The sequence below is a fragment of the Inhella sp. genome (genome assembly GCF_041912635.1).
Lineage (GTDB): Bacteria > Pseudomonadota > Gammaproteobacteria > Burkholderiales > Burkholderiaceae_C > Inhella.
Genome location: NZ_JAYRMO010000034.1, coordinates 1 through 55213 on the forward strand (window position 1 = coordinate 1; position 55213 = coordinate 55213).

Genomic DNA, 55213 nt, shown 5'->3' on the forward strand with positions numbered 1-55213 from the left:
GCGCACCTGCGGGTGCTTTTGCTGGCCTTGTTCGGCGTCGTGACACTGGCCGAGTGCCTGCTCAGCTCGCGATTAGCGCCCGACCCAATGGTGCCAGTCGGCGCGAACTGAGTTGTTCAGGGCCGACTACTTAGCAGGCCTGCACCGCCTCCCGGGGCATCAGCGCGGCTCGTGAGCAGGCCACAGCGCCAGGCCACCGGCCACGCTCCAGGCCTGACCGAAGCCCAGTCGGCGCAGCGCGCGGGCGGCCAGGGCGCTGCGGTTGCCGCTGCGGCAGATGAAGTACAGCGGCGTGTGGCGCGGCAGCTGGGCCAGCCAGTCGGGCAGCTCGGCCGCCAGTTCGGACCAGGGCAGCGCGCGCATCGGCACGCCGGCCGGGGCGGGGGCGGTGCCCAGGCGCTGTTCATAGGGTTCGCGCACATCCACCAGCAGGCCGCCGGGCTGGAGCGCGGCGGCGGCCAGCTCCACGGGCTCGCTGCCCTGCGCGCAGTCCACGCGGGCGCCGCAGGCCAGGGTCTGGTACTCGGTGGGTCCGAGGTGCTGCTCCAGCTGGGCCTTGGCGCGGGCAAAGCCGGCGTCGTCCAGCTGGCCGCTCAGCACGCCTTCCAGCAGGGGCTGGGCGGCGCATTCCACCGCCAGGGTGCAGGCCAGGCGGTGTTCGTAGTCGTGCCCGGGCAGCAGCAGGGTGTGCGGGCCCACGGCCTGCAGCAGGGTGCGCAGCGAGCCGCCGTAGGCCGCAGGGGCGGACTGGGCGAAATCGGTGCGGCCCAGCGCGCCGGGCAGCACGGTGTCGCCCACGCAGGCCAGGCGCAGGCCCTGGGGGTTGTGCAGCAGGTAGGCGGTGGAATCTTGTGTGTGGCCAGGCAGGGGCAGGCGGGTGAGCCAGCAGCCGCCCAGCTCCAGCGCCTGCAGGCCCTGCGGCCAGCCCAGGGCATCGGCCGGCTGCAGCAGGTCGGCCGGCAGGGCCTGGCGCAGGTCGGTGGCGGAAGAGGCGTGATCGCCATGGCTGTGGGTGTCCAGCACGGCGAGCAGGCGCGCCTGATGGGCGCGCAGCCAGGTCGGCAGGCGCGGCGTGAGCTCGGGCAGGGGGTCGACGACGACGCAGCGGCGGCTGTCGGCATCGGCCAGCACGTAGCAGCAGGCGCCGTCCACCACGAAGCGGGTGAGCGCAGGCAGGCGGCCGGGCGTGGCGGCGCCGGGTAGTTCGCCGCTGGCCTGCAGGGCCTGGGCGCAGGCGGCCAGGCGGGTGCAGGCGGCGTCGATCAGCGCGGCGTCATCGGCCGCGCCGAAGGACAGGCGCACCGCCGCGGCGGTCTGCCAGGCCGGCAGGCCCATGGCTTGCAGCACGTAGCTGGGTTGGGCGCGCGCGGCACCGCAGGCCGAGCCGCCGCTCAGGCGCAGGCCGGCGGCGTCGAACAGATCGAGCAGTTGGCGGGCGCTGAAGCCGGGTACGGAGAAGTTCAGCGTGGTGGGCAGGCTGAGTGCCAGCGGGGCGTTGAGCACCAGGCCCGGAAAGGCGGCGCGCAGGGCTTCGCTGAGGCGCTCGCGCCGGGCCTGCAGCTCGGTGGCGTCGGCAAACACGCCACCCTGCTCCAGCGCTGCCAGCACCGCGCCCAGCGCGGCGATGCCCGCCATGTTCTCGGTGCCCGAGCGCAGCGCGCCTTCCTGGCCGCCACCGGCCATCAGCGGCGTGAAGGGCGCGCCTTCACGCACGTAAAGCAGGCCCACGCCCTTGGGGGCGTAAAGCTTGTGGCCGGAAAAGGGCGCGTAGTCGATGCCGCGTTCCAGCAGCTTCAGCGGCAGCTTGCCCAGGGCCTGCACGCCGTCCACCAGCCAGAGCGCGCCGCTGCCGGCCAGCGCCGCGGCGATACCGTCCAAATCGCTGATGACCCCGGTCTCGTTGTTCGCCGCCATGGTGCAGACCAGGCCGGCTTGGGGCGCGTGGGCGCGCAACCAGGCCAGGTCGTGGCGGCCGTCGGGGCCGACCGGGATGGCCTGGATCTCCAGCCTCAGGCCGAGCAGCGCGTTCCAGTGGCGCAGCGCCTCGGGCACGGCCTTGTGCTCGGTGGCGCCGTAGAGCAGCACGGTGGGGATGGCCTGGCCGGCGGCCCGGCGCTCGCGCAGCGCGTTCAGGGCGGAGAGCACGGCGGTCTGGATGCCCTCGGTGGCGCCGCTGGTGAAGAGCAGCTGGCCACTGGGCGCCTGCAGCACGCGCCGGGCCGTGGCGCGCACGCCATCCAGCAGCGCGCGCGCCTTCAGGCCGGCGCCGTGGATGCTGCTGGGGTTGCCAAACGCCTCCGCCATGACGGCGAGCGCCGCGGCGCGCGCCTGGGGCAGGACGGGGGTGGTGGCGTTGGCGTCGAGGTAGATCTCCATGAGGCGGGAATTCTGTTCACCCAACCGGAGAAGCCGAGTGCAAACTATCGCTCGATTCCGATCATCAATGGAATTTGATTCCCATCAAGATGCCAAACACGAAATTGGATTCCATCGACCGCAAGATCTTGGCGCTGCTGCAGGAAAACGCCGAGATCCCGGTGGCCGAACTGGCCGAGCAGGTCGGGCTGTCGCAAACGCCCTGCTGGCGGCGCGTGCAGCGCCTGAAGGAGCGCGGCGTGATCCGCCGCAGCGTGATGCTGGTGGACCCGCAGCAGGTCAATGTGGGAGTGACGGTGTTCGTCTCGATTCGCACCAGCACCCATTCGGAGGCCTGGTTCCAGCAGTTCAAGACCGCGGTGGAGCTGATCCCCGAGGTCGTCGAGTTCTACCGGATGAGCGGCGAGGTGGACTACCTGCTGCGCGTGGTGGTGCCGGACATCGCCGCCTACGACAAGGTCTACAAGCGCCTGATCGCCGGCACGCAGTTGTTCGACGTCAGTTCGAGCTTCGCGATGGAGGAAATCAAGTTCACCACCGCGCTGCCGCTCAGCTACGCCGGCTGATCAACGCAGTGTGAAATCGGTCGTCGTCAGCCCCGGGCGCAGGGCTTCGAGCAGGGGCAGCAGGGGTTTGAGCTCGCGGTAGCGCGCCGCTGTCTTGGTGGCATAGGCCAGGAAGCGCGGCAGGTCCTGCGCATAGGCAGGCTTGCCGTCGCGGATCTTCAGGCGGCAGAACAGGCCCAGGATCTTCAGATGGCGTTGCAGCGCGCACCACTCGATGGCGCGCCAGCACTCGCCGAAGTCGGCGTCCCAAGCAATGCCAGCCTTGCGCGCCTGCTCCCAGTAGCGCACCGCCCAATCGAGTTCGCGCTCCTCGTCCCAACTGATGAAGGCGTCGCGCAGCAGGGAGGCGATGTCGTAGCCGGCCGGGCCTTGAAGGGCATCCTGGAAGTCCAGCAGGCCGGGGGCGCCGCCGCTCTGCGCAGGTTGCATCAGGTTGCGCACCATGTAATCGCGGTAGACGAAACCCTGCGGCTGCTGCGCAAAGGCGCCCACCAGGGCCTGACAGACCATCTCCCAGTACTTCTGCTGCGTGGCGTCCCAGCTCTGGCCGAACTCCTGGCGCACGCACCATTCGGGAAAGAGTTCGAGTTCGCGACGGATCAGTGCTTCGTCGTAGGGCGGCAGGCCCTGCGGGTCGACCTTCGCCTGCAACTGCACCAGGGTGCTGATGGCGGCACGCATCAGGGCCTCGGCCTCCGCGTCGGTGGCGCGCTGCAGCAGCGGCAGATAGGTCTCTCGCCCCAGGTCTTCCAGGAGCAGAAAGCCCTGCTCCAGGTCCTGCGCATGGCAGGCCGGGGCGTGGCCGCCTGCGGCGCGCAGGCGCTGCTCCACATCCAGAAAGGGCTGCAGGCGGTTGTGGGCGGGCGGCGCGTCCATGACGATGAAGCTGCGCTCGGGGCCCTGGACGCGCCAATAGCGGCGCGCGCTGGCGTCGGCGGCGGCGGGCTCCAGGGTGTCGGGGCGCAGGCCCAGGGGCAGGGTGGCCAGCCAGGCGCGGCATTGGGCCTCGCGCTGGGGCGCGAACCAGGAAGAGGAGGACATGGGGAGCAGCGGAGGCAGGGCGCCCGGCGGGCGCTGGTGATAATGAATTCTAGAAAACCCCATCCGAGTCAAAGCGGCACCGCCCGCGTCTGCGCCGTGCCGCGTTCCTCCGCCCTGCCCCCCTCGCTGCTCACCCCCCTGCTGCTGGCCCTGCTGGCCGGTCCGCTGCACGCCCAAACCACGGCGCCCGAGCTGCGCACCATCAAGACCCTCAGCGCCCGCGACGGCAACCGTGGCGCCATGGTGCTGCGCGCCCAGCGCATTGATGCCCTGCTCGGCCAGCGCCTGTTGGCGCAAGGCGAGGTGGAGTTGCGCCACACCGACACCCTCCTGCGCGCGCCCAGCCTGGTCTACGAAGAAGCCAAGGACGAGGTCAGCAGCCCCGGCCCGGTGGAGCTGGAGCACCTGGGCAACCAGGCGCGCGGCCACCACCTGCGCCTGCAGCTCGAAGCCTTCATCGGCGAGTTGCTGGAGCCGCAGTACCGCATCGCCCAGACCGGCGGTAGCGGCAAGGCCAGCCGGCTCGACTTCCTGGGCGACAAGCAGCTGCGCGCCGCCGACGCCAGCTACTCCAGTTGCCCGCGCGAAGAGAACGTCGAACCCGACTGGGAACTGCAGACCCAGCGCCTGGAACTGAACCTGAAGGACAACGTGGGCGAGGCGCGCGGCGCCGTGCTGCGCTTCCTGGGCGTGCCCATCCTGGCCGCGCCGGGCTTCTCCTTCCCGCTGGGTGATGAACGCAAGTCCGGCTGGCTGCCCCCGCATGTGGGCGCGGACAACCGCAGCGGCATCGAGCTGGCCGTGCCCTACTACTTCAACCTCGCGCCGAACTACGACGCCACGCTCACGCCCTTCGCGATGACGCGGCGTGGGTTTGGCGCCGACGGCGAGCTGCGTTGGTTGGGCGAGGACTTGAGCGCCGAACTCTCCGGCAGCCTGCTGCCGCACGACCGCGCGCTGGGGCAGGACCGCTGGTCAGCCCAGCTGCGCGCGCGCGGCGAGTTGCTGCCCGGGCTGCGCACCCGGGTGGCGATGGAGACGGTCAGCGACGACGACTACTGGAAAGACCTGCGCCGCCGCATCAGCAGCCCGACGCCGCGCCTGCTGGCGCGCGAATGGCTGGCCGAGCGCAGCGGCCACTGGGGCACGGCCACCGCCGGCGCGAACTGGCAGGCTTATGCGCGCATGCAGGCCTGGCAGGTGCTGCAGACCGTCGAGACCGCCACCCGCATCACCGCCCCCTACCAGCGCGAGCCGCAGCTGGGCCTGCGCCTGCGCAGCGGCAGCGAGTTCGACCTCGGCTTCCTGCCGGCCCGCCAGCGCACGCGCCTGGAGGGCTCGCTGGAGCTGGAATACAACCGCTTCACGCTGCCGCGCACCGCGCAGGCCGGCCAGCTGGCCGGTGGTGAGCGCGTGCACCTGCTGGGTGACCTGAGCCTGCCGCTGGGCGACACCGCCTGGTGGTTCACGCCGCGGCTGCGCGTGAACAGCGCCGAGTACCGCGTCAGCCAGGCCCTGGCCGACGGCCGCCGCCGCGCCAGCCGCACGATTCCGAGCTTCTCCATCGACACCGGCTTGGCCTTCGAGCGCGACAGCAAGCTCCTCGGTCGCGCCGTGGTGCAGAGTCTGGAGCCGCGCCTGCTCTATGTGCAGACGCCTTATCGGGCGCAGGATCAGCTGCCCAATTTCGATTCGGCGCCGCGCGACTTCAACGTCGACTCGATCTACAGCGTCAACGAATTCACCGGCATCGACCGCGTGGCCGACGCGCGCCAGCTCGCCTTCGGGGCGGTGAGCCGCTGGGTCGACGCGAACGACGGCGACGAGCGCCTGCGCCTGGGCCTGGTGCAGCGCTACCAGTTCCGCCCGCAGCAGATCACGGCCGAGGCCGACGGCGTGAACCGCCGCTTCTCCGACCTGCTGCTGGCCGGCGCCGCCCACCTCAGCAGCCCGTGGTGGGCGGATGCCGCCGTGCAGTACGACCCCGACGGCAAGCGCAGCGTGCGCACCGTGCTGGCCGCGCGCTACCAGCCCGGGCCCTTCCGCACCGTCAGCCTGACCTACCGCCTGACGCGGGGCCAGAACGAGCAGATGGATCTGGCCTGGCAATGGCCGCTGTGGGGCCGCAGCCTGAAGAGCAACGGCAGCTGCCAGGGCGCCTGGTACAGCGCCGGCCGCGTGCAGTACAGCCTGAAAGACAGCCGCGTCACCGATTCCCTGCTCGGCGTGGAGTACGACGCCGGCTGCTGGGTGCTGCGCATGGGCGTGGAGCGGCTCTCCACCGGCCTGGCTGAATCCAGCACGCGTTTCCTGCTGCAGCTGGAGCTCGTCGGCCTGTCCCGCTTCGGCTCCAATGCACTGAAGGTCCTGAGGGACAATGTGCCTGGTTACCGCCCCCTGGCCAGCGACAAGGCCCCCTGAATTCACCCATGAATCCGTTTAGCTTGCGCGCCCTCGTGCTCGCGCTGTCGCTGGCCTTTGCCGCCAGCGCCCAGGCCCAACCCGCCAATGCCAAGCCGCCGCTGGACACCCGGGCTGGCCCGACCCAAGCCGCTGCCGCCGCCGAAGACGCCGCCGCGCGCGCGCGCCGCCAGCCGGGCGACCACATCGCCGTGGTGGTGAACCAGGACGTCGTGACGGCGGGCGAGATCGCCCAGCGCACGCAGCGCGCCCGCGAAGAGGCGCGCATGCGCGGCGAGCCCGTCCCCGATGCCGAGACCGCGCGCGAACAGGCGCTGGAGGCGCTGATCGAAGACCGCGTGCTCGTCACCTATGCCCGCGAATCGGGTGCCCGGGTCGACGAAGCCGAGCTGGACCGCGTGGTCGGCAATGTGGCGGCGCAGAACCGCCTCAACCTAGAGCAGCTCAAAGAGCGCCTGAAGGCCGACGGCGTGGACTTCAAGCGCTTCCGCGAGAACCTGCGCGACCAGATGCTGACCGAGCGCGTGCGTGAGCGCGAAGTCGTGGGCCGCATCCGCGTCACCGACGGCGAAATCGACAAGCAACTCGCCGAACGTGAAGCCGCCGCCGCCGCCAAGGCGCCGATCAATGTGGCGCAGATCCTGATTCCGGTGCCCAGCACCGCCAACGAGACCGAGCGCAGCGCCCTGCGCCAGCGCGCCGAGCGGGCCCTGGCCCGTGTCAGGGGCGGCGAGGACTTCGCCGCGGTGGCCCGCGAGCTCAGTGAGGACGGCAACCGCGCCAAAGGGGGCGAGATCGGCCTGCGCCCGGCCGACCGCCTGCCCGATCTGTTCAGCCAGGCCGCCGCCAGCCTGAGCCCGGGCCAGATCACGCCGAACCTGCTGGTCTCGGAAGCCGGCTATCACGTGCTCAAGCTGCTCGAGCGCCAGGCTGGCGCCGCCGCCAACCAGGTCACGGAAACGCACGCCCGCCACATCCTGATCCGCGCCTCCGAAAAAGTGCCGCCGGAAATGGCCGTGACGCGCCTGCGCGAGATGAAGCGCCTGATCGAAGCCGGCCAGGTCAAGTTCGAGGAGCTGGCGCGCCAGTACTCCGAGGACGGCAGCGCCCCGCAGGGCGGCGACCTCGGCTGGGCCGCACCGGGCATGTTCGTGCCCGAGTTCGAGGAGGTGATGAACCGCCTGGACCTGAACGGCCTGTCCGAGCCGCTGCAGTCGCGCTTCGGTTTCCACCTGATCCAGGTGCTGGAACGCCGCACCAAGGAAATCGAGCCGCGCCAGCTGCGCGACCAGGCCCGCGCCCAGCTGCGTGAACGCAAGTTCGAGGAAGCCTACAAGGAGTGGGTCAAGGACCTGCGCGCCCGCGCCTTCATCGAGATGCGCGACGCCAGCGGCAGCTGAGCCCCCGCCGCATGCAACACCAGGCCCGCAAACGCTTCGGCCAGCATTTCCTGACCGACAGCGGCGTCATCGACGCCATCGTGCGCGCCATCGCGCCGCGGCCCGGCGACGCCATGGTCGAGATCGGCCCCGGTCTGGCGGCCATGACCCAACCCCTGGTGGAGCGCCTGGGCCGGCTCACCGTCATCGAGCTGGACCGCGACCTGGCCGCACGCCTGCGCCAGCACCCACAGCTCGACGTGATCGAGAGCGATGTGCTCAAGGTCGACTTCGCGCAGCTGCCCGAGCGCCTGCGCGTGGTCGGCAACCTGCCCTACAACATCAGCTCGCCCATCCTGTTCCACCTGCTGCCCTTTGCCGGCCGTGTGCTGGACCAGCACTTCATGCTGCAAAAGGAAGTGGTGGACCGCATGGCCGCCAGCCCGGGCCACAAGGACTACGGGCGCCTGTCGGTGATGCTGCAGTGGCGCTACGACATCGAGGCCCTGTTCGACGTGCCGCCCGAGGCCTTCGACCCGCCGCCGCGCGTGATGTCCGCCATCGTGCGCATGACCCCCTGGCCGCAGCCGGCCGCACTCGACCCGGCGCTGCTGGAGGAACTGGTGGCGGTGGCCTTCTCGCAGCGCCGCAAGCTGCTGCGCCACAGCCTGGGGCGCTGGCTGGAAGCGCGCGGCTTTGCCGGCGCCTTCGATCTGCAACGCCGCGCCGAAGAGGTGCCGGTGGCCGAGTTCGTCACGCTGGCACAAAGCCTGCAATGAGAAAGGCGCCCCGCGGGGCGCCTTGTTTCCTCTGGCGGAAGCCGACTTATGCGGCGCTGAGCCAGGCGGTGGTGTCGAAGGCCGAGCTCATCAGAGGCATGTTCAGGCCGAAGTTCGGGTTGCCACCAGCCTTGTTGGCCGCGCTCTTGGGCAGGGGCTTTTCCAGCGGCGCCGTGGTTTCCAGCGTGCGCGATTCCCAGATGCCCGCTTCCTGCGCCGGGTACTGGCAGGAATAGAAGCAGCGGAACTGCACGCGGCGGTCGCTCCAATAGTCGGCGGCCTCGCGGAACACGTCCAACAGCTGCTCGCGCGACTCGCGGTCGAACTTGGCGTTGTCGGGCAGGTGCTCCAGCACCACCACGAAGCCCGGCTGCGGACCCGACTTGTGCACCAGGTCGGTCATGCAGTCATACAGGGCGTCCAGGTTCTTGCCGAAGTGCTCGGGAAACAGGAAGGCGGCGGCGATGCGCTCGATCACCTCCTGCTTGGACGCTGCATCGGCCAGATGCGCATACAGGAAGTGCTGGCCGGTTTCGGCCGCAGCCTGCTGCAAGTCCTCCACGCGGTAGGCGCGGATGGCCTGCACCACATTGGGGCGGATGCTCTGCAACAACATGCTCATGTCCTCGACAAATCAACAAAGAACGGGGTGGGATCGCTGCCAGTGGCGGCCGTTTCAGTGAACGATACGGCGGAAGCTGCTGTAGTGATCCTCGGTGTAATAGCAAACTTCAGGCTTTTCCGGGGGTATACCGCCACACACCAGACGCCGCGCACCTCGGTGGCGCACACCGGGCGTCTTGACGGTGTATTCGCGGTAATGCCCGCGCGGCTTTTTGGGCAGCTGGCGCTCGCGGTTGCCGAACACGGTGCCGTCCTTGGCGTAGGGGAAGGGCCCCCCGGCCAGCACCAGTTCATGCGTCTTCTGCGCCTGCTTGGGCAGATCAGCCAGGGCCACCACCGCCATGTCGGGCGCGCTGCTGTCGCGCGCCTGCACCGGCTGGGCAGCTAGCCAAGCTCCCATCAGCAACGCACCAGCGACCTTCACGCCTTTGCGCCACTGCAGAGCGGCCACCGCCTTCTCTACCATCAAAGCCACGGGTTTACCCTGAAATCGAGGCCGAAATGGTAGCGAAATTGGCCCGAAAGCTCAAGCCATCCGTTCCCCGGGAAAGTGGGCATAGAGCGCTAGTTAGCGTGCGCCCACATCCAAAACTATCTTTGCAAATCAACAGCTTGCAACAATAACCGGGGCGCGGAGCGAGCTACAAAGAATTTGAGTGCGCGCCCCGCTTTCTCTCCGGATAAACCCCCTTGGCATGGCTTTCGCATAGGCGGCAGCACTGCAAATTTGCTGCAGCGCGACAAACAGCCGCGCTGCGGGTTCAACGGCCCGCGTTGGCGTCGGCCACCGTCAGCGCAGTCAAATTGACGATGCGACGCACCGTGGCCGAGGGCGTCAGGATGTGCACCGGCTTGGCCGCACCCAGCAGCACCGGACCCACCGCAATGCCACCGCCGGCTGCCGTTTTGAGCAGGTTGTAGGCAATATTGGCAGCGTCGATGTTCGGCAGAACGAGCAGATTGGCCTCGCCGCTGAGCGTGCTGCGCGGCATCAGCTTGGCGCGGTAGACGGCATCCAGCGCGGTGTCGCCGTGCATCTCGCCATCCACCTCCAGCCAGGGCGCGCGCTCCTGGATCAGGCCCAGGGCTTCGCGCATCTTCAGCGCCGAGGGCTGGTTGCTGGAGCCGAAGTTCGAGTGGCTGAGCAGCGCCGCCTTGGGGCGCAGGCCGAAACGGCGCATTTCCTCGGCGGCCAGCAGGGTGATCTCGGCGATCTGCTCGGCCGTGGGGTCGTAATTGACGTGCGTGTCCACCAGCATGATCTGGCGGTTCGGCAGGATCAGCCCGTTCATGCAGGCGTAAGTCTTGACGCCCGGGCGCTTGCCGATGATCTGGTCGATGTAGTTGAGGTGCGTGGTCGTCGTGCCCCAGGTGCCGCAGAGCATGCCGTCGGCATGGCCCTTGTGCAGCAGCATGCTGCTGACCAGCGTGAGGCGGCGGCGCATCTCGATCTTGGCCAGCTGCTCCGTCACGCCCTTGCGCTCGCCCAGCTGGTGGTAGGTCTGCCAGAAGTCGCGGTAGCGCGGGTCGTCCTCGATATTGCAGACCTCGAAGTCCTTGCCCGGGCGCACGCGCAGGCCGAAGCGCTCGCAGCGGCGCGCGATCACGGCCGGCCGGCCGACCAGAATGGGGTGGGCCAGGCCTTCGTCCACCACCACCTGCACCGCCCGCATCACGCGCTCGTCCTCGCCTTCGGCAAAGACCACGCGCTTGTTCTTGGCCCGCTTGGCGACGTTGAAGATCGGCTTCATCGTCGTGCCGCTGGCGTAGACGAAGCTCTGCAGCTTCTCGCGGTAGGCGTCGAAATCGGCGATCGGCCGCTGCGCGACGCCGCTGTCCATCGCCGCCTGCGCCACTGCCGGGGCGATGCGCTCCATCAGGCGCGGGTCGAAGGGCTTGGGGATCAGGTACTCGGGGCCGAAGCTCAGCGTGGCGCCGGCATAGGCCGCGGCCACCACCTCGCTCTGCTCGGCCTGGGCCAGCTCGGCAATCGCGTGCACCGCCGCCACTTCCATCTCGTCGGTGATGGTGGTGGCGCCGCAATCCAGCGCGCCGCGGAAGATGTAGGGGAAGCAGAGGACGTTGTTGACCTGGTTCGGGTAGTCGCTGCGGCCGGTGGCCATGATGGCGTCGTCGCGCACGGCCGCCACCTCTTCCGGGGTGATCTCCGGCGTCGGGTTGGCCAGGGCCAGGATCAGCGGCCGCGCCGCCATGGTCTTGACCATCTCGGGCTTGAGCACCCCGCCGGCGGAAAGCCCCAGGAACACATCAGCGCCGCCGATCACCTCGGCCAGCTTGCGCGCCTCGGTCTTCTGGGCGAACTGGATCTTGTCCGGATCCATCAGCTCGGTGCGGCCCTCGTAGACCACACCGGCCAGGTCGGTGACCCAGATGTTCTTGCGCGGCACGCCCAGCTTCACCAGCAGGTTCAAACAGGCCAGCGCCGCGGCGCCGGCGCCGCTGGTGACGAGCTTGATCTCGTCCAGCTTCTTGCCCAGCACCTTCAGGCCGTTCAGCAGCGCCGCGCCCACCACGATGGCGGTGCCGTGCTGGTCGTCGTGGAAGACCGGGATCTTCATGCGCTCGCGCAGCAGGCGCTCGACTTCAAAGCAGTCCGGCGCCTTGATGTCTTCGAGATTGATGCCGCCAAAGGTGGGTTCGAGCGCGGCAATGATCTCGACCAGCTTCTTCGGGTCGCGTTCGCGCAGCTCAAGGTCGAACACGTCGATGCCGGCGAACTTCTTGAACAGCACCGCCTTGCCTTCCATCACCGGCTTGGCGGCCTCGGGGCCGATGTCGCCCAGGCCCAAGACGGCGGTGCCGTTGGTGACGACGGCGACCAGATTGCCGCGCGCGGTGTAGCGAAAGATCGAGCTCGGGTCTTCGACGATGGCCTCGCAGGCCGCCGCCACGCCGGGCGAGTAGGCCAGGGCCAGATCGCGCTGGTTCACCAAACCCTTGGTGGCCATGATGGCCAGCTTGCCGGGGGTCGGGAACTCGTGGTACTCCAGGGCGGCCTGGCGGAGTTGGGCGCGTTGTTCTTCGGAAGTCGGCATGGCGCGGCGGGACAGCTGAGGGGGGTTGGGGAGTGTGCCGCAGCGCCTACGATCCCGCACCCCGGCGGCCCCCGCCCGTCATGCCGAGCCTGCATGTCCCTTGGTGAGTTTGATCTGATCCGGCGCTTCTTCCAGCGCCCCGGCGCCCAGCCCGGCGTGGCCGTGGGCATTGGCGACGACTGCGCGGTGCTGACCCCCACGCCCGGCCAGCAGTGGCTGGTCTCCAGCGACATGCTGGTGGAGGGCCGGCATTTCCTTTCCACCGTGAACCCGGCGCACCTGGGCCACAAGGCGCTGGCGGTGAACCTCAGCGACCTGGCCGCCTGCGGCGCCACGCCACGCGCCTTTTTTCTGGCCCTGGCCCTGCCGCGCGCCGACGCTGCCTGGTGCGAGGCCTTCGCCCATGGGCTGTTCGAATTGGCGGACCGGCATGGCATCGCGCTGGCGGGGGGCGACACCACGGCCGGCCCCCTGAACCTTTGCATCACCGTGATGGGCGAGGCACCCGCCGGCCAGGCCCTGCTGCGCTCGGGTGCCCGGGTGGGCGACGAGATCTGGGTCAGCGGGCAGCTGGGTGACGCGCGCCTGGCGCTGGAGGCTTTCCGCGGCACGCTCAGCCTGCCCGGCGAGGGCTTCGCGCAGGCCCGCCAGGCGATGGAATGCCCGCAGCCGCGCGTGGCCCTGGGCCAGGCGCTGCGCGGCCTGGCCACGGCGGCCATCGATGTGTCGGACGGCTTGTTGGGCGACCTCGGCCATGTGCTGGCGGCCTCGGGCGTGGGCGCCACGCTGCAGGCCGAGGCCCTGCCGCGCAGCACCCTGCTGGCCGCGCAGCCGCTGGCCCTGCAGCGCCTGTGCACGCTGGCGGGGGGCGACGACTACGAGCTCGTCTTCACCGCCCCAGCCGCGCGCCATGCCGAGGTGCGGGCGGCGGGGCTGCAAGCCGATGTGGCCGTCACGCCGGTGGGCCGCATCGAAGCCGCAGCGGGCCTGCGCGTGCTGGATGCCGCCGGGCAGGCCTTCGAACCCGGCCTGCAGTCCTTCGACCATTTCCAATGAGACCGACCTTCCGCTTCATGGCCGCCCACCCGGCACGCTGGATCGCGCTGGGCTTTGGCTCCGGTCTGGCGCCCAAGGCGCCGGGCACGGTGGGCACGCTGTGGGCCTGGGCGATGTTCGTGGCCGTCGAGCGCTTGTTCGGCCCACAGCCCTGGGGCTGGATCGTGCTGGTGGGCACGGGGGTCGGCGTGTGGGCCTGCACGCGCTGCGCCCAGCACATGGCGGTGGCGGACCCTGGCGCCATCGTCTGGGACGAGGTGCTGGCCTTCTGGCTGGTGCTCTGGCTGGTGTGGCCGGCCACGCTGTGGCAGCAGGCGCTGCTGTTCGGCCTGTTCCGCTTCTTTGACGCCGCCAAGCCCGGCCCGGTGGCCTGGGCGGATGGCCTGTTCAAGGCACGCCGTGAGGAAGCGATCGGCTGGCGCCAGGGCTTGGGGATCCTGCTGGATGACTTCGTCGCCGCCGGCTGTACCCTGCTGCTGTGGGCCCTGGGGGTGCGGGCCGTTCAATTGCTGGGGGTGTAGCCATGTTTGCCGACGAAACCGAACTGATCCAACGCATTGCCGTGGCGCTGATCCGCCGCAAGGAGTGCATGGGCGTGGCCGAGAGCTGCACCGGCGGCCTGATCGGCGCGGCCTGCACCTCGCTGTCGGGCAGCTCGCAGTGGTTCGAGCGCGGCGTGGTGAGCTACAGCGACCAGAGCAAGACCGAGCTGCTGGGCGTGCCGCCGGCCCTGATCAGCCTGCATGGCTCGGTCAGCGAGGCGGTGGCCGGCCACATGGCGCGCGGCCTGCTGGCCCATGCGCCGCTGGATTGGGCACTGGCCGTTACCGGCATCGCCGGCCCCACCGGCGGCAGCGAGGGCAAGCCGGTCGGCACCGTGTGGCTGGCGCTGGCGCACAACGGCAAGCTGCTGCGGGTGTGGCGCGAGCAGTTCCAGGGCAACCGCCACGCGGTGCGCCTGGCCACCGTGCACGCCGGCCTGGCCGCGCTGTGCGAGGCGGTGGAAGAACGCGAAAGCTGAGAGCCTGTGAACAAATCCTGCACGCCCCCTCGTGCGCCCCAGCAGGCGCCGACCGTCGTTGCAAATGCTCGCCATAGCCCGAGCTATGGCTGCGCTTTGCGCCTAGTCCGACACCTTCTGGAACGCCCGCTCGGGCGCGCCGGATTCATTCACAGGCTCTGATCCGTGCTGCACCCCGCTTCCTGGCTGGTGGCCGCCAGCGCGCTGATCGTCGGCGCGCTGGGCGCGGCCCACCTGTTCTTCACCTTCCACGGCCCGGCTTTTCACCCGCGTGACCGCCAGCTGCTGCAGCGCCTGCAGCAGGTCGCGCCCGTCATCAGCAAGCAGACCACGATGTGGCGCGCCGGCTTGGGCTTTCATGCCAGCCACAGCCTGGGCGTGCTGCTGTTCGCCGCCTGCTTCGCCTACCTGGCGCTGGCCTGGCCGGGCGTGTTCTTCGGTTCGATGTACCTGATGGGCCTGGGCCTGCTGGCGCTGACGGCTTACTTTCTGCTCGCGCGCGCCTACTGGTTTCGCGTGCCGCAGCTCGGCATCGCGCTGGCCTTGGCGCTGTATGGCGCGGCGCTGAGCTGGAGGGCGCTGGGATGAGCTACGCCGTCAAGGAATGCTTCTACACGCTGCAGGGTGAGGGCGCGCAGGCCGGCCGGCCGGCGGTGTTCCTGCGCTTTGCCGGCTGCAATCTGTGGAGCGGCCGCGAGCAGGACCGCGCGCAGGCGGTCTGCAATTTCTGCGACACCGATTTCGTCGGCACCGATGGCGAGGGCGGCGGCAAATTTGCCACCGCCGAGGCGCTGGCGGAATGGGTGGCCTCGCGCTGGCCCGGGGGCGGCAAGCCCTACGTGGTGTGCACGGGCGGTGAGCCCTTGCTGCAGCTGGATGAACCTGCCATCGGGGCCCTGCACGCGCATGGCTTCGAGGTGGCGGTGGAAACCAATGGCACCCAACCGGCGCCGGACGGGCTGGACTGGATCTGCGTCAGCCCCAAGGCCGATGCGCCGGTGGTGCTGACCAAGGGCCATGAGCTCAAACTCGTCTACCCCCAGCCGCTGGCCCCGCCCGAGCGCTTCGCCGGCCTGAACTTCGAACACTTCTTCCTGCAGCCGCTCGATGGCTTGCAAAAGAACAAGCACACGCGTGCGGCGATCGACTACTGCCTGGCCCACCCGCAGTGGCGCCTGAGCCTGCAGACCCATAAATTGCTCGGCATTCCCTGAACGGAGGCACGCCATGGCTGGTTTTCGCATTCCCGGTCCCAGTGGCGCCGGCCCGCTGCTGGCGCAAGCTGCCGGCACGTGGGCGGGCGCGATCTCCCTGCCCATCCCCGACCCGCTGGAGGCCGCGCGCAGCTGGGTGCGGCGCGAGTTGCGCCAGGGCCTGAGCAACCAGCTCGAGCGCGTGGGCGCACTGGCCGTACAGGCGGCGGTGGAGGAGATCCGGGCGCTGGGGGACGACATCGGCCAGAAGCTGGCCTGGATCGCCGCCCTGCCCGACGGCATTCGCAACCAGGTGGCGTACGAGGTGTTCGCCGCCGGCTTCAGCCACTACCTGCCCAAGAAGCTGCTGCGCCAGTACATCTGGGGACGCGGCGCGGGCCTCACGCTGAGCCTGCAGGAGATGATGGACTGCAACCCGCTCATCAACCTGCAGCGCTCGCGCGCCTTCATGGCGCTGCTGGAGGGCGGGCAGACGAAGCTGGCCGACGACGACCGCCTGCCCCAGCACCAGCAGGACTTTGAGCTGCGCGTGCCGGCCGGCGCGCTCACCAACGGCACATTGGGTCAGTTCAGCGTGCGGGCCAAGGGCCAGCTGCTGCTGCGCCGCAATGGCGAGTGGACGGCCCAGGGCAAGATGAGCTTCTTCGACACCTGGGACTTCGACCCCAAGGACTTCACCACCGGCGGGCGCAGCCTGCAGGGCGAGCTCAAGACTCGCTTCGCCCACTACACGCTGCCCGGTCAGGCCTTCGACATCGACAGCGAGCAGACCGCCTTCAGCCAGACCCAGCTGGACCGCACGATCCAGTGGCAAGGCGGCGAGCCGAAGTCGACGCCAGACCGCATCGCCGCCCTGGACGTGGCCTTGAAGGAGGCCGACTGAAACCCGCGCGCCGCCGCGCCGCCTGGGCGGGCCTGGGCCTGCTGGTGGCCGGCGTGCTGGGCTGGAAGCCTATGAGCCAACTCTGGGAAAAACACCGCCTGCGCGCCCTGCTGGGCGAACCCGGGACCGCGCTGCTGGAAGGTGCCGAGCTGCGCATCTGGCAGCCCGACCCCGACCATGCGCCCCAGGCCTACTACCTGCGCCGCCGCCTGGGCCCGGAGGGCCTGGCTGGTCTGGCCGCGCAAATTGGCTTGCAACAGGGCCTGAAGCCGGGCCCGGCGCCCGCGGGGCCGCAGGGCCTGTGGCAGTTGCCGGCCGGGCTGAGCTGGCCGGACTGGCAAGCCACGGCCGGCGCAGGCGCGCAGCAGGCGCAAGGACAGCTGGGCACACTGGGCGTGTGGCTGCGCGCGCAGGATGGCCACTTGCAGGCGGTGCTGCTGCCCTGAGCCGCGCGTGGCGATTGCCATCGTCTGGCCGGCGCGCTACTGTCAGCCTTCGCGTCCGTGCGAGAGCTTGATCATGCGCACTCCGCTCCGCCACCTTCTGATCCGCTTGCTCGGCCTGGCCGCCCTGGCCTTGTGCATGGCCCCGGCGCAGGCGCAAGCCAGCAACTGCCGCAGCCTGGTGGCCTCCGGCAACCCGCAGTACCCGCCCTATCTGTGGCGCGACCCCGAGAACGACAACCGGCTGATCGGCGCCAACGCCGAGTTGATGGAATGGCTCGGCAATGAGATCGGCCTGACGATCGAGCTGCGCCACATCGGCAACTGGGCGCGCGTGCAGGAGGAGATGCGCGCCGGCCGCATCGACCTGATCGCCGGCGCCTTTTTCACCCTGCCGCGCACCGAGTACATGGACTACGCGCACCTGCCCTTCCGCGAAACGCGTTCGGTGGTCATCCAGCGCGAGGGCCAGGGCTTCCCCTTCCAGCGCTGGGACGACCTGATCCCGAAAAGGGGTCTGACCGTCATCCACAACAGCTTCGGCCAGGCCTTCGACCGCTTTGCCGCCGAGTCGCTCAGCCTCAGCAAGGTCGGCAGCCTGGACCAGGCCCTGCAGATGCTGGAACGCGGCCGCGCCGACTACCTCGTCTACGAGGACAGCCCGGCCGAGGCCTTCATCGCCCGCCTGGGCATCAAGGGCCTGCGCCTGCTGCCCACGCCGATCGCCCAGGAGCAGCTCTTCGTCACGGTCTCGCACCGTTCGCCCTGCAACACGCCCGAACTGCGCGGCGCCATCACGCGCGCCATGTTCAAGCTGCGCCAGAACAAGCTGATGAACAGCTTTGTCGAACACGCGGTGCAGCTCTGGAAGGAACAGGAGCGCAGGGGCCCCTGAACAGCGAGCGTCCTGAGGTCACCCAGCCGTCACAGGCCCGACACCGCATCGGCCTAGGGTGCGCGGCGCGCGCAGCAGTTGCGCTGCGCAGAACCTCTGGGAGCCCCATGCGAATCAAGTTTCTTCTGCTCGCCCTGCCGCTGCTGCTGCAAGCCTGCGGCGGCGGCAACGATGCCCCGACCTTCAAGACCCTGGACGGCAAGGCGCCGCTCGTCATCGGCCACCGCGGCGCCAGCGGCGAGCGCCCCGAGCACACGCTGGAGGCCTACCAGCTGGCCATCGAACAGGGGGCCGACTTCATCGAACCCGACCTGGTGCTGAGCAAGGACGGCGTGCTGCTGGCGCGCCACGAGCCGATGCTGGACAGCACGACCGACGTGGCCAGCAAGTTCCCCGCGGCGCGCAAGAGCACGCGCCTGGTCGATGGTGAGTCGACCAGCGCCTACTTCGCCAGCGATTTCACGCTCGCCGAACTCAAGACCCTGCGCGCCGTTCAGGCGCGCGCCGGTCGCTCCAAGGCCTTTGACGGGCAGTTCAGCATCCCCACGCTGGACGAGGTGATCGCGCTGGCCAAGGCGCAGTCCGCCAAGACCGGCCGCACGATCGGCATCTACCCCGAGATCAAGCACTCGACTTTCCACGCCGGTCTGTTCGGCGCCCATGTGTTCGAGGACAAGCTGCTCGCCACTCTGCATGCGGCCTATGGCAATGCCGCCAGCGCACCGGTGTTCATCCAGTCCTTCGAGGTGGCGAACCTGCAATACCTGGCCAGCAAGACGCAGATTCGCCGCGTGCAGCTGATCGACGCCGACGACGTCAAGGCGGATGGCTCGATGTCCCTCGTCGCTCCCTACCGCCAGCCCTATGACTTCGTCGTCAAGGGCGATGCGCGCACCTTTGCCGACCTGCTCAGCCCGGCAGGGCTGGATTTCGTCAAGACCTATGCGCACGCCATCGGTCCCTGGAAGCCCTACCTCGTCAAGACGGTGGACGACGGCGTGGAGCGCACGGGCGACAGCACGCGCACCGTGCACGACCGCCGCGTCGACGGCAGCACCGGCGTCATCGAGGCCGCCCATGCGCGCGGCCTGCTGGTGCACACCTGGACCTTCCGCGACGACGCCGGCACCTATGGCTTCAAGGACGGCAAGAGCGAGCTGGCGTACTTCATGAAGCTGGGCATCGACGGCGTGTTCACCGACTTCCCCGCGACGGGCAGCGCTGCTCTCAAAACCTTGAAGTGAGACGCCGCGCTTGACTTGAAGTTCGCTTCAAGTTGCACAGTGCGGGCCTTGCTTTCTGCCAGGCCCGCATGTCCGCCACCGCCCCCACCACACTCGACTCCGGCCAGCGCGCCGCCATCCTGGGCGCCCTGGCCCTGGTCTCGATGCTGGCCTTCGAGGCCGTGGCGGTGGCCGCCGCCATGCCGGCCATCGCCGCGGCGCTGGATGGCCTGAGCCAGTACGCACTAGCCTTTGGCGGCACGCTGGCGCTCTCGGTGCTGGGCATGGTGTGGGCCGGGCCGGTGTGCGACCGCCAGGGCCCCTACCGCGCCAGCCTCTACGGCCTGCTGGTGTTTGGCGCCGGCCTGGTGGTGGCCGGGCTGGCGCCGGGCATGCACTGGGTCAGCGCCGGCCGTGCCGTGCAGGGCCTGGGCGTGGGCATGCTGGGCGTGGCGCTCTACGTGGGCATGGGCCGGCTGCTGCCCGCCAGCCTGCACCCGCGCCTGTTTGCCTGGATGGCCGCCGCCTGGGTGCTGCCCGGTCTGCTCGGCCCCTGGCTGGCGGCGCGTCTGGTGGAGCTGTGGGGCTGGCGCGCAGTGTTCCTGGGCGTGGCCGCGCTGCTGCCACCCACCGCCTTGCTGCTGCTGCCGGCCTTGCGCCGCCTGCCCGCGCTGCCGGAGGGCGCGCGCGCCGGAGCGCCGCTGCTCTGGGCCGGCCTGGCCGCCGGCGCGGCGCTGGCCCTGCATGGCGCCGAGCAGCTGGGCGCGCTGGCCTGGCTGGCCCTGTTGGCGCTGGCGCCGGCGGCGGCGCGCCTGCTGCCGGCCGGCAGCCTGGGTGCGCGGCCGGGGCTGCCGGCCGTCATCGCCCTGCGCGGGCTGATGGCGGCCTCGTTCTTCTGTACCGAGGCCTTCGTGCCCCTGTACCTGAACCGGGTGGCGGGCTGGAGCCTTTCTGAGGGCGGCCTGGCCTTGAGCGCGGCGGCGGTGAGCTGGAGCCTGGGCAGCGCCCTGCAGGCGCGGCTGCGCCACGAGGCAGCGCGCCGCCGCGGCCTGCAAGCCGGCCTGGCCCTCTTGCTGGCCGGGCAGCTGCTGCTGGCCTGGCCGATGCTGGGTGGCGGTGCGCCGCATTGGGTGCTGGCCGGCTGGGCCTTGGCCGGCCTGGGCATCGGCCTGGCCTGGCCGATGCTGTCGGTGCTGACCCTGGCGCTCTCGGCCCCGGCCGAGCAGGGCCGCAATTCCTCGGCCCTGCAGCTGGCCGATGCCCTGGCCACCACCGTGGCCCTGGCCCTGGCCGGGGCGCTGTTCGCCGGCGGCCAGGCCGGGCCCCAGGCCTATGGCGCCGTGCTGGCCTGGACACTCGGCCTGGCCCTCTTGGGCCTGCTGGTGACGGGCCGCGCCGCCGCACCGGCGCGCTGACAGGCGTCAAACCTGCCACCGCGGGCTGCGGGCACACTGGCGGGCCTCGCCCGACCATGCGCATCCTTCCCGCCCTCGCCGTCACGCTGCTGCTCGCGCTGGGCCTGCCGGCCCGGGCCGAGCGCCTGCGCGTCTGCCTGGGCGATGTGGCCAACCCGCCCTACCGCCTGGCCGACGAGCAAGGCAAGCTGCTGCGCCGCGGCCTGGATTTCCTCTTCCTGGACCTGCTGGCGCAGCGCACTGGGGTCGAGATGGAGCCCGCCTTCCTGCCCGCCAAGCGCTGCCTGCTGGAGCTCAAGAGCGGGCAGCTGGATGCGGTGCTGTCCATCAGCCATGTGCCGGAGCGTGAGGAATTCGGCCTGTACCCGATGCGCGACGGCCAGCCCGACGCCAGCCTGGCCCTGCGCACGCAGCGCTACTACTGGTATGTGCGGCGCGAATCCACGCTGCGCTGGGACGGCCGGCAGCTCAGCGGCCTGCCCGAGCGCGTGCCGGTGGGCGCGCAGCTGGGTTACTCAATTGCCGGCGTGCTGCGCGAGCAGGGCTACGCGGTGGACGACGCCGTGCGCGCCGTGGAGGCCAATGTGGAGAAGCTGCTGCGCGGCCGCGTGGCGGCGCTGGCCCTGCAGAACAGCGAGGCCGAGGGCCTGCTGCAGCGCCGGCCCGAATGGGCGCCGCTGCTGCACCGCCTGGAGCCCGCGCTGCAGGAACGCCCCTATTACCTGGTGCTGGGCCGCCACCTGGCGCGCAGCAGCCGCCTGAGCCCGGCGCAGTGGTGGGCGGCCATGGCCGAAGTGCGCGATTCGGCCGAGTACCAGCGCGCCGATCAAGCCGCACACCCGCGGCCCTGAGCCCGCGCCACCGCGGGTGAACCCGCTGAGGATCTGCCCCAGGGCCGGCCCAAAGCCGCAAGGCCATGCCGCTTTGGCGCAAGCCCGGCCCTGGGAAGACCGGGGCGCGCTGCCTACGCTGACTGCACCCCAGCCCTTCCGGAGCCCGCATGCGTCGTCTCACTGCCCTGCTCGTGTCTGCCTGTCTCGTCAACCCCGCCCTTGCCGGCAAGCTCTACCTGATGGGCGGCGCCTACGGCGACACCAACACCGATCTGTTCGTCAACGGCCTGCGCAAGGCCACCGGCATCGACACCGGCTTCACCCCCAACCTGGCCAGCACGCGCAACTGCGGCACCGACTGGGCCACCACGCGCTGCCCGCGCATCGCCGTCGTCACCTCGGCCGCGGCTTCTTACGCCGTGGGGGCGGATGCCTTCCAGAACGACCTGCTGAACGCCGACGGCAGCCTGGCCAAGCGCGGCTACTACAACCTCTTTCAGACGCACGGCTTCTCGCCCAAGTTCATCACCGCCCACATCGACAACTACACGACGCATGCGCGCGCCGGGACCGCCGAGGGCAATGCCAACCTGGCCATCCTGCAGCAGGCCGATGTGGTGTTCTTCGCCGGTGGCGACCAGGCCAAGCACGCCCGCACCTGGCTGAAGGACGACGGCAGCGACAGCGACCTGGCCGCCACCCTGCGCACGCGCTGGAACGGTGGCGCCGGCAATCTGGTGGTGGCGGGCGATTCGGCCGGCAACCACCTGCTCAACGCCACCATGCACGGCGTGGGCATCAGCTACGGCTATCTGTACTTCGGCGCCGACCTGCCCAGCCCCACCGCCATCCCGAACTACCTGAACTTCGGTGATGCCCGCGAGGGCACCAGCGCGCTGCGCTTCTTAGAGAACGGCGGCACCATGAAGGGCCTGGGTCTGCTGCCCACGGTGCTGCTGAGCGACACCCATTTCGACCGCCGCTCCGGCCGCCTGGGCCGCCTGGCCGCGGCGATGCGCGCGCTGAACATCCGCCTGGGCCTGGGCGTGGACGAGAACACCGGCGTGCTGGTGGACCCGGCCGCCAGCACCGCGCAGGTCTACGGTGCCGGCGTGCTCGTGGTGGTGGACAGCAACGCCGCCAGCGTGCAGGCGGCCAGCACCTACAAGGTCAGCAATCTGCGCGTCAGCCTGCTCTCGGCCGGCGACCGCTACCACTACGGCACGCGCACCGTCACCAGCGCGCGGGCGGCCATCGGCACGCGCTACTACAGCGGCGCCTACGACTCGGCCGATGTCTTCGGTGCCCTGGAAACCTCCAAGAGCCTGACCCGCCTGGTGGACCAGAGCGCCAGCTACAACCTGGGCAGCGCCCCGCGCCCGGTGTATGACAGCGGCCCGCAATACCCGAGCAGCGCCCCCACGCTGCGCCTGCGCTTCACGCGCGACGCCAGCACCCGCGGCTACTACGGCAGCGGCCGCTACACGGTCGAGAAGGCGCGGGTCGACTTCGAGTAGGGCGCGGCTGGATCAGCGCCCCGCCACGGTGGCGCTGCGCTGACCCGCTCGCCACCAGGGCGCGCAGGGCCTCCAGGCCCTCGCCGCTCACCAGCGGCAGGTTGCCGTGGCCCTTGGCCGGGATGCGCAGGTAGCGCTTCCAGGGCGCCTTGCTGGCCTGGGCCAGCGAATCGCCGCACTGCACCGGCAGGGTCTCGTCGGCCTCGCCGTGCATCACCAGGGTGGGCGCCTGCACCTTGGGCATCTCGTCCACCGGCTGCGGGCGTTGCAGGAAGGCGGGGTCGAACTTCAGCTCGACGAAGGGCTTGGCATACCAGGGCACCAGCTTGTCGAAGTGGCCGCGCGCCTCGTCGAAGCTGGAGATGCCGGCCGCCACCATCAGGCCCTCTACCGGGCGGTTGGCGGCCAGGTGCACGGCCGCCACGCTGCCCAGCGAGTAGCCCAGCACCAGCGTGGGCTGGCCGGGCTTGCGCTGCTGGTCGTAGATGCGCAGCGCGTCGGCGCGCATCGTCTCGAAGCGGGTCTGGCCGCCGCTGGCACCGGTGCCGCGCACATCGAAGCTGACCACGTCCACCTCCAGCTTCTGCGCCAGTTCGTGCATCAGGCGGGCGTTGTCCCACAGGTTGTTGCCGCCGCCGTAGAAGTAGATCAGCGTGGCCTTGGGCGCCGGGTGGCTCAGGCGCCAGCCCTTCAGGCTCTGGCCGGGCAGATCGGGCAGCGCCAGCTCCAGATTGCTGCGGGTGATGCGGTCGCTGACCCAATCGCTCTTGCGCCCGCGCAGGAACTGGTCCTCGGTGATGTCGACGGTCTTGAGCGCGCAGGCGCCCAGCAGAAGCGGCAGCAGGGCCAGAGAAAGGCGACGGAGCGAGGGACGGGCCATGGCAGGTTCGACAGCGAGGTTGAAAAGAAGGGCGCGATTCTGACGACCTGCCTCCCGCCCCAGGGCGCCGCTGCGCCGAACTGAGGGCCGCGGGGGCTGAAGCGGCGCTGGCAGGGCGCCAACCGCCGCCGCGCCAATCGCAGTTCGCACCCCGGCGGCCGCAGAACGTCGCAAGGCCGGCCTGTGGCACAGCGGGCTGCCCAGAATCCGCCCGCCCTGGCTTCCTCGTGCCCCCCATGCCTGCCACGCCACCCCCCGAGCTGCGCCGGCGCCAGCTGCTGGCCAGTCTGAGTGCCCCGCTGTTCAGCGCCTGTGCGCCCACCCTGCCACCGGCCACCGCGGCCTCTTCGGCCGAGGCCCCGCTGCGCCTGCCGCCGCCGCGCGCCGGCCGCAGCCGGCCGCTGGTGGCCGTGCTGGGCGAGAACCGCTACACCGAGCTCACCGACTACGTCATCCCCTACGGCGTGCTGCAGGCCAGCGGCGTGGCCGATGTGGTGGCCCTGGGCACGCAGGCGGGGCCGATCCGCCTGTTCCCGGCGCTGCAGCTGCAGGCCCAGGCCAGCATCGCCGCCTTCGATGCCGCCCACCCCGAGGGCGCGGACCTGCTGGTGGTGCCCGCCGTGCACCACGACGACGACTCCACCCTGCTGGCCTGGGTGCGCGCCCAGGCCGCCAAGGGCGCCACCGTGCTGGGCGTGTGCGACGGCGTCTGGGTGCTGGCACGCGCCGGCCTGCTGCAGGGGCGCCAGGCGGTGGGCCATTGGTACTCGCGCGACGCGCTGGCCCGCAAGTTCCCGGACACCCGCTGGGTGGCCGACCGCCGCTACCTGGCCGACGGGCCCGTCATCACCACCACCGGCGTGACCGCCTCGCTGCCGGTCTCGCTGGCGCTGGTGCAGGCCATGGCCGGCCCGGCGGTGGCGCAGCCGCTCGCGGCGCGCCTGGGCCTGGCCGACTGGAGCGCCCGCCACCGCAGCGCCGACTTCCAGCTGCGCGCCCGCCATATGGGCGCCGCCGCCGGCAACTGGCTGCGCCTGTGGGACCGCGAGCAGCTCGGCCTGGCCCTGCAGCCGGGCATGGACGAACTGGGCCTGGCCCTGCTGGCCGATGCCCACGCGCGCACCTGGTGCAGCGAGGTGCTGGGCCTGGCCGCCGGCCCGGTGCGCAGCCGCGGCGGTCTCGTCTTCCTGCCCGACCGCAGCGGCCCCGAACCCGGCCTGCAGACCCTGAGCCTGGCGGCGGACCAGACCCCGGTGGCGGTGCTACAGGCGGCGCTGGCACGCATCCGCGCCCGCCATGGCGCCGCCACGGCGGACTTCGTCGCCCTGCAGATGGAGTACCCGGGCGCCTGAGCCGATCAGCTCAACGCGGCCAGCAGCTCCCGCTCGCGCTCGGAAGCCAGGCCGGCCTTGTCAAAGTCCTGCTGCGCCGCCGGCAGGGCCTGCCACCAGGCCAGGAGGTCGCGCGCCGTCTCGGCCACCGGGCGCGTCCGCAAGCCCCAGGCACGCGCGCGCTCGTTGCTGTTGCGCATGAAGTGCGCGTACTCGCCCTGCGCCGGCAGCCACAGCGGCAGCTCGTTCCAGGGGGTCACGCCGGCGGCCAGCAAGACTTCGTCCGGCACCCACACGCAGCGCGGCTGACGCTGCAGCGCCCGGGCCATCTCGTCCAGCACGGCGCCCAGGCGCAGTTCATCACGGCCGGTGTGCACGTTCACCGCGCCCTGGCGGCCCTCCGTCAGCGCTTTCAGCGTGAAGGCGGCCAGGTCGCGCGCGTCGATCCACTGCACCGGGGTGTCGGGCCGGCCCGGTGCGAGCACCGCTTCGCCCGCCTGGGCGCGCGCCAGGCGTACCGGCCAGTAGGTGAAGCGCTGGGTCGGATCCTGCGGGCCAATCACCAGGCCGGGGCGGATGCGCAGGCAGGCCGCGTCACCCCAGGCCTGCAGGGCCGCGGCTTCGGCCATGGCCTTCAGTGGCCCGTAGCTGCGGCCGTTCACCGTGCCGCTGAGCAGATCCGGGTCGTCCGCGGCCAGGCTGCCGAGCGGGCTGTCCTCATCATTCGGCTGCGCGAAGCTGGCGTAGGCCGAAACACTGGAGATCAGCACATAACGGGCGGCGCGGCCATCCAGCGCCTGGGCCAGGCGCGTCACCTCGCCGGGCAGGTAGGCGCAGCAGTCCAGCACGGCGTCCCAATGGCCGGTCTGCAAGGCGCTGAGGTCGCCGTTGCGATCGCCCACGCGTACCTCCACGCCGGCGGGCCAGGTGCTGCGGCTCTGGCCGCGGCTGAAAACGGTGACGGCATGGCCGGCGGCAAGCGCGGCTTCGAGCAGATGGTGGCCGACAAAGCGGCCACCGCCGATGAGCAGAAGGTTCATGGGCACGAGCCTAGGGGGGAGCCAGGGCCGCGCCAGAAGTCAGCGCCCGCGTGCCGGCTATGCTGACCGCGCTCCCTCTCAACCCGGCGCATGCTGAAGCTTTCCACCGATCAGATCGGCACCCTGGCCGCCCAACGCCTGCAAGGCCTGCAGGCGCGCGTGCTCACCCATGTGCGCCGCCACCTGCCCCAGGTGTGCGCGCAGTACGACCCCTACCAGCTCGAAACCCTGGTGGGGCAGTTGCTGCGCAGCGCGGCCGAACGCGGTATCCACAAGGAAGCCAACCAGGTGGTGCTGGTGGACGTGATGCTGTGCGCGGCGGTGCAAGGCAGCCCGGCGCTGAAGAGCCGGCTGATGCAGATCCTGGACGACCCCGCCCTGAGCAACGAGCAAGACCGCATCGAGGTGCTGCTGGGCGCCGCCCTGCGTGAACCCAAGACCCAGGCCCAGGCTCCCACCCAGGCCAGAACCCCGGAGGCGCGCCATGGATGAGTTGGCCCTGGCCGCACAGGCGGCCCAAGAGGAATTCAGCGGCGCCAGCGAGGGCAGCCCGGTCAGCCCCTGCCCGGCCGAGAGCGAAGGCTTCTCGATCAATCGCGCGCTGGCCCAGGTGCGACGCTGGCTGCTGGGCCACTTCACGCAGCAGAACAGCAACTCCTGCGTCGTCGCTTCCAGCCGCAACATGATCCACGAGCTCACCGGGGAGAACATCCCCGAAGAGGATCTGCAGCAGGAAGTGCGCGATCTGATGGGCAAACCCGATCACGACTTCGAGACCACGCCGATCAACCCGGCCTACGCCGCCCAGCTGCTGGAAAAGCACGGCGTCAAGACCCAGACGCACCGCAACATCGCCTCCGAGGACCTGCCCGCCACGCTGGACGGCAAGCCCGCGCTGATCGGCTTCAAGGACCCCGGCCACCGCGTGATGCTGGAAGGCGTGGACATCGACGAGGACGGCAACCGCACCTACAAGGTGCGCGACCCCGACCCCGCCTACGGCGGCCGCACGCGCGAGATGTCGCAAGAAGAGTTCGACGCCAAGTACAACCCGCAGGCCATCGTCATCGTCTGCGAGCGCGCCCCCTGACGAGAACCCCATGAGCACGCCTCCCAATTTGCCGCAGGGCCTGATCGACGCCGCCGCGCCCTATCTGCACCCCGAGCACACGCGCTGGTGGCGCCGCGACGTCACGCGCAGCTACGGCGGCGGCTGGCCCGTGAGCGGCTTCTACTGGCTGATCGACCAACAGAACCGCTCGCTGCACGTGATCGAGCAGGACGGCCGCTTCACGGCGCTGGCCGGCCCGCAGGCGCTCGGCCTGGCCAGCGAGCTGTTGCGCAGCCAGCCCGGCCTGCCCTGGGAACGCCTGGGCCTGGCCGCCTTCGCCCGCACCCTGGTGGCCTGGCTGCGCGACCCGCGCGTGCAGATCACCGATGCCGAGTTCTACCGCCAGCCCGAGTTCATCCTGGAAAGCTGGCTGGCCGGGCCCGCGCACGGCCTGGACGCACTGCGCCAGCTGCAGCGCGAACCCGAGCTGCAGATCCACGCCGACGGCCGCTGGACCCTGCAGTTCACGGCGCTGAACCATGTGGGGGGTGCCGAGGCCTGGGAGGCCAGCGGGCAGCTCAGCCCCTTCAGCGTGACGCAGCTGCAGCCCAAGCCGCTGCTGGCGCCGGGGACGTTCTACTTTCCGGACGAGCTCTGAACCTCAGCGGCCCGACTCGGGCTCCAGCACCACCACCACCCCGAAGGCCCCGACCGACAGGGTCTTGCCATTCAGCGTGGTGTACGAGGCCACGCCCAGCGAGTGGTAATCAGACACAAAGGCCTGCAGATCGCCCAGGCGCAGCAGGGCCGCCAGCTGGTTGCGCTCGGCCACGGCGCTCTTGATCTTGGCGCGGTGGCGCTCGGCCGAGGGGTTGAGCAGGAAGGCGGCGCCGATGAGGGCGGCCAGCAGGGCGAGGAGGCGGAGGGTTCGCATGGGGGGATCATGCCCAAAGCCTGCGTGCGCCCCGAGGCCGGCTGCGTACATTGGCGCCTTTCTCTTTGGCAAGACAAAGAGAAAGGGGGCGGGGGGTGGGGGTGAAGCCCCCACGGGCTGGTTCGATGGGCAGGGCCGATGTTTCCTGCTGGGAACCTCGGACCGAGGACTGCCATCTTCAGTGCGCGCCCAGCCACCGGCCGCCAGACGGCCGGTGTCGTTCGATGGGCGTCGGACCGTCCTCAGGACGGTCCTCGGGCCCATCTCCCCCACGCTCGCGCTCGTAGGCGCTCGCGCTTCACAGGGCGTCGCGCTGTCCTCAGGACAGCGCTCGGTCCCTGTTCAGCCACACTGCCCCACGTAGCCGCAGGCGGTGCAGAAGTCGCAGCCGTCTTTGTGGATCAAGGTGGCATTGCCGCATTCCGGGCAGGGCCGCCCGGGTTGGACCTGCAGGCTGCCGGCCGGGGTCACCACGCCCTGCGGGGCAGGGGCTTGCAGCACGCCCATGTCGCGCAGCGGGTAGCCCTGCTCGTCCAGCACGCCCAGCATGGCGTAGCGGTGGATGACCAGGCGCGCCAGGTAGGCCACGGTGCTGGGCCAGGTCTTCTGGCGGCGCTCGCCCTTCAAGGAAGGCTCGAAGGCCATGAAGTCGCCCAGGGGCTCGGCGTAGTTCAGAAGCTTCCTCAGCTTCATGCCGATCCAGGCCGGGTCGACGACGCGCATGTCCAGGCTGAGGGTGCGGGCCAGGCCGTCGAGCGCGCGCGGGTAGCGCCCCGAAAGCGCCATCGCGCAGGGCCGGGTGTGCAGCGCGCCATCCGGCCCGGGCAGGGTCACTTCCTTGAGCGTGAGGGTGAAGTCCTCATGGGTGGCGGGGTTGACCACATCCACCGCCCAGGCCAGCGTGCCGTCCGCGCCGGTCTGCGGTTCGCTGCGGCTGAACAGCGCGTCCAGCACGGGGGTGGGTTGGCCCTCCTGCAGGGAACCGAGCTGCTCGCAGCGCCAGCGCAGCAGCGCGCCCAGCGCGGCCACCACGCCGGGGAAGCGGCGCGGCTGGCCGTGCGGCGGGAAGGGCATGTCGAAGGCATGTTCTTCCGCCACGGTGGCGAGCTGCTCCAGCTTGAGCTGCAGCCAGCCAGCGTCGTCGGCACGCAGGTCCATGCTCAGGGTCTTGGCCAATGCGCCTAAGCCCCGCGGCTGCTCGGCGCCATTGACCCAGACCTCGAACACGCGGTTGCGGCCGGCCTCATCGGGCCACTCGCCGATGAAGAGGGCGAAGGACCCATGGGGGTGGCGCACCATGAAGGTCCAGCCGGGGTTGCCGGCGGGCAGGTCGGGCCGGCCTGGCCAGCGCAGCGAGGCCAGCACCGGCTGGCTGCTGGCCTTGAGCACCAGGCGCTGGTTGGGGTCGCTGACCTGCAGCGGCGCGGGCGGTGGCGTCGGCGTCGTCGACAGCACCGAGCCCAGCACCGCATTGGGCCGGTAGGTGGCCAGGCCCTTCAGGCCCAGCTTCCAGGCCTGCAGATAGAGGTCCTGGAAATCGGCAAAGGGGTAGTCGGCCGGTACGTTGACGGTCTTGCTGATGGCTGTGTCGATGTAGGGCGCCACGGCGCCGACCATGGCGGCGTGGTCGGCGGCGCTGATCTCCAGCGCGCTGACGAAGGCCGGCGGCAGCGGGGTGTCGGCCCCGTGCAGGTGGCGGAACAGGCGATAGGCATGGTCCTCCACCGCGTATTCCTTGTGCGAGCCATCGGCCTGGCGCTTCTTGCGCTGGTAGGTCCAGCTGAAGGCGGGTTCGATGCCGTTGCTGGCGTTGTCGCAAAAGGCCAGGCTGATGGTGCCGGTGGGGGCGATGGCGAGCAGGTGCGAGTTGCGCAGGCCCACTTCGCGGATGCGCTTCTTGAGCGCCTTGGGCAGGCGGTTGGCGAAGCGCTCGCCGGCCAGCATCAGGTCCGCATTGAAGAGCGGGAAGGGGCCACGCTCGGCGGCCAAGTTGGCGGAGGCGCGGTAGGCGGCATCGCGCATCACCTCGGCAATGCGCGCGCCTTGGGTGCGCGCGGCGGCGCTGTCGTAGCGCAGGCCCAGCATCACCAGGGCATCACCCAGGCCGGTGAACCCGAGGCCGATGCGGCGCTTGGCCATGGCTTCGTCATGCTGCTGCGGCAGCGGCCACAGCGTCAGGTCCAGCACGTTGTCCAGCATGCGCACGGCCACGTCCACCAGCGCGCTGAAGCGGTTCTCGTCAAAGGCGGCGTTGGGGCTGAAGGGGTCGACGACGAAGCGGGTCAGGTCGATCGAACCCAGGCAGCAGCAGCCGTAGGGGGGCAGGGGTTCTTCGGCGCAGTTGTGCACCAGCAGGCCGTTGGCGTCGAAGGCGTGCACATCGGCGATGGTGACGTCGTAGACCGGCGCCTCGCCGGCCGGCTCCAGGGCTTCGACGGTGGCGACGAAGCGTTCGCGGTTCAGCTTGCGCTGGTAGCTGCCGAGCAACTGCTGCAGACGGTCGGCCTTCGGCGTGTCGGCAAAGCCGATGCGCTCGGCGAAGACGGCGAGGCTGTCGCCGCTGATGACCAGCTCATGCAAGGCGCGCTGTGGGTAGAAGGCCTGGCCACCATGGCCATCGGGCAGCAGGGCCTCACCAGCCGGGCGGCGTTCGCGGTACAGGGTGCTGGCCACGCCCAGGCGCAGCAGCAGGCGTTGGGCGGCTTGCAGCAGGGCTTCGTCGGCCTGGGTCAGGCGCACGCTCACGCCCTTGTCTTGGCTCCCTTGCACCGAGCCGTCGGCATCGAAAAGACCACGCAGCAGCGCGGCGCAGAAGGCCGAGGAACCACGCTCCATCTCTGGCGTCAAGGTCTTGGCCTGGGGCCGGGCGCCCCAGCCGGCGGCGAGGTCTCGAAGAGCGGCACTGGCCAGCCGGCATTCGCCCTGCGCATGCACCGGCTTCTGCCAGCCTTGGAAGTCGGCCCGGTGCGGCAGCGTGGCGATGGCCGCCTCCACCGCTGCCACGATGCCCGCCGCCTGCGGGCTGCTGTGCACATCGCTGCCCACCACGCGGTACTGCGGCGCCCACACCGAAAGGATGGCCTTGTCCTCGCGCAGGCGGCCGTCACCGATCAGCAGGCCGAGCAGATAGCCCTGCTCGGCCGTGCCGGGGCCATCCCAGCCCTCAGCGGCGCGATGGTCGTGCAGCAGCACCTCGTCGCCCGGCTGCAGCTCACCCGCCGGCGTCCACGCGCTGTGCGTCAGGTAGCGGGTGCGCTTCGTGACCTTGCGCACCGGGTGGTCGGCCGTCAGCGTGAGTGCATGCCCCTCGCGGGTGCGCAGCCGGAACACCGGCTTGACGCCGGTGGGAAAGAAGCCCGCCGATTCGCTCGGGTAGGGCTTGCCGTCCACCAGGGCCACGAAGGGCGTGCCCACCAGCTCGGCCACCTGGCGCGCGCCCTGCTCGGTCATCACCCAGGTGTCGGCGGTGACGCAGGGATTCGTCGCCGTGATGGTCTCGCAGTAGCCGAGGTTGTTGTCCTTGTTGATGCTGTCGAGGAACAGCACACCGGGTTCGGCGTGGTCGTAGGTGGACTGCATGATCTGGTCCCACAACAAGCGGGCGCGCAGGCGGCGGTAGACCCACTGGCCGTCCTCGCGGCGGTAGGCGCCGGCCTCCTTCAGGGTCTTGCCGGGCTCTGCCTTGTGCGTGAGTTCCACCTCGGCGTCATCCACCACCGCCTGCATGAAGGCGTCCGTGACGCCGACCGAGAGGTTGAAATTGCGCAGTTCGCCGCCGTCCTTGGCGTGGATGAAGGCCTCGATGTCGGGGTGGTCGCAGCGCAGCACGCCCATCTGCGCGCCGCGGCGGGCGCCGGCGCTCTCCACCGTCTCGCAGCTGCGGTCGAACACCTTCAGGTAGCTGACCGGGCCGCTGGCCGAACTTTGCGTCGAGCCCACCCAGGCACCGGCCGGGCGGATGCGCGAGAAGTCATAACCCACGCCGCCGCCGCGGCGCATGGTCTCGGCCGCCTCGGCAAGGGCCTGGTAGATGCCGGGGAAGCCCTCTTCGGGCGTGCTGATGCTGTCGCCGATCGGCTGCACGAAGCAGTTCACCAAGGTGGCGGCCAGGCCGGCGCCGGCGGCGGACTGGATGCGCCCGGCCGGCACGAAGCCCTCGCGCAGCGCCTGCTCGAAGGCCGCGGCCCAGCGCGAACGCGCCTCGGGGGCCTCGGCCTGCGCCAGGGCGGCGGCCACGCGCGCCTGCACGGCCTCGATGCTCTGCTCCTCGCCCTTGGCGTACTTCTCCAGCAGCACCTCGCGGCTGATCGGCTGGGCCTGCAGTTCGTTCAGGAGATTCTGGTTCATGACGCTATAGATAGTGTGAGGCGGGCAGCCTAGCCACCACATCTAGTGTCCGCAAGCCGCCCCGGCGGGCTTTTGCGGAAACCTTGAAGCGCGTCAAGCGGGCTGCACCCGGCACCCCGCAGATTCCCGCAAGCCAGGCGCCCAGGCAAGGGGGGCGGTGATCCCCCCTGCGCCGACGGGGGTGCTGCTGGCATGATCGCCGCACCCCCTTCCGCCCGCCTCGGGAGCTCGATGTGTTCCGCCTCCAAGCCGATCAACTGCAGCGTCTTGAGCAAGGCCTGGCGGCCCAGTACAGCCAGGAGCTGCAGGCCCATGCGCGCGAGTTCGCCCCGGCGCTGACCCAGCTGATGGGTGCGCCCGCCCTGGCCGCCCTGGTGGAGCGGGCACAGCAGCGCGCAGCCGCCCATGGCCTGGATTGCCGCGGCGCCGTGCGCTTCTATCTGGAGCTGATGCTGCTGCTGGGCAGCGACTGCGACAGCGACCCGCAGTACCAGGCCCTGCTGGGGCCCACACTGGCCGACCGCGAGGAGGGCGCGCTGGCGCGTGCCGACCGTCTGCACGAGATCCTGCTGGCCTATATCGACGCCGTCTCTGGCCCCGCCCATGCGCTGGAGGCCGCGGCCGCCCAGGCCGGCTTGCAATGGGAGTTCGAGCGCCTGCAGGCGCTGGCCCAGCGCCCGCCCGGTGAATGGGTGGGCGCGCTGGCGGCGGCCTGGCCGGCCAAGGCCAAGGTGGTGGGCCCGGCCGCGCTGGAGGCCCTGGTGCGCGCCGCGCAGGCCCAGGCGGCCGAATGGGCGCAGCAGCGTGGCCCGGCCTGGCACGCCGCCGGACCGCTGCTGGCGGCGCTGATGCTGAGCTTTGGCCGGGGCTGGCTGCAGGACCCGCAGTTCGGCTGGCTCTCCCAAACCCTGCAGGGCCCGGTGGGCGAAGCCGCCGAGCCGGCGCTGCGCCGCCTGCACCGCCGCTACCTGGCGTTCCTGCAGCAGACGCGCGACCTGCTCGCTGCAGCCTGACCACGAGGCGCCCCATGCCGATCTCCGGAAGCCCCCGCCCCGCCAAACCCAGCCAGACGCCCGGCGCCAAGGAGGCCCTGGGCAAGGCGGCCCAGACCTGCGCCAAGGCCGCCAAGCTGCCGCAGCTGATCGACGACGGCGCCAAGGCCCTGACCGGCTCGGACGCTTACAAAGGCTGCCCCCAGGCCGTGAAGGACGAGATCCTCAGCAAGGCCTTCACCGACGAGGAGAAGGCGCAGGTCAACGAGGTGCTCGACAAGATGGGCGGACTGATGGCCTGTGCCAACCACCCCATCAAGCAGATCGGCCGCACGGCCAAGGCGATCAGCCGCGACGACAGCGGCTGCCAGGCCGAAACCAGCACCTATGGCGAATGGTTCGAGGATCAGGGCACCTTGATCCTGACCGACGTGGCCAGCAACCCGCTCGATTTCAAGGACAAGGCCACGCAGTTCAAGGGCACGCTGGCGCACGAGCTGACACACGGCCTGACGAACGGCTTCGACCCGCGCACCTGCACCGCCTACGACAACATGGCCGACAACCCGCTGATGCAGGAATGGGCCAAGGCCACCGGCTGGGACCCGACCCTGAGCAATCTGGCCGACCCCAGCAAGGCCCCGACCGACTACGCCCAGACCAATGCCGCCGAGGACCTCTCCGAGACGGTGATGATGTACCTGTACGCGCCCGACGAGCTGAAGAAGAAGTCCCCCGAGCGCGCCGCCTTTGCCAAGAAGCTGCTGGAGGGCGGGCCCTGAGGGGCGCGCCGCGCGCGAGCATGGAGAACCGAATGGTGCTGACCGACAACCTGTGGCGCGGCCTCAAGCCCGGGCAGAGCAGCCAGGCCGAGCTGCTGACCGCCTTGGGGCAGGCCGAGGCCCGGCACGCGAACGTGGGCTATGGCTCGCTGCAGGGCTTGGAACGCTTGGATTTCAGCGCGCTGGGCGCCACCGCCTACCTGCACGCCGAGCGTCTGCTGCTGCTGGCCCTGGCGCCCACGCGCGCCAACGGCCTGCAGGTGGCCATGGAGCCCTGGCGCCAGGCCCTGGACCGGCCCGAGAACAGCCACATGCTGGCCAGCCGCATGGCCAAGAACGCGCGCATCGTGCTGCACAGCAGCCGCGGCCTGGCCCTGCATGTGCTGGCCGAGCGCGTGCGCCTGATCGAGCTCTTCCCGACCCTGACCGAGGCGCAGTACCTGGAGCGGCTCTACGCCCAGCCGCCGGTGTTCACCAAGTAGGGCCTGTTAACCGGCCCTGGCTCAGAGCCGGAACACCGCCACCGCCTGCACCAGCTGGCCGGCCTGGTTGCGCAGGCTTTCGGCCGCGGCGGCGGATTCCTCCACCAGCGCGGCGTTCTGCTGCGTCACCTGATCCATCTGGTTCACCGCCAGGCTGACCTGGCCGATGCCGCTGGCCTGCTCCGCGCTGGCGGTGCTGATCTCGGCCACGATGGCGCTGACGCGCTGGATGGACTGCACGATCTGCGTCATCGTCTGGCCGGCCTGGTCCACCAGGGTGCTGCCCTGCTCCACGCGTTCGACGCTGGCGCCGATCAAAGCCTTGATCTCGCGCGCCGCCTCGGCACTGCGCTGCGCCAGGCTGCGCACCTCGCCGGCCACCACCGCGAAGCCGCGGCCCTGTTCGCCGGCGCGCGCCGCCTCCACGGCGGCGTTCAGCGCCAGGATGTTGGTCTGGAAGGCGATGCCGTCGATGACGCCAATGATGTCGGCGATCTTGCGGCTGCTGGTCTGGATGCCTTGCATGGTGTCCACCACCTGGCCCACCACCGTTCCGCCCTGCTGAGCCACCTCGGAGGCGGTGTGCGCGAGCTGGTTGGCCTGGCGCGCGTTTTCGGCGTTGTGGCGCACGGTGGCGCCCAGCTCATCCAGGGTGGCCGCGGTTTGCTGCAGCGCGCTGGCCTGTTCCTCGGTGCGCTGGCTCAGGTCCGCATTGCCCTGGGCGATCTGGGCGCTCGCGGTGGCCACGGATTCCGCATTGCCGCGCACCGTGGAGACGGTGCCGCCCAGCGTGGCCTGCATGTCGGCCAGCGCAGCCAGCAGGGGCGAGAACTCGTCGCGCTCGGGGTCGCGCACCGTCTGCGTCAGGTCGCCCGCGCGCACCGCCTCGGCCACGCCGCGGGCCAGTTGCATGCGGCGGCGCAGCGCGGCCGTCACCTGCCACACGCACAGGCCCAGGCCCAGCACGGCCAGGGCCACCAGGCCCACCACCGTCCAGAAGATCGCGCCGGCATCGACGCGGATGCGCAGCAGCTCCTGGGTGAGCATGCGGGTCTGGAACTCGACCGTGGCGGTGAGCTCGCGCAGCAGCGCATTGCGGGCCGGGATGGTGTGCTCCACCAGGTGCGCGAAGGCGGCCTCGCGCTGCCCGGCGCGGATCAGCGCCAGCGTGCCCTCGCCCTGCTGCCAGAACGCTGCCAGCAACGGTGGCGTGGCAGCGAACTGCTGGCGCCCGGCCTCGGTGAACAGGGCGGTGCGGTAGGCCTCCACCAGCTCTTCGATGGTCTTGCGCTTCTCGGCCACATCGGCCAGCGCGGTGTCACGCTCCTGGTCCGTGCGCGCCAGCATGGCGTGGCGCAGCTGCAGGGACACCCGCGTCACCGCCAGCTCCAGGGCCGCCACCCGCTGCAGTTGCGGCACGCGGCTCTCACCGGTGCGGCCGGCCAACCCGTTCACCTCCTGCACGGCCTGGGTGACGACATAGGCGGCGGCCAGCAGGGCCAGTGCCAGCACGCCACTCAGGGCAAACAACCGCTTGGCAATGCCCCAGCGCTTCCAGATGCTCATTCGCTACCTCCATTCGTTGGGCCTGCAGTGGCCACCCGAAAAAGGTAACGAAAGTTTGTGACGGCCGGGCTTGGGTTTACGCCGATGCCGCAACAGGCATCGACAGCCTTTTCACCGCCTTGACAAAGCGCGCCAGCGTGGGCGAAAGCTGGCCGGGCGCGAGACGCACGTCGATGAGCTGGAAGCTGCCGCGCCGCGCCACCGCATGCGCCAGCGCCGCGGCCAGCTCGCTGCGGGTGCGCACCACCTGGCCCTCGCCGCCCATGCCGGCGGCCATGTGGGCGAAGTCCCAGCTGCCCAGATCGTGGAAGCCGCCCTCGGGCATGAAGGTGCGCAGCATCTCCCAGCCGCCGTTGTTGAAGACGATGACGATCGGGTCCAGGCCCAGGCGGCGCGCGTTGCCGAGTTCCCAGCCGGTCATCTGGAAGGCGCCGTCGCCCACCAGGATGATGGGGCGCTCGCCGGTGGCGGCCTGCAAGCCCAGGCCGGCCGGCACGCCATAGCCCATGGTGGCGTAGTAGCCCGGCGCCAGCAGGGCCGTGGGCCCCACTTCCATGGCAGTGAACAGGCAGTCGCCCACGTCGCTGACCAACTGCAGCGGGCCTTGCTCAGCCATCAGGTCGTTCAGCGCGGCGGCCACATCCTGGGGCTGCACGGGCTGCTCGTCCCAGGCCAGATCGCGCGGGTAGCGCGGTGGCGCGGGCGGCGGGGCCACCGGGCGCTGGGGCTGCGGGTCCAGGCGCGCCAGCAGCGCCTCCACCAGGGCCGCCAGGGGCAGACCGGGATAGACGGCATGGCCCATGTGAACGGCCTCGTCATACGCGTGGATGGCGTGGCGGAAGTCGATGCGCTTGGCCGAGACGGCGAAGTTGGTGTCGCTGACGATGGCGCCGAGCAGCAGCAGCGCGTCCGAGCCCTCGACGCGGGCGCTCAAGTCCGGGTCGCCGGCCAGGCCCAGATAGGTACCCGCCAGCGGCACGCCCTGCCCCACCAGCAGGCCGCGGCCCATGAAGGTGGTGACGACCGGCAGCGCCAGCCGGCGCGCCAGTTCGGCCACGCGCGCTTCCAGGCCGAAGCGGCGCACTTCCACGCCCACCACCAGCATCGGGTCCTTGGCGGCGCGCAGGCGAGCCAGCATCTCGTCGGCACAAGCGGCGGCGCGCTCGGCATCCCAGGTCTTGGGCTGGAAGGCCGGCACGGGGCCGCAGGGCAGGGCCGGGCAGTCGCGCGGGATCTCCAGGTACACGGGGCGTGACTGCTGCAGCGCCACGTCGAGCACGCGGGCGATCTCGGCCGGTGCGCGCTCGGGGTCGTCCAGGCGCGCACGCGCCGCCGTCACTTCCTCGAACAGGCGCCACTGCGAATCCAGGCTCTTGACCTGATGGTGCAGCAGCAATCCGCTGCCGGCCTCGTGCGCGGCCGGTGCGCCCGAGAGCACCACCAGGGGCACGCGCTCGGCAAAGGCGCCGGCCACGGTGTTGACGAGGTTGAAGGCCCCTGCCCCGTAGGTGACGGCGGCCACGCCCAGGCCGCCGCGCGCACGCGCCGCGCCATCGGCCGCAAAGCCCACGCCGGGCTCGTGCGAGAGCGTGCGCAGCGGCAGCAGGCCACTGCGTTCGATCTCGCGGAACAGGGGCAGGGCGAAGTCGCCGGGGATGCCGAAGATTTCGGTGGCGCCGCGCGCCTTCAGGGCTTCGAGCAATCGGGTGGTGAGCGTGTCCATCAAGGCTTGGGGCGCGTCGCGCGCCAGATCAGCAGGGCGATGAAAAGCGCAATCGCCGCCACGCTGCCCCAGGCCCCGGCCTGGCGCAGCGCCTGCTCTTCTGCGGCGTCACCCGCCAGGCGCAGGGCCAGGCTGGCGTGCAGCAGCACGAGTGGAAGGTATTGCGAGGGGTGAAAGGGCAGGCGGATGCGCAACAGCGCCGGGCCGATCAAAGGGGCGTGGCCGAACACCATGGCGAACACGAAGCCCAGCAGCAGGGCGTGCAGCGCGGCGTCGTACACGAAGGTGCCGGCCGGCAGGCCGTGGCGGGCGATCAGCGCGCCGGCCAGCGCCAGCCAGGCGTAGCCCGAGAGCAGGCAGATGGCGACGTAACGCGTCAGGCCTGCCGTGCGCACGGTGTGGCGGGCGATGTCATGGCGCAGCAGCCAGACGGCCAGGCCGAGCAGGCTGGCGCCCAGCAGCGGCAGCGCCCACGCCCCTTCAAACAGCGCCGCGGCACAGGCCAGCGCGCAGGCGCTGGCCAGCAGCCAGAAGCTGGCCTGCGCGGCCGGCCCGCGCGGGCGCAGGCGCGAGAGTTCCAGGCGCTCGGCGGCGATGGTCAGCACCAGGAAGCCGAGCCAGGCCGGCAGCGTGGCGCTGAAGGCAAAGCCCAGCGCCCAGCCCAGGCTACCCAGAGCCTGGCTGGCGGCGCCGGCCACCAGCAGCGCGGCATGGGGCTCGGGCTGGCGCGCCCACAGCCAGGTGGTGAGCACCAGCATGCCGCAGGCCGAGGCCGCAAACAGCGCCGGCGCCGGCCCGCCCAGCAGCAAGGCCGCACTGCCGGCACCGGCCAGCAGCGGCACGCCGTAGCCCCACATCGCGCCCAGGGCCACCGCGCGTTCCAGCGCGATCAACACGCCAAAGAAGCCCAGCAGCATCAGCGGGCCATGCGCGCCGGCCGCAGCCGGCACCGGCGCGCCCAGGCCCAGCCGGGCCAGGCCGCCGCTCAGGCCCAGCACTAGGGCGATCAGGCCCAGCGCCAGCAGTGGCAGGCGCTGCCAGGCCACCCCGGCGCGCGCCGGCCGTGCGGGGCGCGGGGTGGCGGGCAAGGGCAGCTTCAGTTCGTGGGCCATTGCAGTTGCGCCCGCGCCTCGGGGCTCATGCGCTCGGGGCCCCAGGGCGGCTCCCACACCAGGTCCACTTCGGCCGGCGGCAGGTTCGGGAAGGCGGCGTCCAAGGCGTCCAGCGCCTGCTCGGCGATCCACTCGCCCATCGGGCAGGCGGCGCTGGTCATGCTCAGGCGCACGCGCAGGCCCTCGGGCCGCCAGTCCATGCCGTAGACCAGGCCGAGATCGACGATGTTGATGCCGACCTCGGGGTCAATGACGGTGCGCAGGGCAGCGAGCGCGCGTTCGGAATCCATGCCGCAAGGGTAGGCAACCAAACTGGTTCCCGCCTTGCAGCAGGTCAAGCCTTGCGCAATGGCCTGCATGCGCCCTTGCTCGCACCAGTTCCTACGGGCAGACTCTGCAGGGAGGCCCGACAACTTGACATGCTGAGGGGAGAGGCCATGTCATGCATTCGCTGCATCCTGGCGGTCCTGTGCATGGCCGCAGCTCAGTTGAGCTTTGGCCAGCAGGATTTGCGGCGTGATATTGATGTGCTCGAACGCATGCCGGAGCGCAGTCGGGTGAACTGGGCGGCCCGGATTGACGCCCTACTTCTCCGATCACCAGCGGGAAGTCCAGAGGCGCTGGACCTGTACTTCCTGCTTGCCAGCGACCATGCCCAAAAGCTGGACTTCAAGAGTCTGCTTGCCATGGAGGATCGCTGGGCGCCCTGGCGCAGTTCTCTCGACAAGTCCAAGCGCACGAGTGGAGAGGCGGCAGCGGCGCTGGCTTGGAAGCACTACTACTTGGTCAGCGGCCAACCTGCCCATGCCGCAGCAGAGCTGCAGCGCTTCGACGCAGAGACACTGATGGCGCTACCCGCAAAGTGGCAGTACCGGGTGCTGGCATCCCAGGCCGATTTGCACGAGCAGCTCAAGGACGAAAGAGCGACGCTGCAATCCCGGGAAGCGGCGATGGCAGTGGCGCGACGGATGGGTGACGCGCAGCGGCTGGCATGGGCCTTGGCCCGCCAGGCATCAGCTCTCAGCGGGAGAAAAGGCGCCGACGGAGCTTTGGCCATCGCCCGGGAAGCACATGAACTGATCGTGGGACAGGCGGATGAAATCGAGCTGCAGCTATTTGTTCAGAACACGCTTGGCATGATCACGGCGGATGTCGATCCAGAAGCCAGCCGGGCCATCTATCTCAAGATGGCCGAAATGGCGAAGGCCCATGGTGAGTCGTCATTTGAGGTCATTGCATTGAGCAACCTGGCCGACACCTACTTGCAGCGGCGCGAGTTCGCACAGGCACTGCAAGTCGCTGAGCGCGCGGCCCGCATCCGAATTCCGGCAAATGACTCCGCCTCGACCGTGGCGCGCCACAACTTGGGCATCGCCAAGATCGGACTCGGGCGACTGATGGAAGGAAAGTATGAGGTGCTACAGGCGATCTCACGCGACCTCGCGCAGGGCGATCTCAGCTCGGCGAGCGCTAGCTGGCACGAGTTGGCACAGTTCCTGGGGGAAGCTGGCGACTATCCGTCTGCTCTGGATGCCCATGCGGAAGCTCGACTGCTGGAAGAGCAACTGGATCGGGCCCGGGAAACTCAGCGCCAGCGACCGATCAGTCGCAGCCTCGGTCTCCGGGCTGAGTCCCCCTTGTCGATGGCTCAGTCGGAACGCACCAACCGGCACGCGCTTGTCATCGGCAATCAGGACTACCGAGAAGCGCCACTGCTCAATCCGGTGAGCGACGCACGCGCTATGGCCCGCCTGTTCTCAGCACATGGCTTTCAAGTCAGCTTGGTCGAAAACCTGAAGCGTGACGACATTGGCTCCGTGCTGGATCGCTTCGTGCAGTCCATTCGCCCTGGCGAGGATGTGGTGTTCTTCTATGCCGGCCATGGCCTGCAGGTGCGCGGCATCAACTACTTGCCCGCGGTTGACGCGCGGCTGCGCAGCGAAGGCGATGCTGCGCTGAACAGCATCAACCTGAATCTCCTGGCAGAGCGCCTGGACGATCAGCAAGCCGGGGCTCGCATCCTGCTCATCGACGCATGCCGCGACAACCCTTTCGGCCAGTCTTGGCGGTCTCGATCCCGGGGCCTGGGCCGCATGCCTGCCGTGCCCGCGGGCACGCTCGCCCACTTCGCCACTCGACCAGGCTCAGTCGCTTCAGATGGCACCGGCCCACATGGCCTTTACACCAGCGAGTTGCTCCGCGGACTCGGTGCCAGGAGTGAGCCCATTGAATTGGCGCTGAAAGAGGTGTCGGCCGCCGTCAGGCGAGCCAGCAAAGGCGAACAGGAGCCGTGGAGTGAAGGGGCCATCGAGCAGACCTTCGTGCTGACCCATCACCCCGGGATCAAGCAGGTCAGCGCGAGGTGAAGCGCGCTTCCTTCGCGCCGCCAGTCCATGCCGTAGACCAGGCCGAGATCGACGATGTTGATGCCGACCTCGGGGTCAATGACGGTGCGCAGGGCGGCGAGCGCGCGTTCGGTGTCCATGCGGCAAGCCTAGGCCGCCAGGGCCCGGCCCGCCTTGCAGGAGATCAAGCCCTCAGCAGGCCGCCAACTCCACGGCGCGGCCCTCGCGCACGCTGCGCAGCAGGGCCTCCACCAGGGCGATGGTGTCGCGCGTCTCGGCCTCGGTCGGCCAGAGCGGGTCGGCCGGCACGCCGCGCACGCGCGCGGCAAAGGCCTCGGCTTCGAGCCGGAAGCCATCGCCGGGCGGCACGCTCTCGCGCCGGCCCAGGTAGTCGCCTTGGTCGATCACCTCGATCCAGGCCCGATCCGCGCTCACATGGTTGTAGAAGCCGCAGCTCAGGCCGGCGCGTGCGCCATGGATGCGCACCTGGCGGTGTGGCGAACTATCGAAGCGACAGGCCAGGGTGGCGGTCAGGCCGTCGGCCCACAGCAGGCTGGCGGCCAGGCCATGGTCCACGCCGCCCTGTTCATGGGCCAGCGCTTGCACGCGCAGCGGCTGGCGGCCGGCCAGGGCGCGCATCAGGCTCAGCGGGTAGACGCCCAGATCCCAGAGCGCGCCGCCCCCGCAGGCCGGGTCGTAGCGGTAGTTGCCGGGCAGATCGAGCGGCACGCCGAACTCGCCCGAAACATGGCGCAGCGGCCCCAGCGCGCCGGCACGCACCCGGCGCAGCAGCTCCAGGGTCTGCGGCTGAAAGCGGTAGGGGAAGGCCTCCATCAGCACCCGGCCCGCCTGCCGCGCCGCCGCCTGCAGCTCGCGCACCTGGGCGGCGCCCAGGGTCAGCGGCTTTTCGCACAGCACATGCTTGCCCGCCGCCAGCGCGCGCAGCGCCCAGGGCTGGTGCAGATCGTTGCTGAGCGGGATGTAGACGGCCTCGATGCCGGGGTCGGCCAGCAGGGCCTCGTAGTCCGGCGCCACCTCGGCCACGCCATGGGCGGCGGCAAAGGCCTGCGCACGCGCCGGGTCGCGTGCGGCGATGGCGACCAGTTCGATGGCCGGCGAGGCGGCCACGCCGCGTGCGAATTCGTGGGCAATGCGTGCGGCGCCCAGGATGCCGAGTCGGAGTGCTGCAGTCATGCGCAGCAGTCTCGCCGAGCCGGCCGTAACCGCCTTGTGCCTGGAGCCGCTGATCAGTTGCGTCGCAGGCTGACACTGGCGGTTCGGTTGCGAACGGTTAAAGCCCCGTCTGCAGCCCCCCTTTGCAGGCACCCTGCAAAGGCTTGCGGGCACGGCATCCGCCCAGCAGACTGAGCCCTCGGCTGAACGAAGGGGCTTTGTCGCGTCTTCAGGGCCAGGGAGAGGTATTCATGTCTTTTTTCCGTGCGGCCCTGGTGGTCCTCTGCGCCGGTTTCACGTTGCCAAGCCTGGGGCAGAGCCCCATGCACAAGGAGATTGCAGCCCTGGAACGATTGCCGGAACACGCGCGCATCAATTTCAAGGGGCGGATCGACGCATTGCTGGCCCGTGCGGTGCCAGCAAGCCCGGAGGAGTTGGACCTCCTGTACCTGCTCGCCAGCGAACGAGCCAGCAAGGTGGATCACAAAGGTCTTTTGGCCACCGAGGAGCGTTGGGCGGGCATGAGCCGCTCATCGGACCCGAAGATCCGGGCGGCAGTTGCGGCGGCGAGCGCCATGGCCTGGAGACGCTACTACCTTGCCAATGGGCAGCCATCGGCGGCGGACGATGAAGTGCTGCGCTTCGATGCACAAGCACTCCAGGAGCTGCCCGAAAAATGGCGCTACCGGGTGCTCGCGGCGCAGGCCGATGCCCACGAGCAGGTCAATGATCTGCAAGCCGCAACGGAAGCGCGCAATGCCGCCCACGGCGTCGCCGCTCTTATGAAAGACACCGGACGGATGGCCTGGAGCCTGGCGCAGCTTGCCTGGGTGAAGAGCAAGACTGGCGCTTTGGCCGAAGCGCGGACCGTGGCCATCGAGGCGTACCGCCTTGCCACACAGAGCCCTGACGAGGGCGACCTGCATTTGGAATTTCTGAACATGCTTGGACTCGTGACGGGCCCCCTCGATTTGGCCGGAAGCCGGAACCACTTCCTGAAGATGGCTGAGCTGGCGAAGGCCCATGGAGAGCCCTTCTTTGAAGCGCTGGCGCTGGCCAATTTGACCGACAGCTATCTGCAGGAGCGGAACTTCGAGCCCGCGCTGGCTTTTGCATCACGGGCACATGCGATTCGATTGCCCGCCACGCAAGACGCTTGGTCACTGCCGCTGCACAACGTGGGCATCGCCAAGATCGGCCTGGGGCGCCTCGCGGAGGGCAAACAAGACGTGCTGCTGGCGATCACGCGCGAGTTGTCGCAAGGCAATCTGCAGGCCGCATCGGACAACTGGCGCGAGCTGGGGCAGTTCCTGGAACGTGCGGGGGACAAGGATGCCGCCCGGCTCGCCACAACCGAGGCCAGCCGGCTCGATGAGCAGGTACGGCGCGCCTCAGAGGTTCACCGCAATCGCCGGCTCAACCGCAGCATGGGCGTCGGCGACGACCCTGCGGATCCCGCCTCCGCTGCCAGCCAGGCGCGACGCCATGCGCTGGTGATTGGCAATCAGGCCTACCCCGATGCCCCGCTGACCAACCCCCTGAACGACGCGCGCGCCATGGCAAAGCTGCTCACGGAGCAGGGCTTCCTGGTCAGCTTGGTCGAAGACCTAAGGCGTGATGACATTGGTTCGGTCGTCGATCGCTACCTGTCATCCATCCGCCCGGGCGACGATGCCCTCTTCTTCTACGCCGGTCATGGCGTGCAGGTGCGTGGCGTCAACTACCTGCCTGCGGTGGACGCACGCATGCGCAGCGAAGGCGATGCTGCACTGAACAGCATCAACCTCAACCTGCTGGCCGAGCGGCTGGACGAACAGCAGGCGGGTGCGCGGATTCTGCTGATCGACGCCTGCAGAGACAACCCTTTCGGCACATCCTGGCGGCCCCAATTTCGGGGCCTGGGCCGGATGCCGGCCATGCCGGCTGGAACCCTCGCGCACTTCGCCACCCGGCCGGGCGCCGTGGCGTCCGATGGTGCCGGACTGCATGGCCTGTACACCGGCGAGTTGTTGCGCGTGCTGAGCACCCGCAGCGAACCTGTCGAGTTGCTGCTCAAAGAAGTCTCGGCGGCGGTGCGAAGAGCCAGCAAGGGCGAACAAGAGCCCTGGAGTGAAGGCTCGATTGAGCAGGACTTCGTACTGGCCCGACCCCGCAGCGCCAAGCAGGCCGGCGCCCGGTAGCTTCGCAGTCGCTACGGCGCTGAGCGCCACGACGCAGCGCGCCTCAGCAGGCCGCGCGCTCCAGCAGTGCGCCGCCGCATTGGCAGGGGCAGTCGGCGCAGCCGGCACCGCTGCCGCGCACGGGGGTCTTGGTGATGCGCACGCAGCTTTCGCCCTCGGCGGCTGGGCGCTCCTGCCAGTGGTAGCAGCTCGGGCGCGTGGCTTCGATCAGTTCCTGCAGCGAACCCAGCTCGCGCACGTCCAGCAGCTCCAGCGTGGCGCCTACGCGCAAGGCGTCAAAGGCGCTGAAGACCGGGCGGTGGCGCTCGGCCAGGGGCGCTTCGCGCAGATCGAGAAGGGTGACAGGCATGGCGGAGCTCCCGCTGGCAGGGGCTGGCAGGGGCTGGCAGTCTGACGCCACGCTGACGCGCGCGCTTTGCTCTGAATCAAACGCGCTTACATCGGCAGCAGCGGCCCCAGCGCATCCAGCGTGTTCTTCAGCACCAGGCCGTACTCGGTGTCGCCCTCCATCTGCAGCGCGCGCTCGAAGAACAGGCGATCGGCGTCATCCTGGCCGCGCAGCAGGCGCCACAGCGCATCCGTGCGCGCGCTCAGGCGCAGGCGTGCCGGCTCCTGCCCGCCGGCGGCCACGAAGCGGTCGCCCTGCAGGCGCAGGCGCACGCGCAGGCCCAGCTCCTGCAGCTCCAGCTCCACCACCGCGCCGCCCAGGGCCCGGCGCTGCTCAGCGTCCAGGCGCGGCAGCAGCAGGCGCTGCAGGGCCAGCGCGGCCAGCCAGGAAGGCGGCTGCGGCGGCAGGGCGCGCAGGCGCGCGCGCCAGGGTTCGGGCAGGGGCGGCAATTGCCAGTGGGAGGCCGAAACGCTCATACCAGGGCCTCGCTGGGCAGGGGTTGCAGGGGCTCCAGGCCCGGCTGGCGGCGCGCAAAGCCGTCCACCAGCTCACCCGGCAGCGGCAGCGCGCGCAGTTCGGCCAGGGCCGTGGCGGGTGCCAGGCCCTGGTGGAAGACGGCATCGAACAGCTCCACCACCCGCGTGAAGCCCTGACCGCAGGGCGAGAGGCGCAGCGAGGCCACGCCGGCCTTGGCGCAAAGCGGACCCTGATTGATCAGGCATTGCAGCGCCGCACTCTGGGTCTGGATGCCGTTCAGCGCCAGGAAGGGCTCCCCTTCGGTGGTCTTGAGCAGCAGGCCGTCGGCGTCGTCGCGGCAGCGGAACTCGCAGTCGTCCTTGCGCAGGCGGTGGTGGCGGGCGGTGAAGCAGCGCGCCGAAAAAGCCAGCGGCAGGCGGCCGAAGGCGAACACCTCGGTGCGGATCGGGCCGTCGATGCCCAGCACCGGCTCGGGCGGCGGGTTGATGAGGGCCAGCGCATCCAGCGCCAGCTCCACCGGCGCCACCCATTGCGTGGCGCCCAGTGCGGCGTGCTCTTCGAGCGCGGCGCGGCTGTAGATGTTCAGATGCGGGCCCAGCCAGAAGGCCGGCCGGCCGGGGTCCTGCGCGGCGGCGCGCGCCAGGACGCGCAGCGCGGCGGCGTCGCCGGCCTCGACGGCGAACTCCTCCTGCTCGCACACGCGCCGCAGCGTCCGCAGCTCGGCCTCGCTCATCACCAGGGCCTGGGTGGCAATCACCACCTCCTTGCCGGCCTGGCGCAGGTCGCGCCCCAGGTCCAGCCAGTCGTCGAGCTTGAACTCGTTGCGCCGCGAGCAGACCAGCTCGCCCAGCACCACGGTCTGCGCCGGGCCGTCGGCCACCTGGGCGTAGAAGTCCATCAAGGCGGGGCGGGGCCACCAGTAGAGGAGGGGTCCGATGGTGAGGTTCATCGTGTAGCAACCGGTTGGATCAAGGGACCGCCGTGGAACCGGCTTCGCCGGGCCACTGGCGGTGCCCCCTTGAGGGGGAGGCGCGAAGCGCTTCGGGGGTGGGCCACATCAACTCCAGGGTCGGTCATAGGCCCCCAAGGTGTGCTGCTGCCCTTCCGCCCAGCGCGCCAGCTCGCCGCTCCAGGCCGGCTGCACGCTGTAGCGGCCTTGGCCCTGGGCAGCCGCCCAGGCGCTGTCGATGGCCTGGCGCCAGACCTGCGTGACCGCCGCCACGTAGGCCGGGCTGCGTTGCCGCCCTTCGATCTTGATCGCCGCCACGCCGGCCTCGATCAGCTGCGGCAGCAGGGCCAGGGTGTTCAGGCTGGTGGGTTCTTCCAGCGCGTAGTCGTGCGGCGTGCCGTCCAGGTCGAAGCGGCCCTTGCACAGGGTCGGGTAGGCGCGCGGCTCGTCGGGGCCGTAGCGGTCGATCAGCACGCCGTTCAGGCGCGCTTCCACGCCCTGCTTCGTCTCCACCCAGCGCACCGCACTGGCCGGTGAGCACACGCCCGCGGTGTTGGGGGATTGGCCGGTGGCGTAGCTGGACAGCGCGCAGCGCCCTTCCACCATCACGCACAGGCTGCCGAAGCCGAACACCTCTACCGGCACCGAGGTATGGCGGATCAGGTGCTGCACCTGGCTGAGCGTCAGTACGCGCGGCAGCACGGCGCGCTGGATGCCGTAGCGCTCGCGGTAGTACTCAATCGCCTCGTAGCTGGTGGCCGAGGCCTGCACGGACAGGTGCAGGCGCAGGTTCGGGTGGTGGTCGCGCGCATGCGCGAGCACGGCGCTGTCGGCCACGATCAGCGCGTCGGCACCCAGGCGCGCGGCGCGGTCCACGGCGCGGCGCCAGGGGCTGTCGTCGCGCGCATCGGCGTAGGTGTTGAGCGCCATCAGCACTTCGCGGCCCTGCGCATGGGCCTGGCGCACGCCTTCCTGCACCTGCGCCTCGTCGAAGTTCAGGCCGGCGAAGTTGCGCGCATTGGTGGCGTCCTTCAGACCGAGGTAGACGGCGTCGGCGCCGGCCTGCAGCGCCAGCGTGAGGGCGCGCAGCGAGCCGGCCGGGCAGACCAGCTGGGGCTTGCGCAGCGCGGGGGTGGCGTCGCTCATCGCCGCCACGCCTTCAGCCGCGGCAGCCGCAGCCACCACCACCGCCACCGCAGCCGCCTTCCGGCCGCGGCGCCACGCCGGCCGGCGCGGGCTGGCTGCGGGCAATGCGCACCTGCCAGAGCTCGGGGCCGGACTGCAGATAGCTCCACTCGAACTGGCCGCCGCGCAGGCGCGCGAACTGCATGAACAGCGGCACCGGATCGTGGTCGTTCACCAGCTCGAAGGCGTCGCCCACCGCCAGGCCGTCGAAGGCGGCAAAGATCAGCGGGTGGCGTTGCGCGGGGGCAAGGCGGCGAACGTCGATGGTGGGGGTGGCGAGGGTGCTCATGCGCGGGCTCCAAATCAGAGGAACGCAGGCTACGGACCCCGGCGCGCGCGCGCCTTGAAGCAGTTCAAGCCGCCGGTTTGCGCAGGTAAGCGAGCCAGTACACGCCCGCCACCAGCAGCGTGCCGCCGAGCAGGTTGCCCAGCGTCACCCAGGCCAGATTGGCCGCGAGCGCGGGCAGGGCCAGCGTGCCCTGCGCATCCAGCGCCCAGGCGCAAGGCAGAAAGAACCAGTTGGCGATGCAGTGCTCGGCCCCGATGGCCACGAAGGCCGTGACCGGAAAGACGATGGCCAGCACCTTGTCGGCCACGCTGCGCCCGGCCAGCGCCAGCCACACCGCCAGGCACACCAGCGCGTTGCACAGCACCCCGCGCGCCAGCGCCTCGTTGGGCGACAGCGCGGCCTTGCTTTGGGCGATGCGCAGCACCGTCTCACCCAGCTGGCCATTGGCCAAGGCATCCAGCCCGGCCCACCAGGCCAGCGCGGCGCAGCCCGCCGCACCCAGCACATTGCCTGCGTAAGCCAGCAGCCAGTGGCGCAGCAGCAGCGGCGTGGCCACCCGCTTGCTGGCCCAGGCCATGGCCAGCAGGTTGTTGCCGGTGAACAGCTCCGCCCCGGCCACCACCACCAGGATCAGCCCCAGGCTGAAGCCCAGGCCGCCCAGCAGCCGCGTGGGCCCGAAGCCCAGCGTCGAGCCCGTGCTGATGACCAGATAGAACAGCGCCCCCAGCGCGATGAAGGCGCCACCCAGCACGGCGAGCACCAGCAGGCTCAGGGCATCGGCCTGCGCCTTGGCTACGCCCAGTTGCTCAACCTTGTGCGCGATCTCGCGCGGGGCGTAGGCGTCGGGGGTGTCGGGCATAGCGGCCGGCACTCACTCGCTCAAGGCTTGGCCCGCGCCGCGCAGCGCGTGACCGCGCCGCCCGGCCAGTTCAGCGCCGGGTCGGCCGGCTCCAGGGCCTCGCGCAGCGAATCGCGCAAGCGCCCGCGGTTGCCGAACTCGATCGGCGCCCGGTACTCGATGTCCACCAGCACCCAGCGCCCGCCCTCCAGGCGCAGGTGGGCGCGGTCGGTCCAGCGGAACAGGGGGGGTTGGGCGCCGGTGTCGGCCTCGAAGTGCAGGTCCAGCAGGGATTGCTGCTGGCCGCGCTTGAGCGGGCCCAGCGTCAGCCGCTGCGGCCCTTCGAACACCGAGGAAAACAGATCGCCCTCGACGAACGGCGGCTTCTCGTCCGGCTGCGCGGCCGCAGCTCGGTCGCGCAGCTCGCCCGCGGCTTGCAGCAGGCAGAGCAGCTCGCGGCCCAGCCAGGGGCGCAGCTGCTGCAGCTCTTCACCGCGCGGCGCGCCGCTCATGGCGCTGGCCATGCGCCAGCGGTAGAAGGCTTCGACGGTTTGCTGGGGAGAGTTGGTGCCGGCGCTGGCAGCCACAGGAAGGAGCAGCAGGGCCAGGGCGGTGGGCAGGGCGGCGCGCATGGGCGGATTGTGGGTGGCGGGTCGGCCCAGGTGCCGCGGGCCGCATTCGCGGGGGGTACCAAGGGAAAACCCTTGCGCCTTTGATAAGGTCGCGCGCCTGCCGGGGGCCTGCCCCGGCATTCCAACCCCGACCCTTGTCCATGCGCCCCCATTCGCCTCGCTCCAAATTCGCACGCTTCTTGTCCCTGGCCGCCTTGAGCGCGCTGAGCGCCTGTGGCGGGGGTGAAGATCCCCGCGCGGAACAGGCTGGCGCGAGCGCGTTCGCCGCGCGCGTCCATGCCCTGCAGGCTCGCAGCGAGACCCCGAGCGCGGCCCTCAGCCAGGCGGCCATCGGCGCCAAGGAACTGTTCGACTGGGCCGAATACAAGTACCCGAGCCTGTTCCCCAAGGGGCCGCAGAACTTCAGCCTGGTGCACGAGGGGGTGTCCTACACGGTGCGTGCCTACCCGGGTGGTACCTATCTGGGCCTGACCGATGACGGCCGGGTCTACGGCCTGGGGGCCTTCACCAGTGGGCAGCTGCAGGCGTTTGGCCGCCTGGGCGATTACAGCGCCCAGATCCAGGCCGACAGCTGTGCGCTCTACCCCGGCAGCTGCAACTCCAACCAACCGCTGGGCCCAGTGAACGAGTGCTTTTTGCCGGCCTCTCAGGCCCTGGCCTTGGGCAGCCGCTTTCAGCTCAGCTACAGCTACGACAGCACGGGCCGCGACGGCACGGCGAGCGGGGAAGTGACGACCGAATCCCTGGTGGAGCAGCACACCCAGTTCGAAGGCCAGCCCGCCGTGCAGCGTGCCGTGAACACCGACATCACCGTGACCCAGGCCGGCCAGACCATCACCAGCTCCTACCGCAGCAAGTACTACGCCCAGGTCGCCGCCAATGAGCTGATCCTGGCACTGGGCGACGAGACCGTGCTGGAGTCCCCCGCGTCCCAGGGCAACACCCGGGTCACGATGCGCCGCGTGCATCAGCCGGCCTTTCTGAACAGCGAGACCACGCTCCAGCCCGGCCAGTCGCTGACGCGCAGCCTGACGTCCAGCGTCAGCACCACCACCGTCCTGTCCGGTACGCCGCTGCCCCCCAGCCTGGACACCCAAACCCGGCAAGAAACCTATGCCTTCGAGGCCCGGGAAACGATCCAGGTGCGTGGCCGCAACTTTGAGACCTGCCGCTACCGCGAGACCGACCCCGGCAGCCCTGGCGAAAGCCAGGTGGTTTGGCTGCTGCTGGGCAAGGGCATTCCGGTGCGCACCATCAGCACCGACGCCGACGGCACGGTGACCCAGGAGCTGAAGAGCGGCACGTTCAACGGGCGGCCCTTGTAAGGCGCGGCCGTCCGTTCATGGGGCGCTGCGGCCCTCACCTGCGTCGGCCGCCAGGGCCGTGGCGCGCAGGCGCTGCAGCACCCGCAGCTGCGCGTCGAGCACCGTGGGGTTGGGGTCATGGCCGGTGCGCGCGAGCGGCAGGAACTCCTTGCTGGGTGCGTGCAGTGCGTCGAAATAAGCGCGGCTGATCTCCGGCGGCGTGACCAGATCGGCCTCGCCCTGCAACAGGAACACCGGCATGGCAAAGCGCAGCCCCAGCTGGCGCAGATCGATCTTGGGCCCCATGCCATCACCGGCCAGGCCGACGAAGTTCAGGAAGGAGTACTCCTCGCCGGCTTCATAAGCCGCCGCATAGGTGGGCGTGTCATAGCCGGGGCCGAAGGCGAACCAGTCCTTGGGCGCCGGGTCGCTGCCCAGCGCCTCGTACTTGCGCGTCAGGCGGCGCAGCACCCCGAAGGCGCGCGGGTCGGTCCAGGGCGGCGGCCCCAGCTTTTCGAGCTTGGCAACGCCGTCGGCATCGCCCGCCGCCTTGGCCAGCCCCAGGGTCTTGGCATGGCTGAGCGCCATGCCGGCCTGGTAGTTCACCAGCTGTGCGGTGCCCACATAGGCATGAAAAAGTTCGGGGGCGGCCATCGCCATGTGGACCGCAAGCGCGGAGCCCCAGGACCCGCCCATCAGGATGACCTTGTGCTTGCCAAGCCTGCGTGTCGAGTGGCGGGCCAGCTCCACACCGTCCTGGCTCAGGTGCGCCAGGGTCAGCGCCTCGTCCTCGCTCGGCTTGTTTTCCGCGTAGGTCATGCCCGCGCCACGCTGGTCCCACTGGACCAGGGTGAACGCCTTCGTCCAGCTGCCAAACAGCGCAGCGGCAAAGGGCGTGTTCGGGTTGCCGGGGCCGCCGTGCACCATCAGCACCACCGGGTTGGCGCAGTCCTGCCCCTCGATCGTGACCCATTGGCGTATGCCGCCCACCGCCACAAAGCCCTTTTCATGCACCGGCTGGCCAGGAGCCCGACACGCGGGGTGGAGTTCACCGCCCGCAGGCTGCGCCGCTGCCACGGCCGGTGCAATGGCGATCAGGGCGGCCAGCCAGGGCTGGATACAGAGGCGTTTGAGCATGGGGCAATGTATCGGGCGCGATCAGGCGCAACCGTGGGCCTGCGCCAGATCAGGGCCTCGCGCAGCGACGCGCGCAAGCCAGGTACTGTCTGCTCAGAGGCCATCGACCCCCTGTGCGTCCAAGGTGCACAGGCGCTTGCCGCCGTCGCCTGCACACAGGCTCGCCCCGCCGTGGCGCAGCGCGTCTTCCAAGGCCCCACCGCGCTGCTCGACCCAAAGCTCTTCCTCGCCAGCTTCGGCCTCGGAAGGCCTGAGCGCCACCACGATCTGCGGGCGGCGGTTAGCGGTTCCACGCAGCAAGCAAGGGCCAAGCGCGCTTCCACGCACCTGGGGTGGGTACCGCGCTTGCTGATAGCCCACTAAGGCCCGGGCAGGCCCGCCAAGGCCGGCGACACAAAGCCCTGGTCCGTCAAGGCTTTCACCACCCCGCGCAGCAGCATGTTGTGCGTGAAGCCCAGCGTGTACTGGCGCGCGCCGGGGCGAACAGGCTGGAGCATGCCGCCCTCCACCAGCTTGCGAATCTGGTAAGTCCGTTGGCTGGCGCTCAAGCCGGGCAAAGCAGCTTCCAGATCGCCGGCCTTCACCAGGCCGGCGCGAATCGTGGCTTGCAGCACGGCCTCCTCCTGCGAGGTGATGAGGCGGCGTTCGCGCGCATGGGCCACGGCGGGCAGCAGCACCGTGTTTTGCAGATGGGCGTAATCGGCCAGTCGGTTGACTTTTTCCAGCTCGTCGCGAACCCCGCCCAGCACATAGGTGCACCACTGCTCCAGTGCTTCCGGCTGGCCGCTGTCGGCCTGCGCCAGCATGGCGTAGTAGCGGTTGCGGTCGGCGCAGAACACCGCCGCGGGGTTCAGCAGGCGGCCCGCCGCGCTCACCTGGAAGCCGTACTTGATCAGCATGGCGTAGGTCAGCAAGCGCACCACGCGCCCATTGCCATTGCTGAAGGGGTGCACCCAGGCAAAGCGGTGATGCGCCAGGGCCACCTTCATCAAGTCGTGCTTGGGCGGGTCGGCTTGGTTGATGAACGCCACCAGCTCGGCCATGTAGCCCGGCACCTGCACCGCATCGGGCGGCAGATGCTGCGCCTGAGCAATGCGCACCGGCGTGTTTCGGTAGCTGCCAGGCGTGCGGTCCCCCTCGCGCTCCAGGCCCTGCACCGTGGTGGCATGCAGGCCCCGCAGCAGGTGCTCACTCAAGTGAGCGCCGGGCTCGACGGCGTCTTCCACCTGGCGCATTGCGGCTTCGATGTTGTCGATCTCGCGCAGCGCATCGCTGTGCGCGCTTGCGGGCGTGACACGGGTCTCCACATAGTCGGCCAGCGTGGTGTGGTTGCCCTCGATGCGCGCGGAGGCCAAGCTCTCCAGCAGGTGGAACACCTGCTTGAGCTGCAGGAAGACCGGCGGTGGCGTGCTGCCCCGGATCTCCAGCCTGCGCAGATGCTCCAGATCGGTCAGCACGTCCAGCAAGGGCGAGTCGAACCGGGGGTTCAGCAGCTGCAAGTCGTGGTGCAGGAACTGCGGCATGGGCACGCAAGATCTGAAACGGGTCCAAATACTATCTTTAATCTTGCGGAAAAATGTCTTTCATGACAATGGCTTGCAACCGACGAAACGAAGCGACAAGTTGAATCTCAGCGCGCCACAACTTGAATTAAGAGCTCAGACAAGTGGAGGATCGACGCTCAAACGGGGCCTTGCAACGCCGGCCCCGTCTCCCGCATCGCTCGCGCCAGGCCCTCATTCCCCCGCCCCTCCAGCCCACTGATCGCCCCCGCCCGATCCTCTGCCGCGTGGTGTTGGCTCAGCTTGCGCTTGCACTCCAGCCGCTGCACGCGCACCTCGATGCCGACGATGTGCTGCAGGATCTCGGCCAGGAAGTCGGGCGGGGCGTCGCCCATCTTCCAGGGCTGGGGCAGGTCGGCCTCGTGCTGGCGCGTCAGGCGGGCCAGCAGGCCGCGCAGGAACTTCTCATCGTCATCGCGCACATGCAGGCTGCCGTGCGCGTGCACCACCTCGTAGTTCCAGGTCGGCACGCGGCGGTGCGTCTCCTGCTTGCCGGGGTACCAGCTGGGCGAGATGTAGCCCTGCACACCGCGGAACACCACCATCACCGGCGCGCCCTCGCCAAAGGTCTGCCAGACCGGGTTGGCGCGCGCCACATGGGCCAGCAGGCGGGTGCTCCCATCCGCGTCGACGTCCAGCAGGAAGGGCAGGTGCTCAGCCCCCAGGCCGGCGGCGCCGTGGGTCACCAGCATGCCCAACGCGTTCTCGTGCACGATGCGGTGGAGTTCCTCGACACGGGGCTCGGCGAATTGCGGGGGCAGGTACATGGGGTTTGGGAATGAGAGAGTGACTGCCGGAAAGCGCCGGCGCAGGCCGCACTGTGCACGCTGGCCGGCCTGATGAAAATGGCCAGTTCAAAACCAAAGCAACAGGCCAGTTGCCGCCATGCCCCGCACGCCACCCCGTAAGCACCCACCCGGCCGCAGCCGCGCCCTGTACGAGGAATTCCGCGCCCGCATTGCCGACGGCAGCTACGCCGCCGGCGCGGCCCTGCCCTCCACGCGCGCGCTGGCGGCCGAGCGCGGCCTCTCGCGCGCCACCGTGAGCGGCGTGTACGAGCAGCTGGCGGCCGATGGCTTCATCGACAGCCGCCCCGGCGCCGCCAGCCGGGTGGCGGCCGGAGTGGCTGCCGTGGCGGGCCTGGCCAGCCCGGCAGGGCCGCGCCCGGCCGCGCCCGCAGGGGTCACCGCAGCTGCCCCACCCGCCGGCCCGCTCTCGGCCATCGGCCAGCACCTGGCCGGCCTGCCGCTGCCCGCCCTGGCCGTGCCGGTACCGGGCGAGATCGACTTCGGCTACGGCGCCCTGGCCGGGCAGGACTTTCCCACCCTGGCCTGGCTGAAGGCGCTGCGCGCCGTCGAGCGCCAGCGCAGCCCGCGCCTCGCGTATGAAGACCCCATGGGCAATCTGGCGCTGCGCAAAGCCCTGCAGGTGCACCTGGCGCAGACGCGCGGCATGGCCTGCACGGTGGAGCAGCTGATGATCGTCAGCGGCTCGCAGCAGGCGCTGGACCTCTGTGCGCGCTTGCTCCTCAACCCGGGCGATGCCGTGGTGGTGGAGAACCCCGGCTACCGCATCGCCCACCATTGCTTCGAGGCCTACGGGGCCCGCTGCGTGTGCGTGGACGTGGACGCCCAGGGCCTGCGCACTGTCACCGACCGCCATATAGGAGCCAAACCGTGATCGGCGTAATGGATCCAGTCGCGGATCGGCATATAACAGCCAGCCGACCCAGGTGAACGGGCGTCTCGAACCGATGCCGCGCCTTCCTACCC

Annotated in this window: 52 protein-coding genes and 1 pseudogene; 27 read left to right on the top strand and 26 right to left on the bottom strand. The window is 70.2% G+C overall.

Features of this window, described 5'->3' with window-relative positions:
* Positions 1-159: 159 nt before the first annotated feature.
* Positions 160-2376, bottom strand: a complete 2217-nt coding sequence (locus ACE3QP_RS17595; protein ID WP_374437793.1) for an aminotransferase class V-fold PLP-dependent enzyme — start codon at positions 2374-2376, stop codon at positions 160-162.
* A 104-nt stretch (positions 2377-2480) separates the two neighbouring features.
* On the opposite strand from ACE3QP_RS17595, the gene ACE3QP_RS17600 reads away from it, so the two are divergent.
* The gene (locus tag ACE3QP_RS17600) at positions 2481-2942 is read left to right on the top strand and encodes an Lrp/AsnC family transcriptional regulator (RefSeq protein ID WP_374437847.1); all 462 of its coding nucleotides are present in this window, start codon (positions 2481-2483) and stop codon (positions 2940-2942) included.
* Here ACE3QP_RS17600 and ACE3QP_RS17605 read toward each other — a convergent pair whose 3' ends face one another.
* Positions 2943-3983, bottom strand: a complete 1041-nt coding sequence (locus ACE3QP_RS17605; RefSeq protein ID WP_374437794.1) for an aminoglycoside phosphotransferase family protein — start codon at positions 3981-3983, stop codon at positions 2943-2945.
* A 96-nt stretch (positions 3984-4079) separates the two neighbouring features.
* Between ACE3QP_RS17605 and ACE3QP_RS17610 the strand changes: the two genes are divergently transcribed.
* The 3 genes from ACE3QP_RS17610 to rsmA are packed head-to-tail and all read left to right on the top strand — an operon-like array spanning position 4080 to position 8562.
* Positions 4080-6404 carry an LPS-assembly protein LptD gene (locus tag ACE3QP_RS17610; protein ID WP_374437795.1) on the top strand — a complete coding sequence of 775 codons (2325 nt, stop codon included), beginning with the start codon at positions 4080-4082 and terminating at the stop codon, positions 6402-6404.
* A gap of 8 nt (positions 6405-6412) precedes the next feature.
* The gene (locus ACE3QP_RS17615; protein ID WP_374437796.1) at positions 6413-7804 is read left to right on the top strand and encodes a peptidylprolyl isomerase; all 1392 of its coding nucleotides are present in this window, start codon (positions 6413-6415) and stop codon (positions 7802-7804) included.
* A gap of 11 nt (positions 7805-7815) precedes the next feature.
* Entirely contained in the window at positions 7816-8562 is a 747-nt protein-coding gene (rsmA, locus tag ACE3QP_RS17620) for a 16S rRNA (adenine(1518)-N(6)/adenine(1519)-N(6))-dimethyltransferase RsmA (RefSeq protein WP_374437797.1), read from the top strand.
* 229 nt (positions 8563-8791) lie between these two features.
* Here the strand turns inward: rsmA and ACE3QP_RS17625 are convergent.
* The 3 genes and pseudogenes from ACE3QP_RS17625 to ACE3QP_RS17635 form a co-directional block, all read right to left on the bottom strand.
* Positions 8792-9178, bottom strand: a pseudogene (locus tag ACE3QP_RS17625) (barstar family protein); the annotation flags it as partial.
* A gap of 60 nt (positions 9179-9238) precedes the next feature.
* Positions 9239-9586: a ribonuclease domain-containing protein gene (locus tag ACE3QP_RS17630; protein WP_374437798.1), complete on the bottom strand. Its 348-nt coding sequence runs from the start codon at positions 9584-9586 to the stop codon at positions 9239-9241.
* Between the two features lie 361 nt (positions 9587-9947).
* A complete protein-coding gene (locus ACE3QP_RS17635) occupies positions 9948-12242 on the bottom strand; it encodes an NADP-dependent malic enzyme (protein ID WP_374437799.1) in 2295 nt (764 codons plus the stop codon).
* Positions 12243-12335: 93 nt separating this feature from the next.
* Between ACE3QP_RS17635 and thiL the strand changes: the two genes are divergently transcribed.
* The 12 genes from thiL (at position 12336) to ACE3QP_RS17695 (ending at position 22742) form a co-directional block, all read left to right on the top strand.
* Complete coding sequence (gene thiL / locus ACE3QP_RS17640) at positions 12336-13298, top strand: thiamine-phosphate kinase (protein ID WP_374437800.1); 963 nt, start codon at positions 12336-12338, stop codon at positions 13296-13298.
* On the top strand, positions 13295-13819 hold the full coding sequence (locus tag ACE3QP_RS17645; protein ID WP_374437801.1) for a phosphatidylglycerophosphatase A: 525 nt from the start codon (positions 13295-13297) through the stop codon (positions 13817-13819). The genes thiL and ACE3QP_RS17645 overlap by 4 nt, the downstream gene beginning before the upstream one ends.
* A gap of 2 nt (positions 13820-13821) precedes the next feature.
* Complete coding sequence (locus ACE3QP_RS17650; protein WP_374437802.1) at positions 13822-14319, top strand: CinA family protein; 498 nt, start codon at positions 13822-13824, stop codon at positions 14317-14319.
* 165 nt (positions 14320-14484) lie between these two features.
* Positions 14485-14907 carry a hypothetical protein gene (locus ACE3QP_RS17655; protein WP_374437803.1) on the top strand — a complete coding sequence of 141 codons (423 nt, stop codon included), beginning with the start codon at positions 14485-14487 and terminating at the stop codon, positions 14905-14907.
* Positions 14904-15533, top strand: coding sequence for a 7-carboxy-7-deazaguanine synthase (gene queE, locus ACE3QP_RS17660; RefSeq protein WP_374437804.1), 630 nt, complete (start codon positions 14904-14906; stop codon positions 15531-15533). Before ACE3QP_RS17655 ends, queE begins: the two co-directional genes overlap by 4 nt.
* Before the next feature lie 13 nt (positions 15534-15546).
* Positions 15547-16416 carry a hypothetical protein gene (locus ACE3QP_RS17665; protein ID WP_374437805.1) on the top strand — a complete coding sequence of 290 codons (870 nt, stop codon included), beginning with the start codon at positions 15547-15549 and terminating at the stop codon, positions 16414-16416.
* Positions 16417-16487: 71 nt separating this feature from the next.
* Positions 16488-16862, top strand: coding sequence for a hypothetical protein (locus tag ACE3QP_RS17670; protein WP_374437806.1), 375 nt, complete (start codon positions 16488-16490; stop codon positions 16860-16862).
* Positions 16863-16935: 73 nt separating this feature from the next.
* On the top strand, positions 16936-17754 hold the full coding sequence (locus ACE3QP_RS17675; RefSeq protein WP_374437807.1) for a substrate-binding periplasmic protein: 819 nt from the start codon (positions 16936-16938) through the stop codon (positions 17752-17754).
* Between the two features lie 107 nt (positions 17755-17861).
* The gene (locus tag ACE3QP_RS17680) at positions 17862-18998 is read left to right on the top strand and encodes a glycerophosphodiester phosphodiesterase (RefSeq protein WP_374437808.1); all 1137 of its coding nucleotides are present in this window, start codon (positions 17862-17864) and stop codon (positions 18996-18998) included.
* 68 nt (positions 18999-19066) lie between these two features.
* The gene (locus tag ACE3QP_RS17685; protein ID WP_374437809.1) at positions 19067-20392 is read left to right on the top strand and encodes an MFS transporter; all 1326 of its coding nucleotides are present in this window, start codon (positions 19067-19069) and stop codon (positions 20390-20392) included.
* Between the two features lie 56 nt (positions 20393-20448).
* Positions 20449-21243 (top strand): substrate-binding periplasmic protein, encoded by a 795-nt coding sequence (locus ACE3QP_RS17690; RefSeq protein WP_374437810.1) that lies wholly within the window; start codon positions 20449-20451, stop codon positions 21241-21243.
* A 149-nt stretch (positions 21244-21392) separates the two neighbouring features.
* Positions 21393-22742 carry a cyanophycinase gene (locus ACE3QP_RS17695; protein ID WP_374437811.1) on the top strand — a complete coding sequence of 450 codons (1350 nt, stop codon included), beginning with the start codon at positions 21393-21395 and terminating at the stop codon, positions 22740-22742.
* Here ACE3QP_RS17695 and ACE3QP_RS17700 read toward each other — a convergent pair.
* Positions 22663-23622, bottom strand: coding sequence for an alpha/beta hydrolase (locus ACE3QP_RS17700; protein ID WP_374437812.1), 960 nt, complete (start codon positions 23620-23622; stop codon positions 22663-22665). The two genes, ACE3QP_RS17695 and ACE3QP_RS17700, sit on opposite strands and share 80 nt — an antisense overlap.
* Positions 23623-23858: 236 nt before the next feature.
* Here ACE3QP_RS17700 and ACE3QP_RS17705 point away from each other — a divergent pair, with 236 nt between their 5' ends.
* Positions 23859-24974, top strand: a complete 1116-nt coding sequence (locus ACE3QP_RS17705; RefSeq protein WP_374437813.1) for a DJ-1/PfpI family protein — start codon at positions 23859-23861, stop codon at positions 24972-24974.
* Positions 24975-24979: 5 nt separating this feature from the next.
* Here the strand turns inward: ACE3QP_RS17705 and ACE3QP_RS17710 are convergent, their stop codons facing one another.
* Entirely contained in the window at positions 24980-25993 is a 1014-nt protein-coding gene (locus ACE3QP_RS17710; RefSeq protein ID WP_374437814.1) for an NAD-dependent epimerase/dehydratase family protein, read from the bottom strand.
* A 90-nt stretch (positions 25994-26083) separates the two neighbouring features.
* Between ACE3QP_RS17710 and ACE3QP_RS17715 the strand changes: the two genes are divergently transcribed.
* Genes ACE3QP_RS17715 through ACE3QP_RS17725 form a run of 3 tightly spaced genes read left to right on the top strand, consistent with a single transcriptional unit; the run spans position 26084 to position 27702 of the window.
* Positions 26084-26485, top strand: coding sequence for a hypothetical protein (locus ACE3QP_RS17715; RefSeq protein ID WP_374437815.1), 402 nt, complete (start codon positions 26084-26086; stop codon positions 26483-26485).
* Positions 26478-27083 carry a hypothetical protein gene (locus tag ACE3QP_RS17720; RefSeq protein ID WP_374437816.1) on the top strand — a complete coding sequence of 202 codons (606 nt, stop codon included), beginning with the start codon at positions 26478-26480 and terminating at the stop codon, positions 27081-27083. Before ACE3QP_RS17715 ends, ACE3QP_RS17720 begins: the two co-directional genes overlap by 8 nt.
* 10 nt (positions 27084-27093) lie before the next feature.
* Entirely contained in the window at positions 27094-27702 is a 609-nt protein-coding gene (locus tag ACE3QP_RS17725) for a hypothetical protein (protein ID WP_374437817.1), read from the top strand.
* A gap of 3 nt (positions 27703-27705) precedes the next feature.
* On the opposite strand, the gene ACE3QP_RS17730 is transcribed toward ACE3QP_RS17725, so the two are convergent.
* Together ACE3QP_RS17730 and ACE3QP_RS17735 are read right to left on the bottom strand one after the other, a co-directional pair.
* Positions 27706-27978, bottom strand: coding sequence for a hypothetical protein (locus tag ACE3QP_RS17730; RefSeq protein WP_374437818.1), 273 nt, complete (start codon positions 27976-27978; stop codon positions 27706-27708).
* A gap of 342 nt (positions 27979-28320) precedes the next feature.
* A complete protein-coding gene (locus ACE3QP_RS17735; protein WP_374437819.1) occupies positions 28321-32325 on the bottom strand; it encodes an LAGLIDADG family homing endonuclease in 4005 nt (1334 codons plus the stop codon).
* Between the two features lie 233 nt (positions 32326-32558).
* Here ACE3QP_RS17735 and ACE3QP_RS17740 point away from each other — a divergent pair, with 233 nt between their 5' ends.
* The 3 genes from ACE3QP_RS17740 to ACE3QP_RS17750 are packed head-to-tail and all read left to right on the top strand — an operon-like array spanning position 32559 to position 34581.
* Entirely contained in the window at positions 32559-33338 is a 780-nt protein-coding gene (locus ACE3QP_RS17740) for a hypothetical protein (RefSeq protein WP_374437820.1), read from the top strand.
* Positions 33339-33352: 14 nt separating this feature from the next.
* Positions 33353-34099, top strand: coding sequence for a hypothetical protein (locus ACE3QP_RS17745; protein ID WP_374437821.1), 747 nt, complete (start codon positions 33353-33355; stop codon positions 34097-34099).
* A gap of 32 nt (positions 34100-34131) precedes the next feature.
* A complete protein-coding gene (locus ACE3QP_RS17750) occupies positions 34132-34581 on the top strand; it encodes a hypothetical protein (protein ID WP_374437822.1) in 450 nt (149 codons plus the stop codon).
* A gap of 21 nt (positions 34582-34602) precedes the next feature.
* On the opposite strand, the gene ACE3QP_RS17755 is transcribed toward ACE3QP_RS17750, so the two are convergent.
* The 4 genes from ACE3QP_RS17755 to ACE3QP_RS17770 form a co-directional block, all read right to left on the bottom strand.
* Entirely contained in the window at positions 34603-36147 is a 1545-nt protein-coding gene (locus ACE3QP_RS17755; protein WP_374437823.1) for a methyl-accepting chemotaxis protein, read from the bottom strand.
* 76 nt (positions 36148-36223) lie between these two features.
* Positions 36224-37870, bottom strand: coding sequence for an indolepyruvate/phenylpyruvate decarboxylase (gene ipdC / locus ACE3QP_RS17760; RefSeq protein WP_374437824.1), 1647 nt, complete (start codon positions 37868-37870; stop codon positions 36224-36226).
* Positions 37870-38982 (bottom strand): hypothetical protein, encoded by a 1113-nt coding sequence (locus ACE3QP_RS17765; RefSeq protein WP_374437825.1) that lies wholly within the window; start codon positions 38980-38982, stop codon positions 37870-37872. Before ACE3QP_RS17765 ends, ipdC begins: the two co-directional genes overlap by 1 nt.
* Positions 38967-39272, bottom strand: a complete 306-nt coding sequence (locus ACE3QP_RS17770) for a metal-sulfur cluster assembly factor (RefSeq protein WP_374437826.1) — start codon at positions 39270-39272, stop codon at positions 38967-38969. Before ACE3QP_RS17770 ends, ACE3QP_RS17765 begins: the two co-directional genes overlap by 16 nt.
* Positions 39273-39419: 147 nt before the next feature.
* On the opposite strand from ACE3QP_RS17770, the gene ACE3QP_RS17775 reads away from it, so the two are divergent.
* Complete coding sequence (locus ACE3QP_RS17775; protein ID WP_374437827.1) at positions 39420-41348, top strand: caspase family protein; 1929 nt, start codon at positions 39420-39422, stop codon at positions 41346-41348.
* On the opposite strand, the gene ACE3QP_RS17780 is transcribed toward ACE3QP_RS17775, so the two are convergent.
* Together ACE3QP_RS17780 and ACE3QP_RS17785 are read right to left on the bottom strand one after the other, a co-directional pair.
* On the bottom strand, positions 41315-41467 hold the full coding sequence (locus ACE3QP_RS17780; protein ID WP_374437828.1) for an iron-sulfur cluster assembly protein: 153 nt from the start codon (positions 41465-41467) through the stop codon (positions 41315-41317). The two genes, ACE3QP_RS17775 and ACE3QP_RS17780, sit on opposite strands and share 34 nt — an antisense overlap.
* Positions 41468-41519: 52 nt before the next feature.
* Entirely contained in the window at positions 41520-42521 is a 1002-nt protein-coding gene (locus ACE3QP_RS17785; RefSeq protein WP_374437829.1) for a Gfo/Idh/MocA family protein, read from the bottom strand.
* A gap of 230 nt (positions 42522-42751) precedes the next feature.
* On the opposite strand from ACE3QP_RS17785, the gene ACE3QP_RS17790 reads away from it, so the two are divergent.
* Complete coding sequence (locus ACE3QP_RS17790) at positions 42752-44680, top strand: caspase family protein (RefSeq protein WP_374437830.1); 1929 nt, start codon at positions 42752-42754, stop codon at positions 44678-44680.
* Between the two features lie 43 nt (positions 44681-44723).
* Here ACE3QP_RS17790 and ACE3QP_RS17795 read toward each other — a convergent pair whose 3' ends face one another.
* From ACE3QP_RS17795 to ACE3QP_RS17825, 7 genes are all read right to left on the bottom strand, one after another.
* The gene (locus tag ACE3QP_RS17795; RefSeq protein ID WP_374437831.1) at positions 44724-45029 is read right to left on the bottom strand and encodes a DUF2249 domain-containing protein; all 306 of its coding nucleotides are present in this window, start codon (positions 45027-45029) and stop codon (positions 44724-44726) included.
* An 86-nt stretch (positions 45030-45115) separates the two neighbouring features.
* Positions 45116-45544, bottom strand: a complete 429-nt coding sequence (locus ACE3QP_RS17800) for an SCP2 domain-containing protein (protein WP_374437832.1) — start codon at positions 45542-45544, stop codon at positions 45116-45118.
* Complete coding sequence (locus ACE3QP_RS17805; RefSeq protein ID WP_374437833.1) at positions 45541-46494, bottom strand: U32 family peptidase; 954 nt, start codon at positions 46492-46494, stop codon at positions 45541-45543. The genes ACE3QP_RS17800 and ACE3QP_RS17805 overlap by 4 nt, the downstream gene beginning before the upstream one ends.
* A gap of 108 nt (positions 46495-46602) precedes the next feature.
* Positions 46603-47640 carry a peptidase U32 family protein gene (locus tag ACE3QP_RS17810; RefSeq protein ID WP_374437834.1) on the bottom strand — a complete coding sequence of 346 codons (1038 nt, stop codon included), beginning with the start codon at positions 47638-47640 and terminating at the stop codon, positions 46603-46605.
* A gap of 13 nt (positions 47641-47653) precedes the next feature.
* Complete coding sequence (locus tag ACE3QP_RS17815) at positions 47654-47968, bottom strand: DUF2249 domain-containing protein (protein ID WP_374437835.1); 315 nt, start codon at positions 47966-47968, stop codon at positions 47654-47656.
* 64 nt (positions 47969-48032) lie between these two features.
* On the bottom strand, positions 48033-48827 hold the full coding sequence (locus ACE3QP_RS17820; protein WP_374437836.1) for a formate/nitrite transporter family protein: 795 nt from the start codon (positions 48825-48827) through the stop codon (positions 48033-48035).
* A 20-nt stretch (positions 48828-48847) separates the two neighbouring features.
* A complete protein-coding gene (locus ACE3QP_RS17825) occupies positions 48848-49438 on the bottom strand; it encodes a hypothetical protein (protein WP_374437837.1) in 591 nt (196 codons plus the stop codon).
* 194 nt (positions 49439-49632) lie between these two features.
* Between ACE3QP_RS17825 and ACE3QP_RS17830 the strand changes: the two genes are divergently transcribed.
* Complete coding sequence (locus tag ACE3QP_RS17830; protein ID WP_374437838.1) at positions 49633-50763, top strand: hypothetical protein; 1131 nt, start codon at positions 49633-49635, stop codon at positions 50761-50763.
* A 15-nt stretch (positions 50764-50778) separates the two neighbouring features.
* On the opposite strand, the gene ACE3QP_RS17835 is transcribed toward ACE3QP_RS17830, so the two are convergent.
* The 4 genes from ACE3QP_RS17835 to ACE3QP_RS17850 all read right to left on the bottom strand — a co-directional run bounded on the left by ACE3QP_RS17835 (position 50779) and on the right by ACE3QP_RS17850 (position 54208).
* Positions 50779-51879 carry an alpha/beta fold hydrolase gene (locus ACE3QP_RS17835; protein WP_374437839.1) on the bottom strand — a complete coding sequence of 367 codons (1101 nt, stop codon included), beginning with the start codon at positions 51877-51879 and terminating at the stop codon, positions 50779-50781.
* 93 nt (positions 51880-51972) lie between these two features.
* A complete protein-coding gene (locus ACE3QP_RS17840; protein ID WP_374437840.1) occupies positions 51973-52179 on the bottom strand; it encodes a hypothetical protein in 207 nt (68 codons plus the stop codon).
* A gap of 59 nt (positions 52180-52238) precedes the next feature.
* Positions 52239-53402, bottom strand: a complete 1164-nt coding sequence (locus tag ACE3QP_RS17845; RefSeq protein WP_374437841.1) for a Fic family protein — start codon at positions 53400-53402, stop codon at positions 52239-52241.
* 158 nt (positions 53403-53560) lie between these two features.
* Complete coding sequence (locus ACE3QP_RS17850) at positions 53561-54208, bottom strand: FMN-binding negative transcriptional regulator (RefSeq protein ID WP_374437843.1); 648 nt, start codon at positions 54206-54208, stop codon at positions 53561-53563.
* A gap of 118 nt (positions 54209-54326) precedes the next feature.
* Here ACE3QP_RS17850 and ACE3QP_RS17855 point away from each other — a divergent pair, with 118 nt between their 5' ends.
* Positions 54327-55121, top strand: coding sequence for an aminotransferase class I/II-fold pyridoxal phosphate-dependent enzyme (locus tag ACE3QP_RS17855; RefSeq protein ID WP_374437845.1), 795 nt, complete (start codon positions 54327-54329; stop codon positions 55119-55121).
* The last annotated feature ends 92 nt before the right edge of the window (positions 55122-55213 follow it).

Excerpts from the sequence above, each read along its gene's own strand:
- ACE3QP_RS17690 (WP_374437810.1), top strand. The coding sequence starts at position 20,449 with ATGCGCATCCTTCCCGCCCTCGCCGTCACGCTGCTGCTCGCGCTGGGC.
- ACE3QP_RS17770 (WP_374437826.1), bottom strand. The coding sequence starts at position 39,272 with ATGGATTCCGAACGCGCGCTCGCTGCCCTGCGCACCGTCATTGACCCC.
- ACE3QP_RS17780 (WP_374437828.1), bottom strand. The coding sequence starts at position 41,467 with ATGGACACCGAACGCGCGCTCGCCGCCCTGCGCACCGTCATTGACCCC.
- ACE3QP_RS17670 (WP_374437806.1), top strand. The coding sequence starts at position 16,488 with ATGAGCCAACTCTGGGAAAAACACCGCCTGCGCGCCCTGCTGGGCGAA.
- ACE3QP_RS17850 (WP_374437843.1), bottom strand. The coding sequence starts at position 54,208 with ATGTACCTGCCCCCGCAATTCGCCGAGCCCCGTGTCGAGGAACTCCAC.
- ACE3QP_RS17800 (WP_374437832.1), bottom strand. The coding sequence starts at position 45,544 with ATGAGCGTTTCGGCCTCCCACTGGCAATTGCCGCCCCTGCCCGAACCC.
- ACE3QP_RS17735 (WP_374437819.1), bottom strand. The coding sequence starts at position 32,325 with ATGAACCAGAATCTCCTGAACGAACTGCAGGCCCAGCCGATCAGCCGC.
- ACE3QP_RS17720 (WP_374437816.1), top strand. The coding sequence starts at position 26,478 with ATGGATGAGTTGGCCCTGGCCGCACAGGCGGCCCAAGAGGAATTCAGC.
- ACE3QP_RS17855 (WP_374437845.1), top strand. The coding sequence starts at position 54,327 with ATGCCCCGCACGCCACCCCGTAAGCACCCACCCGGCCGCAGCCGCGCC.
- ACE3QP_RS17810 (WP_374437834.1), bottom strand. The coding sequence starts at position 47,640 with ATGAGCGACGCCACCCCCGCGCTGCGCAAGCCCCAGCTGGTCTGCCCG.
- ACE3QP_RS17595 (WP_374437793.1), bottom strand. The coding sequence starts at position 2,376 with ATGGAGATCTACCTCGACGCCAACGCCACCACCCCCGTCCTGCCCCAG.
- ACE3QP_RS17705 (WP_374437813.1), top strand. The coding sequence starts at position 23,859 with ATGCCTGCCACGCCACCCCCCGAGCTGCGCCGGCGCCAGCTGCTGGCC.
- ACE3QP_RS17710 (WP_374437814.1), bottom strand. The coding sequence starts at position 25,993 with ATGAACCTTCTGCTCATCGGCGGTGGCCGCTTTGTCGGCCACCATCTG.
- ACE3QP_RS17825 (WP_374437837.1), bottom strand. The coding sequence starts at position 49,438 with ATGCGCGCCGCCCTGCCCACCGCCCTGGCCCTGCTGCTCCTTCCTGTG.
- ipdC (WP_374437824.1), bottom strand. The coding sequence starts at position 37,870 with ATGGACACGCTCACCACCCGATTGCTCGAAGCCCTGAAGGCGCGCGGC.
- ACE3QP_RS17820 (WP_374437836.1), bottom strand. The coding sequence starts at position 48,827 with ATGCCCGACACCCCCGACGCCTACGCCCCGCGCGAGATCGCGCACAAG.
- ACE3QP_RS17785 (WP_374437829.1), bottom strand. The coding sequence starts at position 42,521 with ATGACTGCAGCACTCCGACTCGGCATCCTGGGCGCCGCACGCATTGCC.
- ACE3QP_RS17715 (WP_374437815.1), top strand. The coding sequence starts at position 26,084 with ATGCTGAAGCTTTCCACCGATCAGATCGGCACCCTGGCCGCCCAACGC.
- ACE3QP_RS17815 (WP_374437835.1), bottom strand. The coding sequence starts at position 47,968 with ATGAGCACCCTCGCCACCCCCACCATCGACGTTCGCCGCCTTGCCCCC.
- ACE3QP_RS17730 (WP_374437818.1), bottom strand. The coding sequence starts at position 27,978 with ATGCGAACCCTCCGCCTCCTCGCCCTGCTGGCCGCCCTCATCGGCGCC.
- ACE3QP_RS17645 (WP_374437801.1), top strand. The coding sequence starts at position 13,295 with ATGAGACCGACCTTCCGCTTCATGGCCGCCCACCCGGCACGCTGGATC.
- ACE3QP_RS17790 (WP_374437830.1), top strand. The coding sequence starts at position 42,752 with ATGTCTTTTTTCCGTGCGGCCCTGGTGGTCCTCTGCGCCGGTTTCACG.
- ACE3QP_RS17700 (WP_374437812.1), bottom strand. The coding sequence starts at position 23,622 with ATGGCCCGTCCCTCGCTCCGTCGCCTTTCTCTGGCCCTGCTGCCGCTT.
- ACE3QP_RS17680 (WP_374437808.1), top strand. The coding sequence starts at position 17,862 with ATGCGAATCAAGTTTCTTCTGCTCGCCCTGCCGCTGCTGCTGCAAGCC.
- ACE3QP_RS17630 (WP_374437798.1), bottom strand. The coding sequence starts at position 9,586 with ATGGGAGCTTGGCTAGCTGCCCAGCCGGTGCAGGCGCGCGACAGCAGC.
- ACE3QP_RS17835 (WP_374437839.1), bottom strand. The coding sequence starts at position 51,879 with ATGCTCAAACGCCTCTGTATCCAGCCCTGGCTGGCCGCCCTGATCGCC.
- ACE3QP_RS17765 (WP_374437825.1), bottom strand. The coding sequence starts at position 38,982 with ATGGCCCACGAACTGAAGCTGCCCTTGCCCGCCACCCCGCGCCCCGCA.
- ACE3QP_RS17685 (WP_374437809.1), top strand. The coding sequence starts at position 19,067 with ATGTCCGCCACCGCCCCCACCACACTCGACTCCGGCCAGCGCGCCGCC.
- ACE3QP_RS17635 (WP_374437799.1), bottom strand. The coding sequence starts at position 12,242 with ATGCCGACTTCCGAAGAACAACGCGCCCAACTCCGCCAGGCCGCCCTG.
- ACE3QP_RS17695 (WP_374437811.1), top strand. The coding sequence starts at position 21,393 with ATGCGTCGTCTCACTGCCCTGCTCGTGTCTGCCTGTCTCGTCAACCCC.
- ACE3QP_RS17725 (WP_374437817.1), top strand. The coding sequence starts at position 27,094 with ATGAGCACGCCTCCCAATTTGCCGCAGGGCCTGATCGACGCCGCCGCG.
- queE (WP_374437804.1), top strand. The coding sequence starts at position 14,904 with ATGAGCTACGCCGTCAAGGAATGCTTCTACACGCTGCAGGGTGAGGGC.
- ACE3QP_RS17665 (WP_374437805.1), top strand. The coding sequence starts at position 15,547 with ATGGCTGGTTTTCGCATTCCCGGTCCCAGTGGCGCCGGCCCGCTGCTG.
- ACE3QP_RS17675 (WP_374437807.1), top strand. The coding sequence starts at position 16,936 with ATGCGCACTCCGCTCCGCCACCTTCTGATCCGCTTGCTCGGCCTGGCC.
- ACE3QP_RS17605 (WP_374437794.1), bottom strand. The coding sequence starts at position 3,983 with ATGTCCTCCTCTTCCTGGTTCGCGCCCCAGCGCGAGGCCCAATGCCGC.
- ACE3QP_RS17845 (WP_374437841.1), bottom strand. The coding sequence starts at position 53,402 with ATGCCGCAGTTCCTGCACCACGACTTGCAGCTGCTGAACCCCCGGTTC.
- thiL (WP_374437800.1), top strand. The coding sequence starts at position 12,336 with ATGTCCCTTGGTGAGTTTGATCTGATCCGGCGCTTCTTCCAGCGCCCC.
- rsmA (WP_374437797.1), top strand. The coding sequence starts at position 7,816 with ATGCAACACCAGGCCCGCAAACGCTTCGGCCAGCATTTCCTGACCGAC.
- ACE3QP_RS17755 (WP_374437823.1), bottom strand. The coding sequence starts at position 36,147 with ATGAGCATCTGGAAGCGCTGGGGCATTGCCAAGCGGTTGTTTGCCCTG.
- ACE3QP_RS17795 (WP_374437831.1), bottom strand. The coding sequence starts at position 45,029 with ATGCCTGTCACCCTTCTCGATCTGCGCGAAGCGCCCCTGGCCGAGCGC.
- ACE3QP_RS17615 (WP_374437796.1), top strand. The coding sequence starts at position 6,413 with ATGAATCCGTTTAGCTTGCGCGCCCTCGTGCTCGCGCTGTCGCTGGCC.
- ACE3QP_RS17650 (WP_374437802.1), top strand. The coding sequence starts at position 13,822 with ATGTTTGCCGACGAAACCGAACTGATCCAACGCATTGCCGTGGCGCTG.
- ACE3QP_RS17745 (WP_374437821.1), top strand. The coding sequence starts at position 33,353 with ATGCCGATCTCCGGAAGCCCCCGCCCCGCCAAACCCAGCCAGACGCCC.
- ACE3QP_RS17750 (WP_374437822.1), top strand. The coding sequence starts at position 34,132 with ATGGTGCTGACCGACAACCTGTGGCGCGGCCTCAAGCCCGGGCAGAGC.
- ACE3QP_RS17805 (WP_374437833.1), bottom strand. The coding sequence starts at position 46,494 with ATGAACCTCACCATCGGACCCCTCCTCTACTGGTGGCCCCGCCCCGCC.
- ACE3QP_RS17775 (WP_374437827.1), top strand. The coding sequence starts at position 39,420 with ATGTCATGCATTCGCTGCATCCTGGCGGTCCTGTGCATGGCCGCAGCT.